This window comes from Sphingopyxis flava, from assembly GCF_900168005.1.
GTDB lineage: Bacteria > Pseudomonadota > Alphaproteobacteria > Sphingomonadales > Sphingomonadaceae > Sphingopyxis > Sphingopyxis flava.
In genome coordinates this window covers 221,977-273,896 of record NZ_FUYP01000001.1, presented here as the reverse complement: position 1 = coordinate 273,896, position 51,920 = coordinate 221,977, and the positions used below count along the sequence as shown (strand labels likewise).

73 protein-coding genes and 2 tRNA genes (2 of these 75 only partly in view) are annotated in these 51,920 nt (G+C 63.1%); 25 read left to right on the top strand and 50 right to left on the bottom strand.

Features of this window, described 5'->3' with window-relative positions; all coding sequences use genetic code 11:
* The 31 genes from B5X69_RS01460 to B5X69_RS01320 all read right to left on the bottom strand — a co-directional run.
* Positions 1-364: the 5' portion of a hypothetical protein gene (locus B5X69_RS01460; protein ID WP_079636899.1), read on the bottom strand. Its footprint begins 20 nt before the window's first position; only the first 364 of its 384 coding nucleotides appear in the window; its start codon is at positions 362-364; its stop codon lies off the left edge, out of view.
* Entirely contained in the window at positions 361-606 is a 246-nt protein-coding gene (locus B5X69_RS01455) for a DUF7940 domain-containing protein (protein WP_079636898.1), read from the bottom strand. Before B5X69_RS01455 ends, B5X69_RS01460 begins: the two co-directional genes overlap by 4 nt.
* A complete protein-coding gene (locus tag B5X69_RS01450) occupies positions 603-1,163 on the bottom strand; it encodes a lysozyme (protein WP_079636897.1) in 561 nt (186 codons plus the stop codon). Before B5X69_RS01450 ends, B5X69_RS01455 begins: the two co-directional genes overlap by 4 nt.
* The gene (locus B5X69_RS01445) at positions 1,160-1,519 is read right to left on the bottom strand and encodes a hypothetical protein (RefSeq protein ID WP_079636896.1); all 360 of its coding nucleotides are present in this window, start codon (positions 1,517-1,519) and stop codon (positions 1,160-1,162) included. Before B5X69_RS01445 ends, B5X69_RS01450 begins: the two co-directional genes overlap by 4 nt.
* A gap of 25 nt (positions 1,520-1,544) precedes the next feature.
* Positions 1,545-2,954, bottom strand: a complete 1,410-nt coding sequence (locus tag B5X69_RS01440) for a hypothetical protein (protein WP_079636895.1) — start codon at positions 2,952-2,954, stop codon at positions 1,545-1,547.
* A complete protein-coding gene (locus B5X69_RS01435; protein ID WP_139375618.1) occupies positions 2,938-3,360 on the bottom strand; it encodes a hypothetical protein in 423 nt (140 codons plus the stop codon). The genes B5X69_RS01440 and B5X69_RS01435 overlap by 17 nt, the downstream gene beginning before the upstream one ends.
* Positions 3,361-3,370: 10 nt before the next feature.
* Entirely contained in the window at positions 3,371-5,584 is a 2,214-nt protein-coding gene (locus tag B5X69_RS01430) for a Hint domain-containing protein (protein WP_079636893.1), read from the bottom strand.
* Positions 5,581-6,045 carry a DUF6950 family protein gene (locus tag B5X69_RS01425; protein ID WP_079636892.1) on the bottom strand — a complete coding sequence of 155 codons (465 nt, stop codon included), beginning with the start codon at positions 6,043-6,045 and terminating at the stop codon, positions 5,581-5,583. The genes B5X69_RS01430 and B5X69_RS01425 overlap by 4 nt, the downstream gene beginning before the upstream one ends.
* The gene (locus B5X69_RS01420; RefSeq protein ID WP_079636891.1) at positions 6,042-6,641 is read right to left on the bottom strand and encodes a hypothetical protein; all 600 of its coding nucleotides are present in this window, start codon (positions 6,639-6,641) and stop codon (positions 6,042-6,044) included. Before B5X69_RS01420 ends, B5X69_RS01425 begins: the two co-directional genes overlap by 4 nt.
* Positions 6,638-7,231, bottom strand: a complete 594-nt coding sequence (locus B5X69_RS01415; protein WP_079636890.1) for a hypothetical protein — start codon at positions 7,229-7,231, stop codon at positions 6,638-6,640. The genes B5X69_RS01420 and B5X69_RS01415 overlap by 4 nt, the downstream gene beginning before the upstream one ends.
* Positions 7,232-7,234: 3 nt before the next feature.
* On the bottom strand, positions 7,235-9,682 hold the full coding sequence (locus B5X69_RS01410; RefSeq protein ID WP_079636889.1) for a phage tail tape measure protein: 2,448 nt from the start codon (positions 9,680-9,682) through the stop codon (positions 7,235-7,237).
* A gap of 206 nt (positions 9,683-9,888) precedes the next feature.
* Entirely contained in the window at positions 9,889-10,302 is a 414-nt protein-coding gene (locus B5X69_RS01405) for a hypothetical protein (RefSeq protein ID WP_079636888.1), read from the bottom strand.
* A complete protein-coding gene (locus B5X69_RS01400; protein ID WP_079636887.1) occupies positions 10,299-10,754 on the bottom strand; it encodes a phage tail tube protein in 456 nt (151 codons plus the stop codon). Before B5X69_RS01400 ends, B5X69_RS01405 begins: the two co-directional genes overlap by 4 nt.
* Before the next feature lie 123 nt (positions 10,755-10,877).
* Positions 10,878-11,279, bottom strand: coding sequence for a tail completion protein gp17 (gene gp17, locus B5X69_RS01395; RefSeq protein WP_079636886.1), 402 nt, complete (start codon positions 11,277-11,279; stop codon positions 10,878-10,880).
* A gap of 1 nt (position 11,280) precedes the next feature.
* The gene (locus B5X69_RS01390; RefSeq protein WP_139375617.1) at positions 11,281-11,679 is read right to left on the bottom strand and encodes a hypothetical protein; all 399 of its coding nucleotides are present in this window, start codon (positions 11,677-11,679) and stop codon (positions 11,281-11,283) included.
* 86 nt (positions 11,680-11,765) lie between these two features.
* Positions 11,766-12,095 (bottom strand): phage head closure protein, encoded by a 330-nt coding sequence (locus B5X69_RS01385; protein WP_079636884.1) that lies wholly within the window; start codon positions 12,093-12,095, stop codon positions 11,766-11,768.
* Complete coding sequence (locus tag B5X69_RS01380) at positions 12,092-12,370, bottom strand: head-tail connector protein (protein ID WP_079636883.1); 279 nt, start codon at positions 12,368-12,370, stop codon at positions 12,092-12,094. The genes B5X69_RS01385 and B5X69_RS01380 overlap by 4 nt, the downstream gene beginning before the upstream one ends.
* On the bottom strand, positions 12,367-13,080 hold the full coding sequence (locus B5X69_RS01375) for a hypothetical protein (RefSeq protein WP_079636882.1): 714 nt from the start codon (positions 13,078-13,080) through the stop codon (positions 12,367-12,369). Before B5X69_RS01375 ends, B5X69_RS01380 begins: the two co-directional genes overlap by 4 nt.
* Positions 13,077-13,814 (bottom strand): glycosyltransferase family 2 protein, encoded by a 738-nt coding sequence (locus tag B5X69_RS01370; RefSeq protein ID WP_079636881.1) that lies wholly within the window; start codon positions 13,812-13,814, stop codon positions 13,077-13,079. Before B5X69_RS01370 ends, B5X69_RS01375 begins: the two co-directional genes overlap by 4 nt.
* Positions 13,811-14,461, bottom strand: a complete 651-nt coding sequence (locus B5X69_RS01365; protein ID WP_079636880.1) for a class I SAM-dependent methyltransferase — start codon at positions 14,459-14,461, stop codon at positions 13,811-13,813. The genes B5X69_RS01370 and B5X69_RS01365 overlap by 4 nt, the downstream gene beginning before the upstream one ends.
* Positions 14,455-15,303, bottom strand: a complete 849-nt coding sequence (locus B5X69_RS01360) for a phosphoribosyltransferase family protein (protein ID WP_079636879.1) — start codon at positions 15,301-15,303, stop codon at positions 14,455-14,457. The genes B5X69_RS01365 and B5X69_RS01360 overlap by 7 nt, the downstream gene beginning before the upstream one ends.
* Complete coding sequence (locus B5X69_RS01355; protein ID WP_079636878.1) at positions 15,297-15,848, bottom strand: class I SAM-dependent methyltransferase; 552 nt, start codon at positions 15,846-15,848, stop codon at positions 15,297-15,299. The genes B5X69_RS01360 and B5X69_RS01355 overlap by 7 nt, the downstream gene beginning before the upstream one ends.
* A complete protein-coding gene (locus B5X69_RS01350; RefSeq protein ID WP_079636877.1) occupies positions 15,845-16,663 on the bottom strand; it encodes a hypothetical protein in 819 nt (272 codons plus the stop codon). The genes B5X69_RS01355 and B5X69_RS01350 overlap by 4 nt, the downstream gene beginning before the upstream one ends.
* On the bottom strand, positions 16,663-18,021 hold the full coding sequence (locus B5X69_RS01345) for a phage portal protein (RefSeq protein WP_245798508.1): 1,359 nt from the start codon (positions 18,019-18,021) through the stop codon (positions 16,663-16,665). The genes B5X69_RS01350 and B5X69_RS01345 overlap by 1 nt, the downstream gene beginning before the upstream one ends.
* Entirely contained in the window at positions 18,014-18,175 is a 162-nt protein-coding gene (locus B5X69_RS21270; RefSeq protein ID WP_176141475.1) for a hypothetical protein, read from the bottom strand. Before B5X69_RS21270 ends, B5X69_RS01345 begins: the two co-directional genes overlap by 8 nt.
* Positions 18,175-18,501: a hypothetical protein gene (locus B5X69_RS01340; protein WP_079636876.1), complete on the bottom strand. Its 327-nt coding sequence runs from the start codon at positions 18,499-18,501 to the stop codon at positions 18,175-18,177. Before B5X69_RS01340 ends, B5X69_RS21270 begins: the two co-directional genes overlap by 1 nt.
* 60 nt (positions 18,502-18,561) lie before the next feature.
* Positions 18,562-19,989, bottom strand: coding sequence for a phage major capsid protein (locus tag B5X69_RS01335; protein ID WP_217699087.1), 1,428 nt, complete (start codon positions 19,987-19,989; stop codon positions 18,562-18,564).
* A gap of 54 nt (positions 19,990-20,043) precedes the next feature.
* Positions 20,044-20,568, bottom strand: coding sequence for an HK97 family phage prohead protease (locus tag B5X69_RS20820; RefSeq protein ID WP_245798507.1), 525 nt, complete (start codon positions 20,566-20,568; stop codon positions 20,044-20,046).
* Between the two features lie 106 nt (positions 20,569-20,674).
* Complete coding sequence (locus B5X69_RS01330; RefSeq protein ID WP_079636875.1) at positions 20,675-22,522, bottom strand: terminase large subunit; 1,848 nt, start codon at positions 22,520-22,522, stop codon at positions 20,675-20,677.
* Positions 22,503-22,898 (bottom strand): hypothetical protein, encoded by a 396-nt coding sequence (locus tag B5X69_RS01325; protein ID WP_079636874.1) that lies wholly within the window; start codon positions 22,896-22,898, stop codon positions 22,503-22,505. The genes B5X69_RS01330 and B5X69_RS01325 overlap by 20 nt, the downstream gene beginning before the upstream one ends.
* A gap of 161 nt (positions 22,899-23,059) precedes the next feature.
* A complete protein-coding gene (locus B5X69_RS01320) occupies positions 23,060-23,326 on the bottom strand; it encodes an HNH endonuclease signature motif containing protein (RefSeq protein WP_079636873.1) in 267 nt (88 codons plus the stop codon).
* Between the two features lie 48 nt (positions 23,327-23,374).
* On the opposite strand from B5X69_RS01320, the gene B5X69_RS01315 reads away from it, so the two are divergent.
* Positions 23,375-23,692 carry a hypothetical protein gene (locus tag B5X69_RS01315; RefSeq protein WP_245798505.1) on the top strand — a complete coding sequence of 106 codons (318 nt, stop codon included), beginning with the start codon at positions 23,375-23,377 and terminating at the stop codon, positions 23,690-23,692.
* A 117-nt stretch (positions 23,693-23,809) separates the two neighbouring features.
* On the opposite strand, the gene B5X69_RS01310 is transcribed toward B5X69_RS01315, so the two are convergent.
* From B5X69_RS01310 to B5X69_RS22395, 11 genes are all read right to left on the bottom strand, one after another.
* Positions 23,810-24,478 carry a hypothetical protein gene (locus B5X69_RS01310; protein ID WP_139375613.1) on the bottom strand — a complete coding sequence of 223 codons (669 nt, stop codon included), beginning with the start codon at positions 24,476-24,478 and terminating at the stop codon, positions 23,810-23,812.
* Complete coding sequence (locus B5X69_RS20815) at positions 24,459-25,574, bottom strand: helix-turn-helix domain-containing protein (RefSeq protein ID WP_139375612.1); 1,116 nt, start codon at positions 25,572-25,574, stop codon at positions 24,459-24,461. Before B5X69_RS20815 ends, B5X69_RS01310 begins: the two co-directional genes overlap by 20 nt.
* Positions 25,571-25,738 carry a hypothetical protein gene (locus tag B5X69_RS21265; protein WP_176141474.1) on the bottom strand — a complete coding sequence of 56 codons (168 nt, stop codon included), beginning with the start codon at positions 25,736-25,738 and terminating at the stop codon, positions 25,571-25,573. The genes B5X69_RS20815 and B5X69_RS21265 overlap by 4 nt, the downstream gene beginning before the upstream one ends.
* Entirely contained in the window at positions 25,735-26,580 is an 846-nt protein-coding gene (locus tag B5X69_RS01295) for an HNH endonuclease signature motif containing protein (RefSeq protein WP_245798504.1), read from the bottom strand. The genes B5X69_RS21265 and B5X69_RS01295 overlap by 4 nt, the downstream gene beginning before the upstream one ends.
* Entirely contained in the window at positions 26,577-26,819 is a 243-nt protein-coding gene (locus B5X69_RS01290) for a hypothetical protein (protein WP_079636869.1), read from the bottom strand. The genes B5X69_RS01295 and B5X69_RS01290 overlap by 4 nt, the downstream gene beginning before the upstream one ends.
* Before the next feature lie 148 nt (positions 26,820-26,967).
* Positions 26,968-27,498 (bottom strand): hypothetical protein, encoded by a 531-nt coding sequence (locus B5X69_RS01285; protein ID WP_079636868.1) that lies wholly within the window; start codon positions 27,496-27,498, stop codon positions 26,968-26,970.
* Complete coding sequence (locus B5X69_RS01280; protein WP_079636867.1) at positions 27,495-27,866, bottom strand: hypothetical protein; 372 nt, start codon at positions 27,864-27,866, stop codon at positions 27,495-27,497. Before B5X69_RS01280 ends, B5X69_RS01285 begins: the two co-directional genes overlap by 4 nt.
* Positions 27,863-30,478 carry a DNA methyltransferase gene (locus B5X69_RS01275; RefSeq protein WP_079636866.1) on the bottom strand — a complete coding sequence of 872 codons (2,616 nt, stop codon included), beginning with the start codon at positions 30,476-30,478 and terminating at the stop codon, positions 27,863-27,865. Before B5X69_RS01275 ends, B5X69_RS01280 begins: the two co-directional genes overlap by 4 nt.
* A gap of 2 nt (positions 30,479-30,480) precedes the next feature.
* A complete protein-coding gene (locus B5X69_RS01270; protein ID WP_079636865.1) occupies positions 30,481-30,750 on the bottom strand; it encodes a DUF2312 domain-containing protein in 270 nt (89 codons plus the stop codon).
* Between the two features lie 53 nt (positions 30,751-30,803).
* Positions 30,804-31,274, bottom strand: coding sequence for a hypothetical protein (locus B5X69_RS01265; RefSeq protein ID WP_139375611.1), 471 nt, complete (start codon positions 31,272-31,274; stop codon positions 30,804-30,806).
* Positions 31,275-31,419: 145 nt separating this feature from the next.
* Positions 31,420-31,677, bottom strand: coding sequence for a helix-turn-helix domain-containing protein (locus B5X69_RS22395; RefSeq protein ID WP_079636943.1), 258 nt, complete (start codon positions 31,675-31,677; stop codon positions 31,420-31,422).
* 94 nt (positions 31,678-31,771) lie between these two features.
* On the opposite strand from B5X69_RS22395, the gene B5X69_RS01255 reads away from it, so the two are divergent.
* The 18 genes from B5X69_RS01255 to B5X69_RS01175 all read left to right on the top strand — a co-directional run bounded on the left by B5X69_RS01255 (position 31,772) and on the right by B5X69_RS01175 (position 39,885).
* Positions 31,772-32,497, top strand: coding sequence for an XRE family transcriptional regulator (locus tag B5X69_RS01255; protein ID WP_176141473.1), 726 nt, complete (start codon positions 31,772-31,774; stop codon positions 32,495-32,497).
* Between the two features lie 10 nt (positions 32,498-32,507).
* Complete coding sequence (locus B5X69_RS01250) at positions 32,508-32,897, top strand: HIRAN domain-containing protein (protein WP_079636942.1); 390 nt, start codon at positions 32,508-32,510, stop codon at positions 32,895-32,897.
* Between the two features lie 21 nt (positions 32,898-32,918).
* The gene (locus tag B5X69_RS01245) at positions 32,919-33,338 is read left to right on the top strand and encodes a hypothetical protein (protein ID WP_079636862.1); all 420 of its coding nucleotides are present in this window, start codon (positions 32,919-32,921) and stop codon (positions 33,336-33,338) included.
* Positions 33,339-33,439: 101 nt separating this feature from the next.
* Positions 33,440-33,568: a hypothetical protein gene (locus B5X69_RS22200; RefSeq protein WP_281250912.1), complete on the top strand. Its 129-nt coding sequence runs from the start codon at positions 33,440-33,442 to the stop codon at positions 33,566-33,568.
* Positions 33,565-33,840 carry a LexA family protein gene (locus tag B5X69_RS01240; RefSeq protein WP_176141472.1) on the top strand — a complete coding sequence of 92 codons (276 nt, stop codon included), beginning with the start codon at positions 33,565-33,567 and terminating at the stop codon, positions 33,838-33,840. Before B5X69_RS22200 ends, B5X69_RS01240 begins: the two co-directional genes overlap by 4 nt.
* Positions 33,837-34,055 carry a hypothetical protein gene (locus B5X69_RS01235; protein WP_079636860.1) on the top strand — a complete coding sequence of 73 codons (219 nt, stop codon included), beginning with the start codon at positions 33,837-33,839 and terminating at the stop codon, positions 34,053-34,055. The genes B5X69_RS01240 and B5X69_RS01235 overlap by 4 nt, the downstream gene beginning before the upstream one ends.
* Before the next feature lie 163 nt (positions 34,056-34,218).
* The gene (locus tag B5X69_RS01230; RefSeq protein WP_079636859.1) at positions 34,219-34,458 is read left to right on the top strand and encodes a hypothetical protein; all 240 of its coding nucleotides are present in this window, start codon (positions 34,219-34,221) and stop codon (positions 34,456-34,458) included.
* The gene (locus tag B5X69_RS01225) at positions 34,458-34,928 is read left to right on the top strand and encodes a peptide deformylase (protein WP_079636858.1); all 471 of its coding nucleotides are present in this window, start codon (positions 34,458-34,460) and stop codon (positions 34,926-34,928) included. The genes B5X69_RS01230 and B5X69_RS01225 overlap by 1 nt, the downstream gene beginning before the upstream one ends.
* Positions 34,925-35,149 (top strand): hypothetical protein, encoded by a 225-nt coding sequence (locus tag B5X69_RS01220; protein ID WP_079636857.1) that lies wholly within the window; start codon positions 34,925-34,927, stop codon positions 35,147-35,149. The genes B5X69_RS01225 and B5X69_RS01220 overlap by 4 nt, the downstream gene beginning before the upstream one ends.
* Entirely contained in the window at positions 35,142-36,251 is a 1,110-nt protein-coding gene (locus B5X69_RS01215; protein ID WP_079636856.1) for a phage Gp37/Gp68 family protein, read from the top strand. The genes B5X69_RS01220 and B5X69_RS01215 overlap by 8 nt, the downstream gene beginning before the upstream one ends.
* Positions 36,248-36,841 (top strand): hypothetical protein, encoded by a 594-nt coding sequence (locus tag B5X69_RS01210; protein ID WP_079636855.1) that lies wholly within the window; start codon positions 36,248-36,250, stop codon positions 36,839-36,841. The genes B5X69_RS01215 and B5X69_RS01210 overlap by 4 nt, the downstream gene beginning before the upstream one ends.
* Positions 36,838-37,041 (top strand): helix-turn-helix transcriptional regulator, encoded by a 204-nt coding sequence (locus tag B5X69_RS01205; protein ID WP_079636854.1) that lies wholly within the window; start codon positions 36,838-36,840, stop codon positions 37,039-37,041. The genes B5X69_RS01210 and B5X69_RS01205 overlap by 4 nt, the downstream gene beginning before the upstream one ends.
* A gap of 52 nt (positions 37,042-37,093) precedes the next feature.
* Positions 37,094-37,342: a hypothetical protein gene (locus tag B5X69_RS01200; protein WP_079636853.1), complete on the top strand. Its 249-nt coding sequence runs from the start codon at positions 37,094-37,096 to the stop codon at positions 37,340-37,342.
* Positions 37,342-37,881 carry a hypothetical protein gene (locus B5X69_RS01195; RefSeq protein WP_079636852.1) on the top strand — a complete coding sequence of 180 codons (540 nt, stop codon included), beginning with the start codon at positions 37,342-37,344 and terminating at the stop codon, positions 37,879-37,881. Before B5X69_RS01200 ends, B5X69_RS01195 begins: the two co-directional genes overlap by 1 nt.
* The gene (locus B5X69_RS01190) at positions 37,878-38,270 is read left to right on the top strand and encodes a hypothetical protein (protein ID WP_079636851.1); all 393 of its coding nucleotides are present in this window, start codon (positions 37,878-37,880) and stop codon (positions 38,268-38,270) included. Before B5X69_RS01195 ends, B5X69_RS01190 begins: the two co-directional genes overlap by 4 nt.
* A complete protein-coding gene (locus B5X69_RS01185) occupies positions 38,270-38,608 on the top strand; it encodes a helix-turn-helix domain-containing protein (protein WP_079636850.1) in 339 nt (112 codons plus the stop codon). The genes B5X69_RS01190 and B5X69_RS01185 overlap by 1 nt, the downstream gene beginning before the upstream one ends.
* The gene (locus tag B5X69_RS01180) at positions 38,601-38,936 is read left to right on the top strand and encodes a hypothetical protein (protein ID WP_079636849.1); all 336 of its coding nucleotides are present in this window, start codon (positions 38,601-38,603) and stop codon (positions 38,934-38,936) included. The genes B5X69_RS01185 and B5X69_RS01180 overlap by 8 nt, the downstream gene beginning before the upstream one ends.
* Before the next feature lie 115 nt (positions 38,937-39,051).
* Positions 39,052-39,885: a hypothetical protein gene (locus B5X69_RS01175; RefSeq protein WP_139375609.1), complete on the top strand. Its 834-nt coding sequence runs from the start codon at positions 39,052-39,054 to the stop codon at positions 39,883-39,885.
* A gap of 608 nt (positions 39,886-40,493) precedes the next feature.
* Here the strand turns inward: B5X69_RS01175 and B5X69_RS01170 are convergent.
* Both B5X69_RS01170 and B5X69_RS01165 read right to left on the bottom strand, forming a co-directional pair.
* Positions 40,494-41,930: a tyrosine-type recombinase/integrase gene (locus B5X69_RS01170; RefSeq protein ID WP_079636847.1), complete on the bottom strand. Its 1,437-nt coding sequence runs from the start codon at positions 41,928-41,930 to the stop codon at positions 40,494-40,496.
* A 164-nt stretch (positions 41,931-42,094) separates the two neighbouring features.
* A tRNA-Ser gene (locus tag B5X69_RS01165) sits at positions 42,095-42,185 on the bottom strand.
* Between the two features lie 77 nt (positions 42,186-42,262).
* On the opposite strand from B5X69_RS01165, the gene B5X69_RS01160 reads away from it, so the two are divergent.
* Positions 42,263-43,321, top strand: coding sequence for a peptidylprolyl isomerase (locus tag B5X69_RS01160; RefSeq protein ID WP_079636941.1), 1,059 nt, complete (start codon positions 42,263-42,265; stop codon positions 43,319-43,321).
* 3 nt (positions 43,322-43,324) lie between these two features.
* Complete coding sequence (locus B5X69_RS01155; RefSeq protein ID WP_079636846.1) at positions 43,325-43,639, top strand: DUF1905 domain-containing protein; 315 nt, start codon at positions 43,325-43,327, stop codon at positions 43,637-43,639.
* On the opposite strand, the gene B5X69_RS22195 is transcribed toward B5X69_RS01155, so the two are convergent.
* Positions 43,629-43,757 carry a hypothetical protein gene (locus B5X69_RS22195; RefSeq protein ID WP_281250911.1) on the bottom strand — a complete coding sequence of 43 codons (129 nt, stop codon included), beginning with the start codon at positions 43,755-43,757 and terminating at the stop codon, positions 43,629-43,631. The genes B5X69_RS01155 and B5X69_RS22195 overlap by 11 nt on opposite strands.
* Positions 43,758-43,874: 117 nt before the next feature.
* Between B5X69_RS22195 and B5X69_RS01150 the strand changes: the two genes are divergently transcribed.
* Positions 43,875-43,949 (top strand) — tRNA-Thr (locus B5X69_RS01150).
* 30 nt (positions 43,950-43,979) lie between these two features.
* Here the strand turns inward: B5X69_RS01150 and B5X69_RS01145 are convergent.
* Positions 43,980-44,357 (bottom strand): hypothetical protein, encoded by a 378-nt coding sequence (locus B5X69_RS01145; RefSeq protein ID WP_079636845.1) that lies wholly within the window; start codon positions 44,355-44,357, stop codon positions 43,980-43,982.
* 65 nt (positions 44,358-44,422) lie between these two features.
* Complete coding sequence (locus tag B5X69_RS01140; protein ID WP_079636844.1) at positions 44,423-45,301, bottom strand: LysR substrate-binding domain-containing protein; 879 nt, start codon at positions 45,299-45,301, stop codon at positions 44,423-44,425.
* 166 nt (positions 45,302-45,467) lie between these two features.
* Here B5X69_RS01140 and B5X69_RS01135 point away from each other — a divergent pair, with 166 nt between their 5' ends.
* Positions 45,468-47,822, top strand: a complete 2,355-nt coding sequence (locus B5X69_RS01135) for a CDC48 family AAA ATPase (protein WP_079636843.1) — start codon at positions 45,468-45,470, stop codon at positions 47,820-47,822.
* Between the two features lie 66 nt (positions 47,823-47,888).
* On the opposite strand, the gene B5X69_RS01130 is transcribed toward B5X69_RS01135, so the two are convergent.
* Positions 47,889-49,193 carry an MFS transporter gene (locus B5X69_RS01130; RefSeq protein ID WP_079636842.1) on the bottom strand — a complete coding sequence of 435 codons (1,305 nt, stop codon included), beginning with the start codon at positions 49,191-49,193 and terminating at the stop codon, positions 47,889-47,891.
* A 140-nt stretch (positions 49,194-49,333) separates the two neighbouring features.
* On the opposite strand from B5X69_RS01130, the gene B5X69_RS01125 reads away from it, so the two are divergent.
* Complete coding sequence (locus B5X69_RS01125; RefSeq protein WP_139375608.1) at positions 49,334-49,972, top strand: class I SAM-dependent methyltransferase; 639 nt, start codon at positions 49,334-49,336, stop codon at positions 49,970-49,972.
* A 7-nt stretch (positions 49,973-49,979) separates the two neighbouring features.
* Here the strand turns inward: B5X69_RS01125 and B5X69_RS01120 are convergent, their stop codons facing one another.
* Entirely contained in the window at positions 49,980-51,173 is a 1,194-nt protein-coding gene (locus B5X69_RS01120; RefSeq protein WP_079636939.1) for a phospholipase D-like domain-containing protein, read from the bottom strand.
* 136 nt (positions 51,174-51,309) lie between these two features.
* On the opposite strand from B5X69_RS01120, the gene rpoZ reads away from it, so the two are divergent.
* The gene (rpoZ, locus tag B5X69_RS01115) at positions 51,310-51,654 is read left to right on the top strand and encodes a DNA-directed RNA polymerase subunit omega (RefSeq protein WP_079636841.1); all 345 of its coding nucleotides are present in this window, start codon (positions 51,310-51,312) and stop codon (positions 51,652-51,654) included.
* A gap of 49 nt (positions 51,655-51,703) precedes the next feature.
* Here rpoZ and B5X69_RS01110 read toward each other — a convergent pair whose 3' ends face one another.
* Positions 51,704-51,920: the 3' portion of a glutathione S-transferase family protein gene (locus tag B5X69_RS01110; protein ID WP_079636840.1), read on the bottom strand. Its footprint extends 419 nt past the window's final position; only the last 217 of its 636 coding nucleotides appear in the window; the start codon falls outside the window, past its right edge — the gene reads right to left on this strand; it ends in the stop codon at positions 51,704-51,706.

Genomic DNA, 51,920 nt, shown 5'->3' with positions numbered 1-51,920 from the left:
CGTGAATTGTCGGCATGACGCTCAGGTCGAGGTCAGCCGTATTTTGCCCGCACCAGACGAGCAGGGTGGTCGCGAAGCGGCCATGCGGCTTCACGGTCCATTCCCGGTTGGCGTGATAGTGGCAGCGCCCGACGACGCCCCGCACCGCGCCGCAGATGGCGTCGCGAAGGGCCTCCTTCGTCCAGACGTTGTGCTCGATCCACGGGATCGCCACCAGATCGATATCGCGATTGAGCGAGCCGTGAACGGTGATCGCATAGCCAGCGTCGAGCGCGGCGCGCCGGATCGCGGGCAGGATCAGGTCGAGCAGCGCGCGGTTATAGGCACCCTGCACGATATCGTCGGCGTCGGTGCGGTCCCTCATCCTTCTCCGCCTTCCGCCTTACCCTGTCGGGCGAGCCGCGTTCCGGTCGCGAGCCCGAAAACAAAGACACCGATCCCGATGCTCGCCAGAACCCGCAGGGGGCCGTCAGGAAGCACGTCAAGAAGCGCCTGCGTCTGGTCGGGGTTCGCAGCGAGATAGGCCGCCACGACGCCAGCAAGTGCCGCCAGACGAACCGACCACATGCGCCACCACGATCCGGCGTTGTCGATCAGGTATTTCATGAGCCGCTCCTATAAAGTTGAGCCTCGGCAGCACGGCGACGAGTGAGGCCTGTCATGATTTTCCTAGCCGCCCGGTTCCAGCGCTCGAATTGTCCGGCAGCCCCCGCATAGTCGCCCGCGTTGTGCAGCTTGCGCAGCGTCGAGCTTTCGAGATTGCCTTCGCCCACATTGAACGCGAACGAGACCAGCGCGTCGAACTGGGGCTGTGTCGTGACGGGGCAGAGCCGTGCCACCGCCCGCTCGAACCGGCCCACGTCCTGCCGCAGCAGCTGCTCGGCGCGCGCCTCGGTGATCACGTCGCCCGGACGGACACCGCCAGTATGGCCGATGCCGATGGTCCACGGCTCGCCACCCGTCGCGGGGTCGGGGTAGGCTTTCAATCGCAGCCCCTCGAAACGCTTGATCAGGTCGATCCCGGCTTGGCTGATCACCTTGCCTTGAAAGCGTGCATCCCACTGCGCCGCGAGCTTGTCGATCAGCGGCACGTCATCGGCCGCCAGCTTCGCCCCCGGTGCCAGCGGACGAAGGGTGTCAGCGATCGTCTTGGCTGTGGTCATTTGATCAGCCCTCCCTTGATAGCGGCAAACAGCGTAAGCAGAGCGCCCACGATCCAGCCGACCAGCGGAGACTTCGCGATTGCCGCTATCGTGCCCCGCTCGCCCCGCTGCTCGCTGCGCCACGATTCGAGATCGTCCACCCGATCCTCCACCTTCGTCAGGCGGGCTTCGTTGCGGTCCCGGCGCTCGATTGTGTGGCGGTTCTCGGCCTCCATGCGGGCGAGCTGCTGCTGGACTAAGCTCATCGTCGAATTGAACCGGTCCACGCTGTCCGACAGCCGGCGCACCTGCTCGATGAGCATCTGCTGGGCTGCTGCGTCCGGCTGCATCGGCATCATGATGGGTGCGTCAACCATCAGCGGCCTCCTTCGGTGTGGAGGGTCATGTCGCGATAATCCCGTGCGCGCGCAGGGCCGCGAGTATCGCGTTGATCTTCGCCTGCTCGTCGCCCCCAGCACTGTCCGTAATGGCCGATTGCTGCGCCCCCAGTACCTTCGTGCTGCCGACATAGTAAGCATCTGCATAGACGCGCAGCCAGTTTGCTGTGGACGTCCCAAGATAGTAGCTGTTGTTGGCGTCAGGCGCGGTGCGCCCTCGCAGAGTGATCACCTGGTTCGTGGCCGGTGCAAGGTCGATGCCCCCGGCGGTCGCCTGAAAGCGCATTCCGCTTGTCTGGTTGGACGGCGTAACGAAGTCGGTGCGCGTCCCACTTACCGCGTCCTGGATTGTTAGCACCTGCCCCGATGCCGACGTCAGCGATAGGAGGAACTGCTGCTCATTGCTGGCGGTCAACTGGAAAGCATAACTCGCGCCGTTAGCCTTCGCTGTCGTCATCTTGACCGGATCGGTAGACCAGCCGAAGCCGCCGGTCTGATCGACGTAGAAGGCCAGAACTTCCGATTTCGTTTTTCCGGTCAGCGTGGTGCTGGCGACCGTCTGGGTCGCGGCGGAATTTCCCCGAACCGCGACAGTGTAGGTTCCAGTCCCTCCGGTGCCGGTGCCAAGCGCGGCAATCGTCGTTCCTTCTTCAACCCCGGAGCCCTCGACGAAACTACCGACCGCGAGTGCGCCCGAGGCCACGTCCGTGACGGTGAGGACATTGCCACTGATCGAGCCGGTGACTTCGGCGGTCTGGGTGAACCGGTCGTAGGAGCAGCGCAGGAAGCCCGCCTCGCTGATATAGGTCCCTGGCTTGTCGGGGCGGCGGATATGATTATTCGCGCGCCGAAGCCCCAGCACATAGCCACCCGTACCGATGCTGCCGCCGACTTTATCGAGCTGCCACGTCCGACTAGCGTCGGTGTAGTCGTGGATTGTACCGGCTACGGGCGATGTTCCTCCTTGGCCTGCGCGGAAATCCATATCAAAACCGGAGACGTTCGAACTCGTCGGCGCCTGATAGTGCAGACTATTAGGGAGACCGGATAACGCATCCTGAACCGTTCCGCCGCCCTCAACGCCGATCAGCGCCGCAGCCCCATTTTCTGTCAGGTCCTTGATGAATTTCCCGATCTCGGTCGCGGTCGGCCCAGCGTCGTGGCGATAGATCGTGCCCGTTCCATCGCCATTGTCGACCCAGAAGGTGTCGCCTTCCGAGGTGCCTGCAAGCCCGGCCGAGGTGTCTGCATATTCGCCGACGCCAGCTGCAGCGAGCGCAGCGGCAGCGGCGGATTGGGCGGCAAGGGCGGACTCTGCGGCCTCCGTTTTGGCCGCAAGCGCAAGCGCCGTATTCTCCCCGAGATAGACCGGAACCGGCGTCCCGTTGAGGATGAGATTAAGATCCGCTGCCATCGGTCACCTTTCCAGAAACCTGAATGACCCCGGCGAGGAAGCGCTGTTGCGTCCCGCCGCTAGGCGTCCAGAGAATGTCGAAAACCATTTCCTCGAGCCCATCCGCATCGCCGTCCGATGGAAGGGCGGCGGTTTGGATATCGGTCAGTTCGAGCGTGATCGTGGTGACCCCATCGGCATAGGCGCCGACCGTCACGTCGAAGTCAGCAAGGGTTGCGCCGGCAGCATCAGGAGCCGCCCGAATGGAAGCCTCGAAGCTGTCGGCGCTCACGTCCATCCCGACCGCGAGCACGTAGACATAGGGCAGCCCGCGGTCGATTGCGCGCATCTGCGGCTTGCCCTGAAGGCCGAGTCCACCCTTTCCGTCTGCGGAGAGTTTCCGTAGCCAGTCGTCCCAAGCTGTCATTTCATGCTCCTCAGATCGGCCCGTCGCCGGGGCCTTCCGCTTTCGCGTTGTGGCTGATCACGCCGCTCGAAATATATGTGTGGGCTTCGGCCACGGTGATCTTCGCGACGCGCGCAGTCCCGTCCGGTTCGCCAAGGCTCGATGCTCGCACCCAGCGATTGTTGATCAAGAACCGGTGATCCGCCGTGGCCCGGATGATGACCGGCCCGTCCTCGCCTTCGAACTCGCACGCATAGACCGGCTCGTCGGCAAAGCTGACCGCCAGCACAGGCCATTCACCCCACGCCATCGTGGTTTCGTGGCGGGTCCGCAGGACGGTTCCGGGCACAAGGTCGGCCGCCGGGATCGAAGTCCCATCGGCGAGCAGGATCGGCGTGTCATCGGCCACACAGTTGCCCGGAGGCGGCGGGTCGGGTTCGGGATAGACCCCGCCTTCTCCGGCCGTATTCTGGTAGCCAAGGAAGACATAATCGGACGATCCCATCTCGTCTTCCGAGGGCCATTCGGTCGCAAGATATTCCTCGGCTTCGAGATCCCAGAAAACGCCGTAAGTCGTCGAAGAATCCAGATAAGGGATCGTGTCGGCGGGCAGCGAGATCGGGACCGCATTGGACAGCACGCCCGAAAATGCCGCAATCGATATGCTGTCCTCATCGCTCGACAGCGGGTAGTTTATCGTCTTCGATGCAAACCGGTAGGCAGCCCCGCGGCGCGCGCCGGCCGAGGTTTCGTCGCGCTCTTGCGGCGTCTGCCCCAGCGCCGGCGTCGGAGGCGCAACGCCCGTCTCACCGAGGGCATAGGCGTGCTTCGCCGGCGTCTCGCCGATCAGCGTCAACTTGACCGTCATCGTCGCCGGATCGATTTCCCGGTTGAGAATAATCGCGTCAGTATCGAGCCCGAGTTGCGGAAGATCGAGATGCAGGCATTCGCCCGGGCGATATGCGCGAAGACGCGGCATGCACGGCAGTTCGATCGGATGCAGTTCCCGGCCATTGACCAGCCGGTATGCCGCGAGTTGCGCGGCCTGATCCACGTCCTTCACGAAGTTGAACGGCCATTCCGCCGAGCGTTCTTCGCCGTCCTCGGTCACATATTCCGACACCGTCACCGCGTCGGCCTGCGTCAACTCCCAGTTATGGTCGGCGCTCCGATATTTCGGAATGATCGTGTTGAGGCGATCGCGATAGGACTGCATCGCGACGACGCTCATATTGCCGTCCGCAATGTCCTCTTCGGTGATGGTGTCCAGAGCAACGGCGGGCGCGTCAAATTTAAAGGAAAGGACGCCGCCCGGAACCGGCTCGCCCGATCCGGCCGCGCAAATGTCGATCAGGTTCTGCGAGCGGTCGCCCGGTTCGAAACAGACGCCTGAGATAGTCCAGCCGTTCGCTTCACAGACGTTGGCCCACGCCGCGACGACGGCCCAATCTATGCCATCGGCAGGAAGGCCGATGCCGAACGTCCGCTTGCCGTTCTGGTAGCGGCCATAGGCATAGGTTCCTGCGTGCAGGGCGGGATTGGTCGAATATACATAGGTGCCTTCATCGCCGAGCCGACACGAGCCCGAGCCTCCCGGAAATGTGCTGTCCTGCCGAGGGTCATAGACCTTGACCCCCTCGATATAGGCGCCAGTTACCGGCAGCCCGTTCGCGAACTTCTTACCCTTCTTGTCGAACCGATAGGACCATCCGATCGCCGCCTGTCCAGATAGCTTGTGGCTCGAGCTCCATCCCGGCGTTCCCGCCCATTGCGGCGATAGCGCGCTGCTCTCCGGGCAGGCTCCCAGTTGCGTGTCGGTGTAGAGAAATCCCGTGTACCAGCTTGATACCGCGGCGAAGTCGACCCGTGGCGAGATGCTCTGGACTGGCCCGCCGCCAGAATAAACGACCGCGTCGAACAGATAGGGGTTCGGAACCTTGTCGACCGTGCCGCCATAGCCCGCGCGATGGCGCAGGACGCCCGCGAAATGGGTGCCGCCCATGGCATAGGGCTGCGGTGCGTTGGCATCGACGATCAGCTGCGTGACCGAGCCTCGGGCCGGGGGTGGTTTGGCGAGGGCCTGAGACCCTAGCATCGCAATTCCGGAAGCAATACTAGCCGCGCTTGCGACCGTTCCAGCGGCCGCTGCAAAAGCAGCCGTGCCGATCCCGGCAGTTGCGATGGTTCCCGCAACCAGCGCCACCACGCCCGCCACAGTCCCGATGATCTTGAGCGGCTTGCTCATACTCGCCAAGCCCCCGTCAGATCTTCGACCCCAGCATCATAGATCACGACTGCGCTCCCATCGGGGAGCCACCCGAGCAGCTTTCTCGGGCCGACAAATATCAGCACCGAATCCAGCCCTTGGTCGCCGGGCGTAATGCAAATGTCCCCCGTCAGCATCATTGCAGGCGGAATGCGGACAAGGATGCTGTCGAGCATCTCGCCGACCGATTCCCAGCCGCGTTCCTTCAAGGCCTTTTTTGCCGCCAGTGCAGAGCGAATGCGGGGCAGGGTCGGCGGTTTGCGCCCCATCTGCCGCAGGTGATAGTGAGCAAGCCGGACGCAGTGCCGGCCCTCGCTCCAATCGAACGGCAGCCCTTTGAACTTGTCGAGCGTCGCCTGCGTCGCTTCCTTGCGGCGGACGGGTTCCGGCAATTGCCCGCGCCGTTTCAGCGCTTCCCGGCGTTCGTCGAGCGCGCTCATATAAGATGCTCCCGGAAGTCGCGCGGCGAGTGGTAGGGACTGGTCGTTGGGTTCGACCGCGGGCTTTCCACGCCCCATGCGATCGGGATCGAGAGGCCGGTAGCATTGTCGTGACCCAGTTCGCCGGGCCAGACCGACTTGTGCCAGGCCGAGGTCAGCGAATTTCCGATGTTGAGCTCGAACAGCCGCTCAGCGAGGGAGACGACCGCCACGGCAAGCTCCCGCGACTGGCCGACCGTCAGCATCGTGCGATCCAGCTGCCCGTCGAAGATGACGTCGGGTTCGCCATCGAGTTCGCCGGTGTCGAGGTCATACTCCCCGATCCAGAAGCGCACCCGCGACGTCTGAAACCCCGGCTGCGTCATCTCACCCGGTTCGGTCGTTCCGGGCGGCAGAAGCGTCATTTCCAGCGCCGGGACTTCGTTGCCGACACCCTCTTGCATCGCCTGAACGCTGCCGATCGTGCCGAAAACAGCGTCCTTCGACTTGTAGGTCTCCCCGTTGAATTCGATGAATCCGCCGTCGCACAGCAGGACGTTGCCATAGCTGCCGGGGAGCTCGATCTTGCAGAGACCGATCAGACCGACCCGCCTCATCCCGCTTCCTCCAATGTGAATTCAATTGCGATCAATCGGTTGACCGGGATCGCCCACGACCACTCGTTGCCGTCGACAAATCCCTCAACCATCGGCTTGGCGAGATGGACCGCGGCGCCGTCCTCAAAAGGCCAGCGCAGTTCAGGCGTGATGCTGAGCGCGACTTCCCCGCTGGCGTCCACCCGTCCGGTCTCGCTGACGTTGTGGAGATAGTGCTGGCCGTTCTCGTCCTCGATCGACAGCCAGTAACCCTCCTTCGCCGCGTATCCGGGCGTCAGGCCGCGCAGGTTGATCGTGGTGCCGGACTGGCCCGCACCGTCCACGACAGGGCTCCCCGGCGAGCCCTGAGGCACGTCGATGAGCGGGTAGGGGATGCGCAGACCCTCACGCTTGGCCTTCAGGAGCCGCGCTATAAAGATGCGCGACACGCTCGGCAGCATCGGCGGGTAGCTGACGTTCACCCGGTATCGCGAGCCCTTGCGGTCGACGCGAAGGATGGCAGCACCGGATCCCGGCCGCAGCGTCATTCCATAGTCCAGCAGCGAGGGTGCCGCCCCGTTCGGCGCGGGATCGTTCGGAAGTTCGATCATGGATTACCGCCACCGCCGAGATTGAGCATATTGCATGCGGGCGACACCGCCTTGGGCGCCTGCTTGGGCGATCCCGGGGGCCGCGCGCATGACGCGACCGTCAACGACGACATCGAAATAGGGCGAGGGAACGATCTGAGCGATTCCTCCGCCGAAGCCCTTGAGGTCATTGTTCGGCGTCACTCGCGCGCCACGGGGAAGGTCTACCAGCTCCGGGCCGCGCTCGCCGACCCACGTGAGACCGCCACCCCAGAAGCTCGTTCCGTTCGCATTGCCGGGAACCCGGTTGATATTGCCCTGGATTTTCTTCCCGAACGCGCCGATGCTCCCCAGCTGCAGTCCGAGGCTGACGATTCCTTGGAGGATATTTAGGAACCCACCCCCCTGAATTGCGCTCGATAGCCTGTCGAGAGCGGACAGGGTTTCGTCGGCCATGTCCTTGAATGATTTGACGACCTGAACCTTGGTCCCCTGCGCACTCTCTGCCAATCTCGCGAAAGTCTCGGGCAGGCGGTTCAGGGCCTCTTCGTTCAAGTCCTCGATCGACTTTTCGCCCGACAGGACCGAGACAGTCGGATCTTCCAGCGGCCGAATGTTGAGGTAGTTTCGCCAGACGCGCATGACGGCTTCCGCATATCGGTCGGCACTTATCTTTCCATTGTCCAGAGCGGCCTTGAGAAGGGCGAGGTTTACCTGCGCCTCACGCATCCCAGCCTCTTCTGGGAAAAGCGTATCGAGCAAATCCTGAAGCGGTTGCTTCGCATCCTTTGCGGATTTGCTCAGCTTATCAACGCCATCAGCCGCGCCTTTCGCACCGTCCCCGACCCCTTTTGCTGCGGGAGGTATGGCGACCATGGGCGCCTCGGCGGCGCGGATCGCTGCGTCCAAGCCGCTAACGGCGCCCTCGGCCTCCGCAATGGCCTTGTTCGTCTTCGCCAGCGCTGCCGCAGCTTGATCGGCTTCACGATTGAGGCGGGTCGCCTGCGCAGTTCCGGGAGTGATAGAGGGGCCCGCGCCGCCGGCGCCACCCAGTGCCCGCCCAAAGGTGGCAAGGAAACTTGTGTCGCTAGCGCTCTGCTCGAAGGTTTTGCGAGCCTGAGCGCGGGCTGCATCGAGTGCCGCCTTTGCTTCGACCTGCAGCTTTTTCGCCGTCTGTAGGGCCTGCTGCCCGCGTGCATAGCTCGCCTTCATCGAGGCGATCATCGCTTGGCGCTCTTGGTCTTTGGCCTTTGCGAGAGCTTGCGTCGCCTTGGTTTCGACGTCGAGAGCCGTCGCGGTTCGGAGCGCCTGGTTCTCCGCTTCCTCGGCCGCCTCGCGAGCATCGTCTGATTCGGCGGTGAAGAAGCGGAAGGCTTCGACAAGCGCCAGAACGGCCGCACCGACGACAGAGGCAACGAGCAGGCCTTTCAAAGCCACCGTCAACACGCGCGCCGCCGCCGCCGCGGGACCGGAAGCCGTTGCGAGCGCCACAATCTCGAGGCGCAGCGCGAGAAATGCCGGCGCAAGTTGGCTCACTAGAACCGAGACGAGTGGGCCGAACGCGCCAACCAGCTTGCCGATCCCGATCAGAACTGGACCGACCGCAGCGCCGATTCCCGCGATCGCGATGATGGCCGTTTGCGCTCCCGAAGGCAGTCGCGCGAAGTAGTCGAGAATATTCGCCAGCTTTTCGATGAGCGGTGTGACGACGGGAAGTAGTTTCGTGCCGATTGCGACGCGCAGTTCCTCAAAAGCAGCCGCCGCCCGCCGCATCTGGTTCGACGTGCTGTCAGAGGTCCGCGCAACGTCGCCTTGTGCATTGGTCGTAGCTTCGAGGATGAGCTGATAGCGAGCAAGGATTTTCTCTTGCTCGGTCAGTTCGTCTCCCACTCCGGTGAGGCCCATTTCCAGAGCCTTGGCCTTGACGTTTGCTTCAGTCAGAAAAACGCCGAAATCGCGAAGTGGCTCACTTTCGCCCGACAGACCGGAACGCAGTTTCTGGATCGCCGTTTCAGTGTCGACATTATAGAAACTGCCCAAATCCTGCGCGAGCTGCGCGAAGATCTGGGACATTTCCGCCGCCTTCTGGGGATTGACCGCGGTGTTGAAGAAGATGCCGAAGGTGTTCGCGGCCTTCTGCATCTCCTGCGTCGATCGCCCAAGCGCGTTACCGGTGTCCTCGGCCCACTTGTTCATCGTGTCCGACATGGCGCCGAACGTCTGGTCGAAGGCGCTTTGCAGTTCGGCGGCGTCGGAAGCCGCGTTGATCGAGGCGACACCGAAGGCCGTCAGCGGGAGCGTGATGCCAAGAGAGAGCGACTTTCCGAGCCCGGAAATCTTGTCGCCGAGCTTCGTGAACTTGCGCTCCATCTGGGCGAGGCGCTTTTCCGATAGGCTCGCCCCCTTCTCAAAGGCGGCGGTGTCAATGCCCAGCCAGACGGAAAGCCGTGCAATGACGTCGTTCATCGCCATGCGTTATCCCTTCCGTTTCGCTTTGCGCTGAGCGCTCTTTGCGAGCGCAAGCAGTTTGCGCGCGCCGTCATTCCGGCGCTCGGCATCGGTCATTGGCTTCAGATACTCGAGCAGTGGCTTCAATCGCTGGGCACGGCCAAAATTCGCGAAGTGCCATCCGGTCGCAAGAGCGAGCGAATGCGCGGCCTTGAACCTCGCTCCGACGATCAGTTCGAAGGTGCTCGGCGTTTGCCGCCAGAAGGCGTCCGGGTCGAGCCCGCCTTCGCACCATCGCGACCAGAGGTCGGCCCAGTCGGGACCGCGTTTCCCGACTCCTTACCCTCCGCTTTCGGAAAGGCCGCATCGACAGCCGCCATCATCCCGTTTGCAACGGCCTCGAAGTCCGTCAGGATGATCGCGGTCGCGTCGTCAGCGGTGAAGTCGGGATGGTGCCGGCGAAGGCCGCCGAGCAGGAGCGCCCGGACGGCCCCGACATAGCCCTGTGCCGCATCGGCCATGAGCCGCGGCAAGGGCTTGCCATAGGCCTGCTCAGCCTCAACCAGCGCCTCGAAGTCGAGCTGGAAAATAAACTCCCGCCCGTCGCCCAGCTTGAGCGGCGCTTCACCCTTCAGAGGATTCACGAGACGTAGGCCTCAATGTCCTCAACCGTGACGATGCGGAAGGTAGCGGTTGCTTCCATAACACCGTCCGGGGTCACGCGGCCACGCGAATAGCCGGTGCACTTGCAAGTGCCCTCGATCTGCGCGACGGGCTCGCCGTTTTCGGGCAGCACCGCCTTGAACGCGCGAACGTCGCCGGCCTTCAGTGCCGCTTCGAGCATCGTGTCGGTGTCGCTCAGCGGACGGAAGTTCAGCAGGACTTCGAAGTCGCTGTCTTCGTAGAAGCCGCTCAGGTAGCTGCGGCGCCAATCGGGCGACTTGAGATGCGTCGCTTCGACCTGCTCGCGCGTTCCTCCGGTCGGAACGTCGAATTCCTTGACCTGCACAAGCTCGTAAAGGTTTGCCGCCTGGTCGTCAGACGACAGGTGGAACTCGCCGAAGTAGCCCACCGAGGCTTCAGCCGTTTCTGCCATGATAAAAATTCCATCTTGCCGCACGAGGCGGACTGGGACTCGGCGTCATCACGACGCGGAATCTCGGGTTGAACGAACGGACCTAAGTGATGCACGGCCAGCCGGTCCAAGCTGGCGCGAATCTCAATCTTGAAAGGTGTGCTCCATCATCGCTTCCACGATCTGGTGATGGATGAAGCCATTCGGCGTGTCGGTGCCTTGGCCTTCGCGCGGGCCTTCGCACTTGACCCGACCGACCCGGCCTCCGGTTGCCGACCAAGGTGCATCGAGCGCCTTCACGATCTTTGTCCCCAGCTGCTTTGCAGCCCCGAAAGACGAAGCGAAGCAACTGGCCTGTATCCGCGTCCTCCGCGATCCCTGATAGCCCTTCAGATGCTCCGGCCTCGGGTCGCTGATAATGTGCAGCCGGACATAGGGCAGGGCAGCGTTTTGCGGGACGACGCCCCAATAGATGCGGGTCGAGACAGCGGCGACGGCGGAATCGGCGATGAGGCGATTGCGAAAGGCAGTTGCGAGGTCCGCCATGTCAACGCCCCCTTGCCAGCTTCCGCGCGATGCGCGCCTTTGCCTTGTCGATTTCCTGCGTCAGCACGCTCTTTACCTCACGGATGACCGCTTCGCCTTCGCTGTCGGCAGCTGGGCGAGCGTATGGATTGGGCGTCATCTCGACCGTGCCGTCCTCTTGCCAGCCCGCGTTTGCTCGCGCCCTGCGACCCTCCGGCGCCGGGCCTGTCATCACCGCGACCCCCGTCGAGCGATCGAACCGAGCCTGTCCCCGCGACCTCTTTGCCGTGACGCGCTGAGTTCGCATTGTCTGGTTCAAGTGCTTGCCGTCGCCGTCCCGGTCCACAGGGTCATAGGGAGCGAGTTCGCCCATCCGGATCCTTATCCGCTCCATCGACTTTTCAGCCGTTCGGTTCAGCACGTTCCGCGCCGTCGCCTTCGGGAGGTCGTTCGCTAGCGCCCTGTCCAATTCGCGGAATCCCTCGATTTTGAATGTCTGCCGAGCCATCACTCAACTACCCGCGTTGCGGTTGCCTCAAGGAACCCGCGTTGCGGCGAACCATCCGAAACGTCGGTTATGTCCCAATTTGCCCCGTCGTGAACGATGCGATCCCGAACCAGCAGGCCGCGCGTTCTGGCGTTCGAGTGCATCATGAAGGTCGCGGTCTTTGTCCCTTGTTCGCGTGCCGCTTGGCGTCGTTCATCGCCGCGCCCCTGAAACTTCTTCGCCCGCTCGTCGCCAAGGTCGGTCCACGTCCGGACTTCCTCGCCATATTCATCCTGCGTGGCGGTATAGCGCTGCAGGGTGATTTTCTGGTCCAGAACGAACGGTTTCATGCGACGGTCGGGGTTCGATAAGGGCCGGCGAGGGCGACGAAGGCGCGCGGCAGGTTGTGGATCGGGTCCAGTTCAACATCCTCGTCCGAATAGTAACGCCACCTGATCCAGATGATCTGCGCGGCGCTCAACTCGTCGGCATAGACATCGTATCCCTCGCCGACGAAGCGCAGCAGGGCGGAAAGTGACTGGACGATCAGGTCGTTAAGCTGATCGTCATCGTCGTTGTGGAGGACGTGCAAATGCTTTTTGACGTCTGACAGACTGACGCTCATGCCGCCTCCATCAAATCCAGATGATAATGCTCGCGCGCGAACGGGTCGATTTTCCGCACGTCCCACGGTTTCAGATTGCCGGGGAAGAAGAGAACCCGCGGCGGCACCTTGTCCCGGCGCGTTCGATAGGCCCCGCCAAACCAGTAAACCCCGTCTGCATCGTCCCAGACAGGTTCATTCGGCCCGAGCTTGTGCATCAGCCACGCTTGATCGGACCCGCAGAAGAGGCGCCCCGATTCCAGCGCGGCCTCCTGGTTGAAATCCTCGTAAACATCGGGTCGGCAGCCCGCCCGGATCATCATCATCGATCCGTTATACGGACGCCCCCGCAGCGTCCCCTTGAACAGTACAAGATCCTCGGGCCGACCAAACAGCGGGTCGAGCGGGCCGCCGACCACAACGTCAAGGTCCATCGAAACGAACCGCTCGCCGAAAATCTCCCCGGCATCGCGGCGGAACATCGACAGTCGCCGGTAACATTGGGGCCGGCCGTTGGTCCAACGCGGGTTGGAGATATCGAGAAAATCCCCTGGCGGGGTGATGATCTCCACGCTCCGGTCGATCCCTTCCGGCATATCGGTCACGCAGGCGATGCGGTGCGGCATCGACAGGTTGCGGCGCACCATTGCGGCCCACACGTTCACATGCTCAGCCGTGTATACTGTGCGGCTCTTCTCCTGCCGCCAGAGCCACGTCAAAATCGTGATCATAGGGCGCGCTCATATTCCTGCGACAAGGTGACGATCTGATCTGCGCGGCCCTCAGCGGCCTTCCTGATCGCGACGGCCTCACGCTCACCGGGCTTGCGTCCCTCCTTCCTCGGCAGGGTCGCGGTGTTGGCGTCCGGCACGATGTCGCGCCAGTAGCGGACCAGCGGAACCTTCTTGAGAAACCCCTCCTTCGCGGTCGCGAACAGCCGGGTCTTGAAAAGGCCATCCGTGCCATACTGGCCGCAATAATCCTCGTCGTATCCCCCGACCCTCCAATAGAGGCCTCGGGTCATGACAAAGCTGTTGGGGTGCGGCTTCATCTTTCCCTTGGCGTTCAATGTCGGCAATCCGGTGTCGGCCTCGATCCGGTGCAGGAAATAAGCGGTGCCAGCGTCCAGTCGGCCGAGGCGCTTCAGCAATGCGTCGGCGGCCTCTGCCGTTAGCACATGGTCGATATCGGTCAGCAGCAGCCACGGGCCCACGGCTTCATGGGCGCCGATATTGCGGCATCCGTGCTGCCACCAAGGCCGATCCTCCAGCACTCGATAAATCCGCAGGTCCGGCAGGCCCTCGGGTCGTTCAACGTCAACCGCGGGCTCCGGCGATCCGTCATCGACAATCACGACCTCGATCTGCGCTTTCGCCTTTTCCGACCAGCGCGTCATCTCGGCGTATTGCAGGGAAAGTTGCCCTGGGTTGCGATAATAGGGCATCACCAGCGAGATGATCGTCACCGCGCATTCTCCCGCCTGAAAAACATATGTCGGCCCTCGATGCGCGAGGCCCGTTTGCGAAGGTGCAGCCGCGCCGGCTTGTTCGGATCGCCGGGGAAGCTGATCACGAATTCGCCACCGGGTTCGAGATGATCAGCAAGGATGCGGCCGATAAATTCATCCCACGCGCCGATCGACCAGTCGCGGCCATAGTTGGTCAGGATGGACGTGATCGAATGATAGCGCCCGACCGGCAGGGGTTGCCCCGCCTCGATCCGGTGATGGATCGCCGGTTGACGCCAGAATGCGCGCAGGCCGTCATAGAGCGCATAACAGTCCAGCCCTTCGGCGCTGTGCCCGTAATAATTGGCGATGAGGCCCATATGCCCGGCGCCCGAGCCCAGATCGAGCGTGCGCAGGCTCTTCGCATTGTGCCAGCCGAGCCAGCGGGCAACGGGGAGCAGTTTGCCCACGCGCTCGCAGACGGCCACGAACTTGGGATCGATCTGGCCCCGATAGTCGGTCTGCACCTTCGCATAGGCGGCCGTGTCATAATTCTGGCCGATCCATTCATAGAGCGCGGCCAGATCACGATCGCGCGTGGTCCCGATCGAGCGTTTCAGCGCCTCGTCAAGCGGCAGCGCGTTCTCCTGCGCGACGGTCAGCATGGGAAAATAGCGTCCTGCGACAGCGTGCAAAAGACCGGGATACCCGCCTCGCGCGCGATGATGCCCGCCTGTTTCGGGCAACTTTCGATAAACATCTCGACCCCCAGCCTTTCCGCGTGCCCAGCCTTCCACGCGCCGCGGCCACCTGTCGCCCGCATCGCCTCCATCCGCTCGCCCTTGGTCGCCCAAGGGGTCATGGTCAGGCTCTCAAACTGCATCCCGTGCCGCGCGAGCCACGCCTCGGTTTCGGGGCGATATTTCTCCGCCCGCCCGGTGATAATGTGCCCGATCGGGCGCTGCGGGATGAATAGCGGTTCGGCAGTCGACAGAAACTCGGCGTAGCGCGGGCCATCGTCATTCTCGGCCTTCGTGTTGTCGCGGCAGAGAACCCCGTCGAAATCGAAGCCCCATCTCGGTAGGCGAATGTGCTTCGTCCAGTTCCATGCAAAGACGCGCGGGCCGTGCACCGTCTCGAACCACATATCGCAGACCGATTCCGGCGCGACCTGATAGGGGCCGAAGATCGCGAGGCGCGTTGCCTTCGTTCCCTTCGGCAGCAGGGCCACAGCGCGCTTGAACGCCCCGCCCTTGTTGCAGCTATCATCGACCAGCAGAATGCGGTTCCCAGCCGCCACAGGGCGACCGGAGCGGCCATGCACGATGCCTCGGCCATATCCCTCGACATCGGCGAGCGGCATTTGCAGCTGCGTGGCGATGATGCTCGCCGGGATCATCCCCGAGCGAGGGACGCCAACGATGCAGTCATAGGCGCCCCGGTCGATCCGGTGAAGGTTCGCCGTGATGATGCGCGCCATGTCGGACAGGGTGCGGATGCTCAGCATTTCCGCCCCCGTAGCCCCATGTTGATGCCCCGATGCTTTTTCGTGCCCCGCGGCTCGTCCACCGTCTCCAGATCGACCAGTCCCGCCCGCTCGAAGCACTCGCGCAGATAGCGCGGGGTCAGGATAGCCCGATGCATGTTCGCGCCCCGGTCGCCCCGCTTGGCGTAGCAGAGGATCCGGCCCGCAGCGGCGACGAAGGGATGATCCTTGTGCAGCTCGCGCTTCCACGCCCCCGCCGAGCGGCTGGTTTCGCCCGTTTCCTCCCATTCGAGCATAGCCCGCATGAGCGCGGTTGAATCGACCGTGTGAACCTCAAGCCAGCCACCCGGCGCCAGAACCCGCGCCCATTCGGCTATCGTGGCCTCTACGTCGAACCATTCGATATGCTCGATGCAGTGCGACGAATAAACCTCGCCGAAAGTGCCATCCTTGAAAGGCAGTTTCCGCGCATCACCGACATGATCGGTGAAGGGTCCGGGAAAGAGGTTGAAGGTCTCGAAGCCCGGCAGTCTCTCAGCGCCGGGGCCGATTTCGAGGCGCCTCATTCCTTCGCGCTCTTGCCGTCGCGCCCCTTGCGAGCGGCGATCATCCAGCCGCTATCGGGGCTGTCCGGCTTGGCGTCAGTGTCCTTCGTCGCGGCCCACAGGCTGCCGCCCCAGACAACCATGTCGCCTTTCCGATAATCCCGGCCTTCTTTGTAGGCTTCGCGGAAGATCGGGACAGGGAACTCCAGCTCAAAGGTGTGCATGACGTCGCCGCGCAGGAACTTGAACTCCAGCGTCCGCTCGTCGGTCTGCTCGATGTCGAAGTCGTCGAGCGTGAACGTCTCTCCGGGCTTTCCGTCTTTACCCACGACCAGGCCGAGATTGTGCGTCCGTCCGTCGCTGGTCGTGACGACGAGATTGCCGTCGCGGTCGATCATCGCGCCGGCGAGGCCAATGCCCGGTTCGCCTTTTTCCGCTGGCGGAAGAGCTTTCACAGCCTTGGCGATCCCGTCCTCGATCATCTTGCCAATTTCCGCCATGTCCGGCGGCGCCTCAGGGGCGGGCAGGGCAGATACAGCCTTGTCGACCATCGCCTGCACTTCCTCCGGGTCCACACTCTTGCCGTCCTGCGGGACAGGGATTTCGGCGATGGCGGCTGAAACCGCGTCGGTGATCAGCGATTTTGCGACTTCGACGGTCGCGTAGCCTTCGAGACTCGGCATTTCGCGGGCTTCCAATGCGGCGAGGCGCTTGGCGAGTTCCGCGTTTTCATCGCGAAGGGACTTGTTTTCGGCGGCCAGTGCGCCGGTCGCGCGGTCCACATAGGCCCGCACAGCTTCCAGCATCGCCTCGCCAAAGGCCTTGCCATCGAACATCAGATGAGCCCCTTCTGAAATACGAGCAGCGCCTTGGCGGCTTCCAATTCCATCGCGTTATCGTTCGCTGCATCTGCGGGCGGCGCCTGTGTGCCGGTATCGCCCTTCGCGAACGGGTCGTCTTTCGCGTCGCGCTTCGCCAGCGCCTCGAGCGAATAGTCTTGCTGCTGGCGATAAACGCTATCCCCGCCGGGCGTCGGCTTGAGGTCGAGCTTCCGCCGCCCTTCGTTCGGCGTCATAAGGTTCTTGCCCTTGTCGAGCACTTCCATCTGCGTCACGCCGTCCATGCGGAGCAGATTGTCGATATCGAACTCGGTCCCGAGCTTTTCGCCGGTGCCCAGAGCCTCGTCGAGCAGGATCTCGATCGCCTCAATCAGGATCTGGAGGCATTGCGAATAATATTCGACGTTGAGCGCCTGCACATTGTTATAGCTCGGCAGCGCACCGACACCGATCTTGTAGGGAGGAACGTGGAAGGTCGAACAGACAACCTCGGCCGTCCACTTCATCTGCTCGACCATCTGGGCGTCAATCGGGTCGACCGTCAGCCCTTCGAACTTCATGCCGTCGCCCAGCACGGCGACCTTTGCGCGGTTCTGACCAGTAAAGCCGGTGTCCCAAGCCTCCTTGACTGCCGCCGCGGCTGCCGGATCGATGCGCCCCGGCGCGATCAGAATGCCGCTCGGCCTTGAGGCATTGGCGAACAGGTGCGTCGCGTTCTCTTGTATCTTGAGGCCCTGCGTTGCGGCGAGCCCGCAGGCGAAGATCGGCGACAGCCCTACAAGCGGATGGAAAAGGCAATTGAAGCGGTCGTGAATAATCTCGCTCGCAGGAACAATCACGGTCGGCTGCTCGATCCCCGCCACATTGTCCGTCGAAAGCTCGTAATAGACATCGCCGTTCGGGGCGATAAGCGGCTTCACCCGGTTCGGGTCGAGCACATAGAGCCCGGTCACGACATTGCGGTTGTCGCGCTTTTTCAGGACGTAGGTGTTGCCGCGTGAGAGTTTCGACAGCACCCACGATTCGAAAAACTGGATGCGGGTCTGAAAACCGTTCGGTTTGCGCAGCACCGGCGAATAGGCGGCGTTCGCGGTCTCTTCCCAGATGCCATCGGTGAAGCGAACCAACTTCACGCGCAGCTTGGCAATATCTGAGGCAATGAGCGTCATGCACGAAAAGACGGCATGGAAAGCCAGCACCGCGGTCTGGTCGATCGTGACGTTCTGCTGCCACGCGCCGGGATAACTTTCCCGGATAAGCGGCCACCATCCGCCCCGGCTGTCCGGGGATGCGAGATTGGCTTTGGTGCGCGGCGCGAGACCGGCCGAGATGACGGACAGGGCGCGTTCAAGCACGATAGGCACCCCTACGAATGATGGCGGCGAAGGCGATGCAGGCCATGCCGGCCGCGATCAGCGTCCACGCCGTGCCGACGAGCAAGTAAATGCCCGAGAGGATGAGGCCAGCGCCGATCAGCGCGATCAGCAGCATGGCGAGGATTTCGGTCATTAACCGGCCGCGATCTTTTCGCGCAGCACTTCGGCCGACCAGCCGGGGAATGCGCGCTTGCCGAACTTGGCTTCGTACTCGGCGCGAAGGGCGGGGCGTTCGTCGGTCTCGGCGGGGCGATGCGTGTCGTCAAGCGAGTTCCGGCGCGGGTCGACCGGCACGTATTTAGGCGCATCATCCGCGACCATATCGCGCGTCGCATAGCGCGCTTTGCCGATGCCGATCAGCAACCGCGCATCGCGGTCGTGACGCGCCTCGAACGGCTCGCCAGCTGACAGGCGGCGGGTGCCGTATTTAAGGCGTTTCGTGGCGATCATGTCGACCATTTCGCGTTCTCCAAAAATGACGGGCGGCCCGAAGACCGCCCGCCGTTCATGCGACCCGGATTAGCTCGGGTTGACCGGTCCACCCCATGCGACGCCAGTCAGGTAAGCAACGCCGCTCGGGCGACGACGCTTCCAGTTCAGGTGCCGCTCGGCGCGCAGCGCAACCAGGTTGTTCTGGAAGAGCGAGACCAGCGAAGCGCCGGTCCCCGCCGAACCGTCCTGCGTGAACCCGCTGTCGAGCATTTCGAGCGAAGCCTCGCGGCTCATGTCGACCTGCACACCGCCTTCGTCGCCAAAGTAGATGTCCGAGGCGTTCACGAGTGCGACGGTATCGCCGGCATATTCCGACACGATCGCCGGCAGTCCCTCGAACACGCCGCCCGACATGCTGATGCCGGGGAACTCGCGCTGCCCGAGCGGATTCAGGATCAGCGACAGCGCAAGAGCGTTGGTCGCCGACATGATCCAGACACCGGACGAGGGCGGGTTGTTCGCGTCGATGAACTTCTGGAAAACCGAGCGGACGTCGAGACGAATGTCGTCAGCGTCCGAGTAGCTTTCCGATACGATCGCCGCCGCACCATTGGTGATCGAGGCGGGCTTGACGTTAGGCGTGCCGCCATTCGACGGATCGATGAACGCGGTATCGATGCCGGCCGCAATGGCGTCGCGGAGGCTGTCGCGAACGATCGCTTCCGAGCTGGGGCTGGAATCGCGGATATTCTCTTCCGTCAGGACCGCGATATTCGCGATCTTGTTCGGCTCCAGCGTGGTTGCGTCGAAATCGAACGCGGTCAGCGGCTTCGGCTTGCCTTCACCGACCCAATAGGCAGCGCCGCCGCCGGTTTGGGAAATGAGACGCTGGCGGAACGGCACCATGCGAAGGCCAGGGACGTCGTTAGTCCCGAACTTGCCGAGGATCGTTGCCGGGCGGAGATAGGCCACGAAATCAGCGACAGCGCCGCCCTCATCCGAAACCAGATCCGAAGCCCAGTTGCCGCTCGCGGTCGAGCCGGGAACGACAGCGCCCTTGGTCATCAGGCCCTTGACCATGCCGTAGACGTTGCTGTTCTCGCCATACATGCGCTCCGCGACCTGAAGGACGGGTTCGCTGTCCAGACGCGAGATGGCCTTGACCTTGGCGAAGCGGGCGAACTCAAGGCCCGGCTCAAGCTTGGGCTGAGCTTTGACCTCGATGCGGTGACCCGAGCGCGACAGAGACGCCTCTTCGGCGTTCTGGCCGGCGGGGGCAACGGACTTCTTCTTGTCGTCCTCGATCTTGGCCTTCGCCATCGCCTCCATCGCCTTCAGGCGCTTCAGATGCTTGTCGACGGCCTCGATGTCAGCCTGGTTGTTGTCGAACTCTTCTTCCTGCTCGGCGTCGAGCGTCGAGCCTTCATCGGCCGCCTTGGCGATGATCGCCTCATTGGCCGCAACGAGGGCCGCGCGCTTCTCTTCGAAGGCGCGAATCTGTTCCGCAATGTTCATGATGAAAAATCCATCTGAGGGACTGGACGCCTCACGGCGTGCAAATCCGGTTGGTCAGGTGCGCTTGATCTCGCGCACAACGAAGGGTGCCACCGATCCTTCGGCAGGCTCATCCAGCTTCACGACGCGAGCCTTTTTGCTCTGGGGAGCGGGCTCGTCGGGTTGCGGAATTTCGGGGTCGGGGACGCCGGCAGCTTTGCGCGCGGCGGCGTCGAGGGATTTGATGGTGTCAAAAATCACGGCGTCTGGCTGTGCCGGAATCGTTACGGTCGAAAGTTCATAGACCTCAACTTCCGAAAACCGAATCCCGCCATTGTCCATGAAGCTATACTCAATCGGCCTGAAGCCGACCGACGTTGCACGGACCAAGCCGTATTTCAGTTCGCCCCATGCCGTGTCGCAGCGGTCCTTCAGTGGACCGTCCTCTTCGATCTTGGCGATTTCCGCTTCAAATTCGATGCCATCTTTCGTCGGCTTCTTGAACTTGACGGTCCCAACCGGACGGTCATGGAAATGCTGGTGAAGAAGGGGCAGCGGGTTTTTGAACTTCACGCCGAGCGGGTCGATGATGTCGCCCATGCGATCGACGGTCGGCGTGGTCGCGATTCCAGAGAATTTCCGCGTGTCATCGTCGAACGCCTTGACCTGCAAGACGCTGTAAGCCCGGTTCTGCATCGTCGGTCTCCTAGATGACCAGGATTTGATATGAAGGCGTGGCCATATTCCGGCATGCCATTGCCGCGCCGATTGCCATGCAAATAGCGACTGCGGCGTCGATCTTGTTCGTGGCTCGTTCCTTGGCGAGCCAGTAATTGCCCCACCGATCATGATCCGTGACCGCGCTCATCATGGCGCTGATCAGGACAGGATTACGCTTGAACCGGATTCGGCGCTCGAGGATCGCGTCTTCGAGAGCGCGCAGGGATCCGGGCATCCACATACCCTCAGCCTCTTTCCCCTCGGCTTGCGCCGCTCGCTTCATGGCTTCGGTAGGCTTGCCCTTTTTCGTCCCGCCCTGCGGATGTTCGCCGAACTCAATTGACAGACCCAGCTTGTCGCACTCTTCCTCGAACCGCTTGAATGCGTATCGGTCATAGGCGGCCAAGGCGATGTCAAAGTCCCAGCTGTCGTCCGCGATTGCCTGCGCGACATGGTCGAAGCGAATGCTTTGCCCCGGCGGCGCGCTTAGGTGCCCATCGCGGACCCAGATGTCGTACGGCGCCTTGTCGCGCAGCGCGCGGGCCGCCACCGTATCACCCGGTGTCCAGGCCTCGATCCAGCAATCATAGGTCGGCTTCGAGACAATTTCGGGTTTGCCCTCGACGATGACCTCGACGTCCATACTCCCGGTTTCAACGATGCTGGCTTTAACGGTCAGGTCGCGATTCTGCGAAAGATCGATCCCTTCCACGATCGTCTTGCCGTGATGAATCGCCGGATCGAAATCGGCGAGGCATGGCTCCAGGGCCTCTCGCGTCATCCAGGCCGTCTCGGCATCGGTCCACTTGCAGAAGTGCAGGCGAAGGATGCCGTTCAATTTTCCCGGCATCGCTTTGGCCTGGGCCACGACGCCGGCAAGATATTCCTCGGTTATGGTCACGCCGAGCAGCGGATTCGCCTTCGCCCAGCAGCTGGGATCTTCGAGAGGATCGTCGCCCGGATCTAGCGCGCAGACATATGAGAACGTGGTATCATCGAGAACTTCCCCGACATAAGTCGGATCGTCATCCTTCGCATGCGGGTTTCCGGCGGCGACCCGAACCGCATGCTCATGTTCTTCCCAGCAGATCGAATTTCGGTCTGTCCCGCTGTTCGTGATCATGAACAAGAGCGGCTGGCGTCGGAATTTGAAGCCGCGCTCGAGCATTTCCATCACGCCGCGGTCTGGATGCTCGTGCACCTCATCGCACAGCGCCATATGGGGGCGGGGGCCAGACCCGGTACGCTTCGCCTCCCGGCTGATCGGCTTGAAGAACGACCTCTTGGCTAGGTAGGCGAGATTGTACTCTTTCCCTTCACCGCCGCTGGTCTTCGTGCGAGATCGTATATCCGGCGACTGGGCCCGCATCTTGATCGCGTCGCGGAACAGGATTCCCGCCTGGTCCTTGGTCGCGCCAGCTGCGTAGATCTCGGCGCCGGCTTCGCGATCAGCCATCAGGCCATACAGGCCGATGCCGCCCGCTAGCGGCGACTTGCCGTTACCTTTTCCTTCCTCGATGTACGCCCTGCGAAATCGCCGGGCCCCGTCCGCGCGCTTCCATCCGAAGATCGATCCAACCTTGAATGCCTGGCTTTCGTGGAGCAGCAGCGGCTTGCCCTCGAACTGCCCTTCGCTCAGCTTCAGCTTCTCTTCGAAGAACCGGATCGCGCGATCGGCGGCCTCTTCATCGAAGTAGAGACCCCGCTCGGGACCCTTGGCCAGGTCGTCGAAATGACGGCGGCAAGCGTTCCTTACATGGGGCCCAGCAACCACCAATCCTGCCGTTACCCTCTCGGCATAGAGGGTCGCCCGGTCAGTCGTCGAAGAACTCATCGCGCTCTTCGTCGCCTGTGTCGCCGCGGTTTCGCTCGTCGGTCAATCCGAGCTCCGCCATGTAGTGGCGCAGCTGGGCGTGCTTGGTGGCTGGGAAAATGCGGGGACCTTCCCGGAACTCCTTCCACAGCTCGCAGAACGCGATAGCGATCGGCTCACGCGAGCCGTCGAGCCACCCCGCGGGGGCGATGTATTTCTTCCAGGCCTTGAGCGCTTCGCCCTTGAGGAAGGACGGGCGTTCCAGCGGGCCAAAGCGGGTCGCGGCCTGCTCGACTTTCGCACGAGCGGCGCCGTCGTCGCCGTGACGGGTTGTCCGATGAGTGCCGTCGATCAGCCGCAGGTGAGCGGGCTTCGGCTTCGCTCCTCTCACGGCCATATTGAAAACTCCAAGATGTTAATGTGGTTTTGCGAAAATTTCAGGCGGCGGTCGGTGTCCGGGCAAACAGTCCGTAATTTTCCGATGCCCCCCCCGCAATATTGTTGCGTCGGCGTCGCCGCGCGTCTGAAAAATGGCGGAAATCAGCCGTTTCTTGAGGGTTATGCGACGGGCCAACCGTCTGCTCCGACCTCCGTGCGCCGGCGGTGCCCGAACTGCTCTCTGGTCACTTGGTCGTGGCAGTCATCGCAGAGGCATCGGATGTTCTCGTCGACGTCTTCGCCACCGAGAGCGAGCGGCTTGATGTGGTCCGGGACGGTGGCGGCCGTGATGCGCCCTCGCTCTTTGCAACGTCGACATAGCGGCTCGTTCGCGAGCCTGCGGCGGCGTAGCTGCTGACCTTTGCGACCTCGGATCCGTTCGCCCATTGCCCTTGCGCTCCGGTCGTGGCAGTCATCGCGCGAAGGGGGACGACTATGCGATACCTGATTGCCTTTGGCTGCCTTGCGCTTGCGGGCTGTGCTTCGACCGAGAAGGTGCTGTCGAAGGACGTGACCGAAACGTTCTACTCCAAGGACAGTGTGACCAACGTCGCCTTCTGCCTTGCCAACAAGAACAACACGCCTGCGCTCGATCGCGAGGATGGATCGAAGGTCGTCCTTATCAAGAACGGCTATGGCGGCGTGTCGATGGCGTTCTCAATCTATCCGCACGAGGACGGGAGCCGGATTGAATTGCGAAAGCAGTTCGGCACGATCGGCGGCATCTGGAAGCAGTGCGTCGGACTTAAATAAGCCGCGAGGAATTGCGCTGCACTTCGCCGGAGGCGGGGCCTCCTGCGCTGGTCGGGATGCGCAATGGCACGGTAGCCAAGATCATCTGTCCCGAAGCTGCTACGGCAGCGGTGCCCATCAGGCTGCCTTTCCAGATAGCGCAGATGGAATCACACGCCAAGCCTCAACTTGCATCGGGAAGGCGCCGCCGAAATCTATCGTCGCGGTCGTGGAATTCGACGCAATGATCCTGCCGGTCATCCCTGCCATTGACGGCATCTCCGCAATCTCAACCGCCTCGCCGATTGCGAACTGCCTACGCTCGCGGCGCAGCGCAGCCCGGCGTGCTCGCTTCGTCCGCATAAGCTCGGCTCGCGCACGGCGCGCGGCCTCCCGACTTTCGGCTTCGCGCAAGGCGGCAAGAGTGGCCTGGGCGGCTGCCTCTTCGTCTCGCAATCCCGTCAGGCTGCTATCCGCTACCAGCGGAGCGCGGCCTCCGAGTTGAAATACCGAAAAGGAAGGATGGGGGGATGCAGGATCGTGCGCGATCGCTGCCAGATCGCTGATACGATCAGCGCGCGCGAAGACAAAGCCTGGGAGAATTGCAACATCGACCTCGATCATCTTGCGCCGCAGACCCATCAGCAAGTTCCGGCGCTGTCCGGGGGCAGGACGGCGAATTGTGCGCGTGGGCGCCCATACTTCCATACCCGCGTCGCACAACGACCGGGCGAGGGGCAAGGTGCGGCCGCCACTGGTCGACAGGATGCACCACATATCATCCAAGTTACGCGGCGCGCTGATCACGAAGAGCCTCCTGATTGGCCGGGCTCGCCGGCGTTTCGACGATGAACTTGATGCCGCTAGGCTCGCCAGGCGTCGCCGATCGAGCGAGGGCAACCGCGATCGCGGGGCCCAGATTGGTCTCCGCATAGGACTTCTGGAAGTCCGAGCTGAACGTGAGAACGGCGCCGCCGTCATCGAACGTGATGGCAGCGGGCTTGATCCATCGCGCATATGTGCGGCTGCCAAGAGCACGCTCGAGCAGGTTGTGCACGATCGCCGACCGGTCATCCTCGGCAGCCTTTGCCGCGACCGGGGCCTGCTCCGGCGGTGGCCCTAGCGGCGTTGCTGGGGCGGATGATGAGAAGCTCGTCCCGGCGCGCGCTGCTCGCATCACGCGGTCATGTTCGGTGATCAGCCACTTGGCCCAAGCTGCTGCCCAGTTCGTCTTCCGAGACGTCCGACCAGAGGCCGCGGCCCAATGCATGCGGAACTGCTCGGCCACGGTCTCATAGGCTCCGGAAGGCCATTGCATGACGAGGCCGCGCGAAACGTCTCCCAGCTCGCGCAGCGGCGGCGCTGTCCAGTCCTCGGGCAGGGGATGGGCCTTGGGGCGCGGTGCGGCGCCGTCCAATTCTCCGGAATCGTCATTTTTGGCCGTGGGGGCCTCAGAGCCGTTAGGCTCTGAAGGGGGAAGTATCTTGTCTCTTTTAAGGGGTGACACCGGCGTCACCGGGTCCCCTGACATTTTGTCAGGGGGAGGGGGTGACATGGTGTCAGGGGGGGGTGACAAATTGTCACGGGGGACAACGCCCATCGGTGGCTGGTATCCGAGCAGCACGAAGCCACACGCGCTCTGGCCGCCATCCTCTCGAAACCGCTCGACGCGGCGCAACAGGCCGAGCCGGCCGGGATGCTCCAGTGTCGGCTCTTCCAGCTGCGCTATGCAGCGTTGCACCGTCCGCGGGCTGACCTCGATCACGGCGGCAATGCGCTTCACGGAAAGAAACTCGACAAGGCCGTCCGGCCGGGCCCAGTTCGCAATCTCGCGCAGCACGGCCTTGACGGTGCGATCACCGCAGACCTGTTCTTTCGCCCAGGCTGAAGTTTCAGAGCTCATCGCAGAACCTCCGGCACATCGCGGTGGATCTCGCCGCATATCTCGCGGCACTTGGCGCGCACCTTCCGGCGATGCTCGGACACGAACCGGCCGCTCGCGTCGCGGTCCAGACTGAGTGCAGGCGTGAAGCGTTGGCGCGCCTTGAAGATGCGGGACCAGATCATGCGGAGAGCTTTCTGCGCACCTTGCCCAGGCGATGCCTTAGCTTGGCCTGCGTCATGACGACCGGCCGCAGTTCGGGTGCGGCTTCGTCATAGGCTAGGTGCTTGCGATGTCGCCCGCCGTTCAGGTGTGGCAGAAGGCCGCGCTCGACGAGCTCCCAATTGCTCGGGTCGCAGTTCAGCTTGTTGCCGTCGAGGCACTTGAGCGCATATCCATCTGGGACCGGTCCGTTCGCCTTCTCCCAGACCCAGCGATGTTTGAGGACATAGCGCCTCTCGAATCCCGTGTGAGGGTTCGTCTCGTCGACGCTGATCTCGACATAGCCATCTTTCGAAACTCGCTCATGGCCCAGGTATTGCGCGTTGTGGGGAACGTTGCCCTTCTTGAACTGGGTGCGGCGAGCGTTTGGGTGGCGTCCGCCGACACCCTCAGGGCACTTCTTTCCCTTGTTATGCGGCTCATTGCCCTTCTCAAATTTTCCGGTCCGACCAGTTTTCCAGTCCTGAGCCTTGCGCAAGGCGTGGAGCTTGCGCTCTGTCACGTCAGGCCGATCAAACACCGCCTGAAATCCCGCGAGATATTCCTTGATCGGCAGCGTGCGATTGTCGCTAAGCCACTTCGTTTCTTCGGAGTTGAAGGTTCTCAGGCGCCCTTTATATCGCGCGCCGTCGCGGCCGACCTTCCACCCCTTGCGCTTGCGAAGCTGATTCAGGTGCGACAGCGCCACGTCATCGCGCCCGAACCGCTCGACGAACGCCCGGTGATAGTCCGAGATGACCATAAGCCGGCTTTCTTCCAGCCACGCCATTTCCTCGGCGCTGTATCGGATGGCCCGTCCCTTCATTCAGCCGGCCCCTCGATCATGGGCAGCGACTTTTTGAAGCGGTCGCCGTGCTGGGCGATCAGGGTTGCCGCCTTAAGATGGAAATTGGCATTGGCGAGGATCTGGTCCGACACGGCGACGATCGCGTCGGTGCGCTTCACCTCGGCCTCGATGTCCTCCGCCGAGATACCCTCTTCCGAAAGGCGCTCCATCTGAGCGAAAAGATGATCGTTGAGATCCTTGAGACGGTTCTTGGTCATGATGCCTCCCGATTACATTCACGGCAGAAGCCGGGTCCCGCGCACGGGATCTCCCGGCCGTCCGCCATGCGAAAGATGTGGTGAAGCCGCACACCGAGATGGCGGCGGACAAAGTCGCGCTGCATGCGCGTCGTGATCGCCGGGGCCGTCATGCCGGAGCGCCTTCGTTGCGGCGCGACTGCGGCAAGACGCCGGTCGCGGCAAAGCGTGCTGCATCGGCCGCGATCTGGTCCTCGATCACCTTGCGGGCCTCAGCAGCCTTGAGGCCCTGGCTCTTTACCAGGCGGCGATAATCATCCCGGTACTCGACAGGGCACCATGCGAGCTTTGTCGCGCCCGAGCGGCGCCCCGCGAGAATTCGGGAAGGGCAACCGGCCGGCCGGTTCATCACGCCGAGGCGCGTCTTGCCGATCATGCGGCCGAGCTCGCGGCGCTTCTCGGCGAATTCCGGGTTTTCGGCTATAGCGCGGCGCAGGCCGTCGCCGGTGCGCTTAGCGTGAGCAGCGAGCGCGTTCGGGTCGGCGAGATACGCTTTCATCGCCGCACTGCACTTCGCGCGGCGCGCTGGCGAGCGGCCGGTGTGGCGCCCGATGCATCGCCGGCAATAAGGCGACTTCTTCGGCTTGGTGGAGAAGCGGGCGACACCGCAGTCGGCACAGGTGGGAACGGGAAGGTTCATGCGTCCACTCCCGCGCCCTTGCGGGCGGCGCGCTTAATCTTGGCGATGATACCGTCTTCCACCTCGTCTGCAGTGGTCTCCGGTTTGATCTTGATGAACGCTGTGCAGATCCATCCGTGGGGCGATGACTTTCCGTGAAAGCGCAGCCCGTAGGCGAGCGCATGTCGCCCCAAGATTGACCCTTGATACACTTCCGAGACACGCAGGATGTCCCCGAAGTGCGGATCCTCAGGCGTTCCAGGAACGAAGTAATGCGCCACGCACCTGGCGAGATCTCCCGCCTTCCAATCCTCGTTCATATTGCGCATGTCGCGCGGCGGCGGTGGCGCGGTTCGGCGCTGTCCGAATAGGCGGCTCAGCCACGTCATGCCGCGGCCTCCAGTTCGAGCATGTCGAACAGCGAGGGAACGGCGATCTCGCGCTCGGCCTCGGAGAGGTACAGGCAGCTGTGCCGGAAATAGTCGGGGTTGAGCTCGCTGCCCCGGCCTCGGCGCCCCTTCATGATCGCTCGCATGGGAACTGTCCCGAGGCCACAGAAGGGATCGTAGACGAGTTCGCCCTTCATGCTGAAGCGGTCGATCAGCCGGTCGACGATATCGAATTGAAGCGGGCAGACGTGCTTTTCGCGGCCCTTCTGCACCTGCTCGGCGTTCAGCGTCTTCATCCGGACGACGTCGTCCCAGACATCTGGGTGATGGCTGCCAGGAGCGAGCGACATGAAGGTGCGGGGCAGGTGGCCCCGGCCGTCATTCGGATCGCGTGCTTCGATAGCCTCGCCGATCGCGACATGCGCCTCAGCGTCATAGATCAGATCGCGGCTTTCGGTGGTGAATGTCTTGACCAGCGGGCCGACGCCCATCTCCGCGAAGCGCGGCGCCACGGCCTCGAGCTCGGCGGGGTAGAGTGGACGATCGCCCGATGAGCGCCAGAAAGCGTGCGCGTCGATCTGCCAGCGCGCAAGGCTGTATTCCTCGGGCGACTTGGCGACAGGTTTGTCGGCATAGCCGCGGCTTCGGTCGCTCTGGGGCTTGCGCATCAGCAGGATATATTCGGGGCTTCCGGCTCCCATCTTGGTGCCGTCCTTCAGCATCTCCGAATAGCTGAGCCGGTAGGTCTGGTTGTTCTCGCGCACGACATCGGTGATGACCGTGATCATGCCCATGAACTGGAAGCCGTGGCGCTGGTAATGGAACAGCGTCTTGGCATGGAAGGGATTGACGGTCGGCACGCCTTCGCCGGTGACCGCGCCGAACAGGATCCTGTCCTTCACATGGATGCAGGCGAGCCGGCCGGGGCGGAGCGCGCGATATAGCTCCGGCGTCAGGTAATCCATCTGCTCGAAGAAGTGCGCGTCGTTGTCGGTGTGCCCGAAATCGTTGTAGCTCGGCGTGTACTCATAGTGGTTGGAGAAGGGGATCGACGTCACGATGAGGTCGAGACTGTTTTCCTCGAGCAGCCGCGCTTCTTCGACGCAGTCGTTATGGGCGAGGATCCAGCCTTCGCCGCGGGCTTCGGCGCGCTCGACACCGATGCTCCGGCTCGCGACATCGGCGGCCGCGACGTGCGTGAGGCCGTATTTGCGGATGATCGTGCTCATCTTTGCCGTGAGCTCTTCGTGGAGCGCCCACTTTTCGAGAAGCACGCGCCGGACTTCTTCCTCGGTTTCGGCATAGATGACGTCGACGATGACGGGCCGGGTCTGCCCGAAGCGCTGGACGCGATAGATCGCCTGGATGAAGTCGTTGAACTTGTGACCGATGCCCGCGAAAATCTCGCGGTGGCAGTGCATCTGCAGGTTGGTACCGGAGCCGAGCATCACCGGCTTGGCGGCGAGGTCCTTGATCCGGCCGTCGCTGAAATCACCGACGATCGCCTCGCGCTCGTCCAGGTCCTGAGACCCATAGACTGCGGCGATCCGGTCCCGGCCGGGAATATCTAGCGCGGTGATGGCGCGCCGTTCATCCTCGAGGTCGTGCCAGATGATGTAATGATCGTCGGGATCCGCGGCGATGATCTCGGCGACCTTCGCGATGCGGGCATCCATGGTGCGGCGCTTCTCGCGGCTAGCCTGGACAACGCCGACCGCGTTGTCGCGGATGAGGCGCCCCTGTCCGTTGCTGTCGGCGCCGGCGTCGCTGATATCGGCTTCGACGCAATGCCACCGCACCTCGATTTCAGGAAGGATATAACCTTCGTCGCTGAAGCCGAGATCTGACGGGCGCTGAAGGAAGACCGCCCAGCTGTTCAGCCAGAGCCAGAATTCATCTTCCTTGTGCGGATAGAGCGTGAGGTCGTTCGCCTTCTCGCTGTTGCGCTGGAAGAAGCGCGTAAGCGCCTGGCCTGTGTCCATGATGCCGAGAAAGCCGCCATAGTGGATCAGTTCCTTGTAGCGGTTGGGGGAGGGTGTGGCGGTCGCGACGAAGCGATAGGGCACGGCCTCGAAGAGCGGCAGGAACTCCTGAAAGGTCTTGCTGCCATAGCTGCGCAGCACCGACGCTTCGTCCAGGCAGGCGACGTTGAACCGGCTGACGTCGATCTTCCCCTCGCGGACGCTCTCATAATTCGTGATGTGGATGGCGCAGTAATCGCCCTTGGCGTCGATCTCCGCATCGCTCTGGACGAAATGAACCGTGATCCCGAGCAGAGCCGCATCCTTCATGAATTCGCGGCGCACGCCGAGCGGGCAGACGATCAGGCCCATGTTCGGCGCCGAAGGGTCGCGATCAGGGTCGGCCTCGAGCTTATCGAGGATGATGTTGGCAATCAGCAGTTGCTGGATCGACTTGCCGAGCCCGAAGGCCTCGAACAGCGCGCGGCGGCCGCCCTCGACCGCCCATCGCACGATATGGCGCTGGTGATCCTTGATAGGGCGGCCGTCGACCAAGTGGGTCGGTACGTCCTCGAGTGAGCAGGGAAGGCCGGCGAGCGGTGCCACCGGCATCTTGGCTTCGAGGAAGCTTTGATAATTCTCCGCCGTCATGGTCACGCCGCCGCGGCGAGAGGCAGGTTCAGCTGGATGCCGACCGCGTTGCAGTAGATCTCGAGCAGAGCGTCCATCTCGGCGCGATCATGCGGGCTCATCTTGCGCAGGCGGATGACCTTGCGAAGGATCTTGGTATCGTACCCTTGCGCCTTCGCCTCGCTGTAGACGTCGCGGATATCCTCGCCGAGCGCCTTCTTCTCTTCTTCGAGGCGCTCGATCCTCTCGACAAAAAGGCGCAGTTGTTCGTCCGAAACCGCAGCTTCGCTCATAGCTTTCGCTCCTTAGTTGCCCGCGAGGGGCTGTTTGGGTGGGGAAACCGCCGTCAGTGCGGGGCGGACCCGCCCGCGATGGAATTGAAGACCGGGGTTGCTTCGTTGACCTCGCTGATGATGCCGGCGAGTTCGCCGTGATCGATCCTTCCGTCTTCGAGCGCTTCGGCCACCTTCTGCGAGATCCGCGCGGCCACGACGCCGGCGCGGCGCACAGTGGCGGCGCCGTCGACCTCCATCGGGGCGGTGCTGAAACCCATGCGGGTCGCGACGCGCTGGAAGGCCTGCGGGGGCAGGGCAGCGAATACGCGCATGAAGACATCGAGCGGCATCAGGGGCCCGCCGTCCTCGACATAGCTGCGCAGGCGGCGCTCCCATGTCTTCAGGTCGCCGTTGGCGTCGAAAGTCGCGTCGGCGAGCTCCGGCCAGGTGAAGCGTTTGCCGTAGCCGCCGACGTACATCCGGAGGGTGTCGGAGATCAGCATTTTTACAGCAGGAGCGGAAAAAGCACCTATGTTTTCCATTGGATAGCACTCGTTGTTGCGGCAGTTTCGCCGCATGGAACAGACAGATTTCAATCAGCGCGGCGGGAGCGAGGAATCGTGGGGGAAAACTCCCGCCGCGCTGTCCGGCACCTCCGATAGGGGGCGTCAGTGCCGGAAAACTTGGTCACGCGGCCTCCCTCTGGCGGAGGCCGCAGTCGGGGGCCGTGCAGGCCAAACACGCGGGGTCGGACGCACGGCGATCGCAGACGCCGCAGGTCGCGACCGCTGCAAGCAGGGCTTGGACCGCGAGCTTTGTCCGCTTGTCCATCGCCAGCGCACCGCTCTCAAACCGCGAGATCGTGGACTGATCCAGTCCAAGCTGCTCGCCCATTTCGATTTGCGTCAGCCCGAGCTGGCGCCTGATGTCTCGGAGATTGTCCATGAACACGGGTGATATTCCCACGGGAATAAATATGCAAGCAGGAATATTCCTTGGGGAATTAGAATTGTGCAGGGGGTTGGATTATGCGTCGCGCATGAGCAAACCCATTCTCGCACAGAATATTGCGGCCCTTCGCCACAGCCTGGGCATGAACCAGACGCAGTTCGCGGCAGCGATCGGCACCCAACAGGCCAACATATCCAAGTGGGAGAAGGGGGCGACCGCGCCGGAGGGTGACAACCTCTCAGCCCTGGCTGAGCTCGCTGGTGTCAGCGAGCGGGAATTCCGGGACCTGGACTGGGTGCCAAAAGCAGGCGGCGCCCGCGGCCCGAACGGCCGACCTCTGGATCTCAAGCGCGCGCCCGAGCAGTTCCCTACTCGCGGAGCCTATGACGACGTTGGCGCGGTCAAGCTCAAATGCCTCAATCTCGAGCTGGCAATGGGCGAGGGCACGGACCTGGCCGAGTGGTTCGAGGAAACCGAAGTGTCCTTTGACGCGAATTGGTTGAGCGCGATTTCGCCAGCGCCTTTTGAGCGCCTCATCATCGGCCGCGGGGTCGGCGACAGCATGAGGCCAACGATCGGAGACCAGGACGACGTTCTGATCGACCTAGACCAGAATGAGCTCAAGCGCGCGGATCGAGTGTATGCGATCACGATCGACGGGGCCGGGGCGGTCAAGCGTCTCATGCCGTCGCCCGAGAAAGGCATGATCGAGGTCGTTTCCGACAACCCGGATCATCCTGCTCGCGTGCGGACCTATCCGAAAGCGATGATACGTATTATTGGTCGCGTGGTCTGGTCAGGAAGGCGACACTGAGGGGCGACAATTGCCGGCGCAAATTACTCTGCCGATCGTCGGGAGCCAGTTTCCCAACAAGGGGCGCAAGGCTCCGTCCCGACGTTTCGCAATCGAGCTATGCGCGCCGGGCGACCCAATCGAGCTCAAGCCCGAGCCGGAGAATGAACATGATGAGAACGCCATCGCCGTAATGTCCGGCGACGGCATCCAGATGGGGTATCTACCGGCAGAGCGTGCCCCGTACGTGGGCATGATGATGCGCCGGGGTGAGGTGAGGGCGATTTTTCAGGGGCAACCGGGGGGCAGACCCTTCGCTCGTATTGCCTTTGGCGGGGAGGTGCCCACGCTGCCGCCGAGACGAGCCGAAGAGGTGCAACAACAAGAATGGTGGCCTGATGAGATCTGGCCGGACGATTGACGATTATCAGGGGAGGGCAATGTGAGCGACGATCTCTGGATAGCGAGCGTAATTGCGATTGTAGTCATTCTGATCGCGTGGATCGTGCTTGCGAATCCCGATGGGAAGCCTCCGAGCGTGACCTCGGATGCGCCTGCCGCACAGCAGCTCCCCCAGGTGCCGGTTGCTCTAAAGACCGATCCGGGCGGCGGATGGTCGTTGGCGGGTTGGATGCTTACGATTTGCAGCGTCGCAGCTTTGGCGGTCTCGATCAGCATGAAAACCACCGTGTCGACCTACGGGGCCGCGATCTTGGGATCGACGGGACCTTCGGAGATCGCAAACCTCGACATGATGTTTCAGAAAGGGATGGCGATCGCGGGCAGCTTGGCTGGGCTCGGGCTCGGCGTCTTTTGCATCGCGGTCGGCGCCATCCTCCGCGCGATCACCCCGAAAGAGTAGGGGAAGGCGCCCGGGAATAAAACTATTCCTATGGGCATTTTTATGCTTGCGGAATATTCCTAGAGGAATATAAGGGCACCGTCACAACGACGGAGCCCCCGATGTACCCCGCTGATCCCAGCACCGATCTGACCGCCGAATTCACGGGCGACCGCACGTTCGCTTTCGCGGCGGTGATCTTCGCGGCGCTGGCCTTTGGCGTTCCTACGTTACTGGCGGTGCTCCGGTGACCCGCAAGGAACTCCGCGTCCTCGATTTCATCCGCGAGAACATCGTGACCGCGGGCTGCGCCCCGACGCTCGACGAAATCGCGGCCCATCTTGGCATGACGGCCAAGAGCAGCGCCCACCGCATAGTGGAATCGCTGGTCCGCCAGGGAGCGCTGGTGCGCGAACCTCACAAGGCCCGCAACGTCTTGCTCGCCGATGTGCCGCTGCTGACCGCGGTGCCCAGTCAGGTGCTGCGCGACGAGCTCGCGCGGCGAGGGGAGGCGGTGCTGTGACAGGCGGCACCCGTACTCTCGCGGCTTGCCTCGCCTCCGTCGAGGACGAACTGCGCGAGCAGCCCACACACCTTGCTGAGCTCGTTGGCGAAGAAATCGCCGCGATCGAGGCGTGCGCTCACGGTTGGCGCCTGCGCGTCGGCAGCGGCCGAGCGATCGTCATTCAGCGGGGCTGCACCTTCGATGCCGCCGGCAAGCCGGTCGTCGAACCATGACCCTTCTAACCGAACCCCCGGCCACCTTGCGAGCCATCCACGCCGGGTCAGCCTGCCGCCGTCCCTGTTTCCATCCACGCGGGGGCGGCGGACTTTCTGAATATCTCAGCCGGGAGGCGCTCGCGCGCGGGCCCCGGTCTTACATTGCAAAAGGAGCACGCTGATGTGCGTCAACCAGGTCACGGCCTTCGAACATGGGGGGCAGCTCTTCCACACCGAGCGGCAGGCGCTCGACGCTGCTCTCAAGGACATCGGCAAGAAGCTCGTCGCCGACTTCCACGCGAACCCCGCGGAGGGGATGCTGCAGCAGCGCGACGCGATCCTTCGCGTGCTTGGGCGCATTTCGGAGATCGAGGCGGAAGTCGCGCTCGACCGGCCGTCGGCGGTGAAGGAAGCGACGTGATGGAAATATCGCTCTCCTCTTTGAAGGCCGCACACGCCATTCTAATGGATGGCGCCCCTTTCCTGCGGCAGCGCTCAGTCGAGATCGAGAAATTCGACGATGATCTCGCGGCACTGGTTCGCCACATGATCGAGATCGTCCAGGCGCGGCGTGCCCGCGGCCTGGCGGCCATCCAGATCGGCGTTCCGGTTCGCGTCATTGTCGCAACTGCCGACGGGAAGGGGCTGGCGATGGTCAATCCCGTTATCACTCGCACGCTCAATCGGTTCGCTGTTGAGATGGAAGGGTGCCTGTCCGTTCCGCCATCTCAGTGGCGAAAAGTCTCGCGCCCGGCGAAATGCGAGATCGAATGGCAGGATATTATCGGCAACCGACACGCCGAGGGGTTTTCTGGCGCATGGGCCCGGGTTCTGCAGCATGAGATCGACCATCTCGACGGCACGCTAATCACGGATCGGGAACCTGCATGAAGTACCGCGCATCCGGAAAGGAAGTCCTGCGGGATGGCGAGCACGTCGCGGACTGCACGAGCCCCGCGCTCGCCAGCACGATTGCCTCGCTGCTGAACCTGCCCGCGTGGCTCGACCACCGCGCAGATCGCTCGAAATCTCGTTGGGCTGCACGGCTCTATCGCATCATTGCCGACGACCTCAGGGCGCGGCTGCACGAAGAGGACAAGGCCGATGGCTGACAACACGCCGATTGAATGGGCAGACGCGACCGTGAACGCGATCAACGGCTGCTCTATCCTCTCGCCCGGCTGCATCCGCTGCTACGCGATGAAGCTCGCCGGCACGCGGCTGCGCAATCATCCCTCCCGCGAGGGGCTGACCGATCAGACCAAGACCGGCCCGGTCTGGAACGGCACGGTAAGGCTGCACGAGCCCGCGCTGCTGCAGCCGCTTCGCTGGAAGCGCCCGCGCGTTATCTTCTGGAATGCGCACGGCGACACTTTCCACGACGCGGTGCCCGACGATTGGCTCTGGGAAATGTTCGAGGTCATCCAGCGGACCCGGCACCATAAGCATCTTGTGCTGACGAAGCGGTCGGCGCGGATGCGCGAGTTCATGGAGAAGCTGACCCGCCTGCCGGCGGATATCAACAGCTTCTATGGCCTTGGCCCGGACGCGAAACTCTATCAGCCGATCCGCAACCTGTGGTTGGGCGTTTCGGTCGAGGATCAGGTGCGCGCCGACGAGCGCATTCCTGATCTGCTGGCGACACCGGCGGCTGGGCGCTTCCTTTCGTGCGAGCCGTTGCTTGGCCCGATAGATTTGCGATGGATTGCCGAGCCCGACGAAGAAAAAGACGGTGTGATCGACGCCCTACTGGGCTGCAATTGGATCGACGGCATGGGCTGGGGCGCGGAGTTTCGGCCTGTTCGCCCAGGTCATGAAGGTCGCGTGATGACGCGGCGCGTTTGCAGTTCCGAAACGGATATTCTGGCTGCTCGAAAAATCGACGGCGTGATCGTCGGCGGCGAAAGCGGCCCCGGCGCCCGGCCGATGCACCCCGATTGGGCGCGCAGCCTGCGCGACCAGTGCGCGGCGGCAGGCGTCAATTTCCATTTCAAGCAGTGGGGCAATTGGGTTCCGCTGCGAGGCCACGGCGACGGCAAATGGCCTACAAACCAAGGTGGGTTCATCCGCCTCACCGTCGACGGCCGCCGCGCCGACGATGGGCATCCGATGCAACTGGTCAGCAAGAAAGCCGCCGGCCGCGCCCTCGACGGCGCAACCCACGACGCGCTGCCGTGGTGCGCACCCGTTGAGCAAGGGAGCGCTGTGGCATGACAGACCGACCCATCCTCTTCTCCGCCCCGATGGTCCGCGCGCTGCTCGAAGGCCGCAAGACGCAGACGCGGCGCATTCTGAACCCGCAGCCCGGCGATGACATCGATAACGCCGGCGACTGCGAGACGATCATTGACATGGCAACCGGCCAAGAAATTCACGCTCGGTTTGCGGTAGGCGATCGCCTCTATGTCCGCGAGGAATGGTTTACGACGCCGGCCTATGACGACCTCGCCCCGTCCGAGATGGGCGGTGACGAGCCGCTGAGATACAAGGCTGACGACGCGACCTTCAATTGGACCGAAGCCGACGGATCTCGCGTAGGTCGCCGCCGCGCCGGCATGCACATGCCGCGATGGGCGTCGCGCCTCACCCTCACTGTGACCGAGGTCCGCGTCGAGCGGCTGCAGGAATGCAGCGAAGTCGATGCCGTCCAGGAGGGCGTCACGCTGATCGAGGAAAGCTGTGAAGATCCGGTCGAGGCATACGCAGCCCTTTGGAACAGCATCAACGGCGCCGGCGCATGGGAGGCTAACCCTTGGGTCGCCGCCGTCACGTTCACCGTCGAACAAAGGAACATCGACGCATGACTGACCCTGCCAACGACCGCCTCATCCCGCTCGCGGAGGTGATGAACATCGTCGGCTACGGCAAGACGATCATCTATCGCTGGATCCGTCAGGGCACCTTCCCGAAGCCCTGCCACCCCGGCGGATCCTCGTCGCGCTGGAGCGAGATCGAGGTCCGCGCCTGGAAGGACGCGCAGCTCGCTCAGCGCGAGGCCGCTTAGCAATTCTCAACCAGGAGACGGCGGTCAGCCTAATAAGCGCGCCGGGAAAACAGTGACCCTACTCGACAAGACACTCTCCGCGCTCGGTCTTATGCGCGTGAAAGCGGCGAAGGATTGGGAAGCCAAGTTCAAGCTGGCCGTCCAAGACCTCGCACAGCAGGCGGTTGAGATCGACGAATGGAAGCAGATCGCCAACGACCTTGGCGCCATCGTTGAAGCCACCAAGGACGACGCCGAACGCTGGCGCAACAAACTCGCACGCGATGCAGAGCGGAGACGGCGTAAGCGGGGGGATGCGTGATGGGCGCTTCGGCTATCGCCGACCGGGCTGCCAGCCTGACGGCCTCAGCCGTTCCGGCTTCGCAGAGTGGCATCCCTAGCGCGGGGTGGTGGCACACTCAAAATGAAGAATATCTCCATTCCCGGAGCGACACGCGCGAACAGGCAATTGACGCGGGGATCGCAGAATATTGCGGTGAGCCGTTTCTGATCTGTCAAGGCGAGAGGTTCAAATATCAAGCCCTGCATTTCGACATTGACCGCATTGCGGAGGATTTCGATGACGCCAATTACGAATACGGGCCGGAAGACGAAGGACCGTCCGCCGCGTGGGGCGATGAAGCGTGCCGCGAGCTGGAGCGAGAGCTTACTGCCACAATGGAGGCATGGCTTGACCGTCACGGATACAGGGATGCGTGGGCAATCGACGTGCGCGGATATGAGACCATAGACGCGCAAGCGATCGAAGCCCGTAGGGCGGCAACCGGAACGGGTGCCGTTCACGAGAGCGCGGTCGCTGAAAGCGATGCGCCCGAAACATCGGGGGAGGCGGGGCAATGACCGACACTGCTGGGCCTGTGCACGTGACGCAGGCGGAAGCCGACCGTGCGTTGAAATGGATCAACCACAACTTGATGCTGGCGAAAGGACTGATGAAGTCCAGTTCGGAGGCGGGCAACGGCGCAGAGAATTTCCGCGCCCACGATGCTCACCAAGCCTTGTCCGTCGCCAAAGCCGCCCTCTCCGCCACCCCCGCACAGGAGGTTGATGAAACCGAGCCGCTGCGCCCCCTACGCGACATTCGCGCGATCTCAGCAGACCCTGGCAACAAGCGCATCCTGTGCCTGCACTTCAATCGCGAAACTGACGGGGGCGATAGGGAGGCGATCCTCGCAGCTATTAACGCCGCTCCACGCGGCGCCCTCGCCCCCGAAGGAGATGCGCGGTGATGGATATACCGACGGTAGACGATTTTGACGCGCAGATTGCCGGTTACGGGCAGCGTGTCAGGGATCGGCGCAAGGCCTTGGGCCTGTCGCTTGACAAGGTTGCCGAACGCGCGGGGCTGACGAAATCCTACGTTTGGGAAATCGAGAACGGCAAGAACAAGAACCCGACGCTTCGCACGACCTTCGGCTTGTGTCGTGCGCTCGGATGGACGTTCGCCGATTTGGTCGGGATCGAGGCAGGAGCAACGAGCCTGCACCCCGAGGCAATGAAGATTGCGATCCAAGTAGATGCCGCCCTCAAGGCCCACCAAACGAAAGGGGACGCACCCAATGCGTGACCGCTATTCGATGCGCTTGGGCGGCCAGTTCGCACCACCCAAACGCTACGACGCGCAAGTCGTTCTCGATCGGATTGCCGAGGTCGCCACCAATCTGGCGGCACAAGCTGGCGTCGGCGCAATGGAGACCGCCGGCGGTCTCCTGGGCTATCTCGTCGAGAACCCGCGCGACCTTGAGACCTTCATGGTCGGCGGCATCTGGGAACTGCCCCCGGGCTGGTTTCAGCGCCACAACCTGACCTGGCACGCGCAGGACGGGAGCATCGTGCATCCGGCCGACGTGCGCAGCTTGGGCGAGATCTCGCAAAAGAAGCGGGGGAGACGCTGAGCATGACAAAAACTGTCACCCTTGCCTGGGCGCATAGCACTACCCCGATAGGAGTTGCGCTTTGACAAGAGTATTATACAACGAGGCTATGGGGGAAGATGGCGCGCACATTCGCTTGAAGCTGGACAATAGCCAGCCAATTGCACTTTCTGACTTTGTATCGCAATTTGTCGGTGTCGGCTCGCAGTTTGAGAAATTTGTTGCGCGCGAGTATCCGGAATTAAAAAGCGACAGCGAGTTTTTTGTCAAAGAGGTGCGTGCTGGCTGCATTGAAGCCGACCTGGTCACTTTTGTTGGAGGCGGGACTCTACTTGCCGCCGTAAGCGCCGTGATCGACGTAATGGAAAAGGTCCAAATTTTTACGGACTTCGTAGAGGATTTTGGCGGCCGATTTTCCAAATATTTCAAAAGGGGCGGACGAGCAGAAGGCGTTTCTAAGGGCGATCTCGCCGACTTTCTGCGAGTCACTGAAGCGATCGCCAGTGACCCAAACGGGACTGCTCGGCTCGAGGCGGCGGCGTTCGAAGACGGAGAGAGAAACGTCCGGGCTGTTTTTCAGTTTTCCACGGATGAGGCCAGGCGGGCGGCGGAGGAAATAGCGGATCACCGCCGCGAACTGGAAGCCAGTTCGGGGGAGAACCAGGAGCGGGCGCTCCTGAGGTTTGTCAGGCCCAGCGTTGAAGCAGGCAAGCCCGGAAAGAAGGGAGGGGAGCGCGGCGTCATAGACAGCATTGCGCCGAGGGCAATGCCGATCCTGTATGCATCTGACTTGGCAGAGCAGCGGATGCGGCACGAGAAAATTCAACTGGAAGGGAACATCTTTCGCGCCTTGTTCGACGTCAGTGTAAATGTCGAAACTAGCGCGACGGGGAAACCTTTGGCCTATCGAGTGACCGAGGTTCACGCCGTGATTGACGGCGATCCCGGGGACGATCTCCTAGATAATTGACGCTTCAGGTCCTTACTAGCGGACCATAGAGGATCGCGTCGTTTCCCCAGTTGGTCGCATTCAGAGCGCGGCCCTTCGCAATTGCTTTTGACGATGCGGTCAGAATTTGCTTAAACCTGAATGCACAACGGCGCGCCGCCGGTTGGAATGGAAGCGCGCCGTTGCTCACATGCCCTTGTGGAAGGGGCCAGGGTAGTCCGCACGATCCTTTGGCGAGGTTGGCGTGCGGGGCCGATCGTAAGGCGGCTGATCTTGGATTGGCCGCCTTTCGCTTTGGTGAAACCCAAGAACGGTGTCCTTTGGGCTGTACCACCATCTATAGTGACGTGCTGGCCCGGCGATGCAAGACGGTAAATGGCGAATGAATGACTCCATTCGTCGATAAATTGATTCGGTACATCGCCGATTTTAAGTCCTGACCAGCGGAATTCCTATGTTTTCAGCCATCTTGCCGCTCGCCGTCTGGCGGTGTAAACTTTTTGCATCGGTAAATCGTCGATTTACCAAGTGGGGAAGCTCAAGCGTTGCTCGCGAAGAATTAAACATAAGAAACCCAGCGGTGGTTACTGTGCCGGCCGCCGATTCGATGCGGAATCTCTAAGTCGAGCTCAGGCAGCAGCCTTCGCTCTCGGCCCCTTGGGCGACTTGTCAGCGTTCCGAATAGGCTGGCCGAGGTGGACATGCGGATCCCACATGCCTTCCAGAAGCATGTCGGCCCATTCCTGGGCGAGCTCGCGCCGCCGTCCCATGTAGGCCGCGCGATTATAGGCGCCCTCGACCTTGTCTTTCGGGACGTGCGCCAGCATCAGGTCGATGATAGCGCGGTCGTTCTTCTGCCGGCCGGGCGCCTCGTTCATGATCGTGCTCATTGTCGCGCGGAAACCGTGCGGGACGTGGCGCTGCTCATATCCGGCGCGGATCAGGAGCGCGCGCAGCGTGTTCTCGGAGATCGGCCGGTGCGCGTGCCGCTCGCTGGGGAAGAGCAGGGGGAGATGGCCGCTTAGCTGCCGAAGCGCTTGCAGCACCTCGACAGATTGTCGCGCCAGCGGCACCAGGTGATCGCCGGCTTCCTCGAGCTTTCGCTCCGCGTCGCCCTTCATGCGCGCCGCGGGGATGCGCCACAGCGGCTCCGGGCCGTCCAGGCCTTCGAATTCTTCCCAGCGCGCGCCGCGCAGCTCGCCCGGGCGAACCGCGGTGAGGGCGAGCAGGCGCAGGGCGAACTTGGTACCGGCGCGCGTGCGGAGCGCCTCGCAGTCGATCAGCAGCTGCCGCACGGCGCGCAGCCGATCCTCGTTCTTCTCGATGCGATCGATGATGGCGGCCTGCTTCTTCGCGGGCGGCACCCTCGGCAGGGCCTTTGCCATGCTCGCGGCAGGGTTTCGCTTCGCGATGCCGGCCGGGATCGCGTAAATATAGACGTCGCTGATGCGCTGGCAGACGCGGTGCGCCGTCTCAATGGCACCCCGCTGCACGATGATGTTGAGAACCTCGAGCACCCTGGGGCTTTCGATCTCGGTGATCGGAAGGTCTCCGATCTCCGGGAAGACGTCGCGCTCGAGCGAGCGAAAGACGTCTCCCGCGTGCACAACGGACCAGCCGGCGCGTGGGCGCTCGACCCAATGCCGCGAATCGCGCGGCGACCAGCCGCCATCGTGCGCATCGCGCCAGGCCTTGAACTTCTCCACCGACCAGCCGCTCTTGAGCTCGAACCATTGCAGAGCGACGGCCTCGAAGGTGTTTGCATTGCTGAGCGCCTTCGCCTTCGCGGCGACGCGGCGCTCGACGGCCGGGTCGCGCCCCTCCCGCAGCATCGCCTTGGCGGCATCGCGCTTGGCGCGGGCATCGAGCAGGGTCACGGCAGGGTAGGAGCCGAGCGCAAGCGTCTTCTGTGCGGGCTTGCCCTTGAGGTTCCGGCCGTAAGTGTAGTTCATCCGCCAGTGCTTTCCGCCGGCGGGCGAAACGAACAAATAGAGCTGCTCGGAATCGGCGAGCTTGTACGCGGCGGCCTTCGGCTTGGCGGCCTTGATCTTCGCATCGTTCAGCATCGAGGGCGCTATACCATAGATCCGCGCCGCGATACCATGCGAAATACCATATCGGCTTGTGAACGCCTGTGAACGACCTCGAACGGGTTCAATGACCGGATCGGCCGAAAAGTGGCAGAAAACCGGGATGAGTGAACGGATAAGAACGGCTGGGGAAGGCCAGTTGGCGGAGCGGGAGGGATTCGAACCCTCGATACGGTTTTGCCGTATACTCACTTTCCAGGCGAGCGCCTTCGACCACTCGGCCACCGCTCCGCATGCACTGGATGAAGGCGGGCCCTAGTCGCTTGGCAGGGCTTTCGCAAGCCGATTGGACATGGCAGACAGGCATGATGAAGCAATTGCTCGCTGCCGCCGCCACGGCCTTCGCCCTTTATTCTGCTGCGCACGCGCAAGACGCCGAAACTCCGCTTTCGCCGGGGCAGATCGTCGATGCGGCCAAGGCTGAGGAATGGACCGCGATCGCACCTTCCGACCTGCTGGTCATGGACCTTGCGAGAGACGCGGCGGGCAGCGAGCGGCGCGTTGTCATACAACTGATGCCGGCGCCGTTCAGCCAGGGCTGGATCGGCAATATCCGAAAGCTTGCCGCTGCTCACTGGTGGGATGGCGCCAGTATCTACCGGGTACAGGACAATTATGTTGCCCAATGGGGCGATGCCGATGGCGACGACCCGGCGAATGCCAAGCCGCTGCCAGATGCGCTGGTGGCGGCGCCGGAGAGCGAATATGCGACCACGGCCATGTCGATTGCCCAGGCCGCATCGGCCGATGATTCCGCCGATATCGCCGCAATGGGAGCTGACCTTGCAGACGAGCGGGACCGGTTGGGGGAGATTGCGATTGGGGTGACACGCACAGCGGCCGCGCCGCAGGGCTGGCATGAGCGCGACCCCTACGCATCGTGGGTCGAGTTCCACGAGGGATGGCCGCTCGCCGGGGGACCGGAAGAAGAGGCTGGCTCTCCCATGTGGCCGGTCCACTGCTATGGCATGGTAGGAGTTGCGCGCGATATGTCGCCCAATACGGGCAGCGGCGCCGAGCTCTACGCCGTCATCGGCCACGCCCCGCGGCACCTTGACCGGAACATCGCGCTCGTGGGCCGCGTGATCAGTGGGATCGAGCATCTGTCGAGCTTGCCGCGCGGGCCAGCGCCGCTCGGGGTCTACAATGACCCCGCGCAGCGCGTCCCGATCATCTCGGTCCGCCTCGCAAGCGATCTGGCAGAGGCCGGCCGGCCGCATTTCGAATATCTTTCGAGCAAGAGCGAGAGTTTTGCCCGCTATGTAGCGGCGCGCGCCGATCGGCGTGACCCCTTTTTCATAAAACCCGCGGGCGGGGTGGATATCTGCAATATCCCGGTGCCGATCCGACCCGTCGCGGCGAAATAGGTCTTGGAAAGCATCACCGTCACGGCTCCGCTTTGGCGCTGGCAGTCGGCAACTGCGCCGGGCGCATGGTATTTCGTCACTATCGAGGGTGAGCCGGCCGACAGGGTGCGCCTCGCGGCCATATCAGGGCAATGGCTCGACCGACGGCGCGGGTTCGGGTCGGCCCGCGTCGAAGCGCGGATCGGTGGCAGCAGCTGGACAACCTCGGTTTTTCCGCATCGCGAAAGCGGCGGCTGGCTCCTGCCGGTCAAGGCCGCGATCCGCAAAGCCGAAGGACTGAGCGAAGGCGGCGCAGTGACGGTGACCGTCAATCTTTAGTCTTGTCCGTGGCTTTCTCTTCGCGGGCGCGCGCCTTGCGTTTCCTGAGGTTGGCGCGCAGTGCCTCGGCGAGGCGTCGCTCGCGTTCTAGGTCGGCGGGAGAAGGCGGCTTGCTCATTGCCCGCGCCATGCCTGTGAAATCGCGACCTCGTCAAGTCTCGCACCTTGACAGCGGCGGGGCGCCCCGCCATAGGCCGCGCCTGCCCGGCGGCGATGCGTCGCAAGGGCCCCGGCTGCTGCTGTAGCTCAGTGGTAGAGCGCACCCTTGGTAAGGGTGAGGTCGAGAGTTCAATCCTCTCCAGCAGCACCATTATTCAGCATTTTTTTCACGAGATATCATTCACGGCCGACTGGTCCCGCCGTGCAAGCGCTGCGCGGCGGTCAGCGTGCGCAGAACCTCGGTCCGCATGTCGAGCTCGCGCCGCTCGGAATTGGACAGCCCGTCGGCGCCATAACGGTCGGCGAGCCTTTCGATCATGGCAGCATCGCGTCCCAATGCACGCGCTTCCCGCTTCGTAAGTTCGCCCCGCGCGCGGCCCGCCTTGATGCGCTCGCGCGCTTCGCCAAGCTGGTGGCCGGGCGAGGGGAGGGTGGGCAGCGTCCCGCGGTCGGTGATTCCCGGCATCGGCTGAGGAACAGGAACGGGGCCTGCGACAAACTGTGCCGCCGCTGTCGCCGGCAAAGCCAGAAAATGGGCAGAAGCAAGGATCAGGGGCATCAGGGGCCTCCGCAGCCGACGGGTCGAAAGGATGTTCCACCTTGCGGGCTGAACGCGCCGTGAATCTATATTTTTGCGCCGAGCAGCCAGTCATGGAAGAGCTTGACCGCCGGCTGGCGCAGCGCGCGGGGGCGGCAGACGAACCAGTAGCTGTAGGGACTGTCGACATCGAAATCGAAGAGCCGGGTCAGGCGGGGATCCTGCGCATAGTCGAAATGATGGCCGTGCATGAAGGCAACGCCGATCCCTTGCGCTGCGGCTTCAAGCATCAGCGGTCCCGAATCGAAGAAATCGATCCCTGCTGCCTCTAGATAGGGCATGCCGATCGCCTGCTTCCATTCGGCGAATGTCTCCGGCATTTCGCGGTGGAGGAGGATGGTCAGCCGCTGGAGCTGTTCCGGTACGGTGATCGGGCGGTCGCCGTCAGTGAGAGTCCGCGCAGCGATCGGGAAAATCTTGTCCTGGTCGAGACGCGCAGCATAAAGTGCGGGATCGATCGCGCGCGCGAGCGCGATCGCGGCATCGAGCCCCTCGCCGAGCCGAGCCTCGCCGTGCGAGAGCGTGTCGATGTCGATATGGAGTTCAGGATATTTCTGGCGCAGTTCGGGCAGGCGAGGGAAAAGTCGCTGCTGCGCGAAAAGCGGCAAAACATTGAGGTGGAGGCGCAGCGTGGCGTCGGGGCTGCCGACCCGTGCGATGACGCCGCGCAGATCATCGAGGATCGGCGCCAATTGCCCCTGCAGCGTCCGGCCCGCCTCGGTCAGCCGCAGACCTTGGTGATGACGGTCAAAGAGCGGGCGCCCGACCGCATGCTCGAGAGTCTGGATCCGGCGGGAGAGTGCCGGCATCGAAAGACCGAGCTGGCTCGCGGCCGCCTTCACCGTGCCGTGACGGGCGACCTCCAGAAAGGCTTCCATGCTGCTCAAGGGGGGAAGGCGTGCCATGATGTCTCTCGCGCGAGGTGATGGCATGAGAGCAGCGCGCGCGCCAGAGGCATTTGCTGCGGTGCGGTATAAAGGCCCATGGGAAGCACATCGTGCAGCGGGGGCTCGAAATAAGGGAACGCCCGTCCTATCTTCGGCATTCTGACTATTTTGCGGGAGACACATCTTGGCCGACGCACCGGTTAAAGAAAAGCAAGTCAAGCTCCAGGTAGCAAATGCCCGCGCCGAGGAAAGCGGGGGCGGCATCGCGCGCATCCCGCGCGCGGCGATGGCCGAACTCGGCGTGACCGAGGGTGATGTGATCCAGCTCAGCGGGAAGCGGGTGACGGCATCGCGGGTCATGGCGCCCTATCCTGAAGATGAAGGGCTTGAAGTCGTCCGCCTCGATGGCCTCCAGCGCGCCAATGCGGGCGCGGGCGCGGGTGACATGGTTGTCCTCAGCCGTGCCGAGACGCGCCCGGCGACCCGCGTGGTGTTTGCGCCCGCCCAAGAGAATCTGCGCCTCCAGGGCTCGGCGATCGCGCTCAAACGCAGCTTTTTCGGCCGACCGCTTGTCGCGGGCGATACGGTCGCGACCGCGGGTCAGCAGCGGGTATCGGCGGGCGATATGCCCCCGCAGCTTCGCCAGATGTTGAACGCTCCTGCCTACGCGCTCGCCGAGGTCCGACTCAGCGTCGTGTCTGCAAGCCCCAAGGGCGTCGTTTACATCGACGAGAATACCGAGGTTGAACTGCTTCCCGAATATCAGGAGCCGCAGGAAACCCGCCGCACCGATGTCACCTATGACGATCTAGGCGGACTCGGCGAGACGATCGACCAGCTTCGCGAGATGGTCGAGTTGCCGCTGCGCTATCCCGAGCTCTTCCGCCGCCTTGGCGTCGACCCGCCCCGCGGAGTGCTGCTCCACGGCCCGCCGGGAACGGGCAAGACCCGCCTTGCGCGCGCGGTCGCGAACGAGAGCGAGGCGCAGTTCTTCCTGATCAACGGGCCCGAGATCATGGGATCGGCTTACGGTGAGTCCGAAAAACGCCTGCGCGACGTGTTCGAACAGGCTGCAAAGGCGGCGCCCTCGATCCTGTTTATCGACGAGATCGATTCGATCGCGCCAAAACGCGGACAGGTTCAGGGCGAGGCTGAAAAGCGGCTTGTCGCGCAGCTCCTGACCCTGATGGACGGGCTCGAGCCGCGAACCAATCTTGTCGTCATCGCGGCCACCAACCGTCCCGATGCCATCGACGAGGCTTTGCGCCGGCCGGGCCGCTTTGACCGCGAAATCGTGATCGGAGTGCCCGACGAAAGCGGGCGCCGCGAGATTCTCGGAATCCACACGCGCGGCATGCCGCTTGCCGAGGATGTCGACCTTGCCGAGCTCTCGCGCACGACGTTCGGTTTTGTCGGCGCCGACATGGCCGCGCTGACTCGCGAGGCCGCCATCGAGGCGGTGCGGCGGATCATGCCCAAGCTCAATCTGTCGGAGGGAACAATCCCGCCCGAGGTGCTCGACGAGCTACGGGTGACGCGCGAGGACTTCAACAATGCGCTGAAGCGCGTTCAGCCCTCCGCGATGCGCGAGGTGATGGTGCAGGCACCAAAGACGCGGTGGAGCGACATCGGCGGACTTGACGCTGCACGCGGCAAGATGATCGAGGGCATCGAGCTGCCTTTGAAGCATCCCGATGCCTTCCGCCGGCTTGGCATTCGTCCCGCCAAGGGCTTCCTCCTCTATGGTCCCCCCGGCACGGGCAAGACGCTGCTTGCCAAGGCGGCGGCGCGCGAGTCCGATGCCAATTTCATCGCGATCAAATCGTCGGATCTTCTCTCCAAATGGTATGGCGAAAGCGAGCAGCAGATCGCCCGGCTCTTCGCGCGCGCGCGCGCCGTTGCGCCGACGATCATCTTCATCGACGAACTCGACAGCCTGGTGCCCGCGCGCGGCAGCGGCACGGCGGGCGAGCCCCAGGTCACCGAGCGCGTCGTCAACACGATCCTTGCCGAGATGGACGGGATCGAGGAGATGCAGTCGGTTGTCGTGATCGGCGCGACCAACCGGCCGAACCTCATCGACCCCGCGCTGCTTCGCCCCGGGCGGCTCGACGAGCTCATCTATGTGACCGTCCCCGATGCGAAAGGGCGCAAACGCATCCTTGAAATCCACACGATGAAGATGCCCCTCGGAAGCGATGTCGATCTCGACGCGCTCGCCGCGCGCACCGAGCGCTTCACGGGGGCGGATCTTGAAGATCTCGTTCGCCGGGCGGGTCTTGCAGCGCTCAAGCGCTCGATGACCAGCGAGAGCGTGACGATGGAGGATTTCGAGACCGCGCTCAAGGATACGCGCGCCTCGGTGACCGAGGCGATGGAGCGCGACTATGAAAAGATCCAGGGTGAGATCAAGCAGCAGGCGATGAGCGTGAACCCCATCGGCTTTTTCGCGCCGGGTATGCTCAAGCCCGTGCGCGAGCAAAAGCACGCCGACGAGGCGCGCGGCGAGAGTGTTTTCAAGTCAGGTGGAATCACCTGACGATCTGAAAAGCACGGTAAAACAAGTCTCTGGAGTGCCGGTTTTGATTTAATCAAAACCGGCACTCTAGGTGGAAAGGGGCGGGTCCTGCCGGAGCGCGGACCAGCCCCACACCACCAGCCAGGCGCAAAACCCCGCCATCACGCCGTAAGCGACCATCGCGTGCCAGTTGTAAAGAAGGACGCCGATCGCCGGCGAGACGATATAGGCCGACCCGTTGATCGAAGCGGTCATGCCCGCGACTGCGCCCTGATGGTGTCCGGTGACCGCGAGCGAGGCGCCGGCCGTAAAGCCGGGGCGGAACAGGCCAAAGCCGAGCGATGCGGCGGCAAAGCCGATGACGATCGCATGGAGGTCCTGGGCAAGGCCGGTCATCACGGTGCCCGCGGCGCCTAGCGCTGCGCCGGCGAGGACCGTCGCGCGCGGTGTCATTTTGAGGAGGGGTATGAGACCCCACTGTGCGAGCAGCGTCGCAAAGGCGCCTGCCATGAGCACGATCCCGGTGATCGCGGCCGCCTCGTCGGGGTTGGTCCTTAGGTTGAGGCGGTCGAGAATGAGAAAGCCGATAACGCCGAGCATCATCGCCTGCGATTGCCCCCCCAGCAGCCCGGCGAGCATCCAGGGACGCACCCGGCGATCGCTCCATTGGAGCGGTGGTCGCAGTGCGGCGTCAGATTCGTCCTCATCTTCGTCGCGGCGCGCGTCAGTCCCCAGCCCCGAGGCAGGGTAGGGCGCGATCGATCCGCGCGCGGCGAAGCGCGGCATGTCGTTGGGGAGGCGCCAGCGCAGCGTGATGAGGACGATAAGACCGATCAGCGCGAAGACGAGAAGCGGGCCTGAGAGCCCCACGATGGGCAGAATGAAGAAGGGCGCGATCGCGGGGCCGATCACCGTTCCGAGCCCGAAGGAAGACGATACGAGCGACAAGGCCTGCGTCCGCTCCTCAGGCTCGGTCCGCGCGGCAACATAGGCCTGGACGGCGGGCGGGGACGCGGATCCGAACCCGCCATAAAGGCTGCGAAAGAGCGCGAAGATGATGAAGGTTGCCCCGCTTGCGATCAGGCCCGACAGGCCTGCCCACAGCGTCAAACCGCACAGCGCCATCGACGAGATGAAGCCGGCCATTCCGAGCGCCATCAGCGCCTTTCGCCCGCGCTTGTCCGACTGGCGCGCCCAATGCGGGGCGGTGAGGACCCAGAGCAGTGCGGACCAGCTGAAAGCGAGGCTGACCCAGACATCGGGGATGTGAAGCTTGGCGCCGATCGCCGGGAGGATCGACTGCATCGCGGTGTTGCCCGCGGCTGCAACGAGCATGATCGCAAAGAGGACGGCCATCCGGTCATTGGGGATCGAACGCGATATCGCCGTCATGCCGTCCCTTCCGCTTGTCGCAAGTCCGCCTCTCCCTACACGCGATGCACTCGCTGTCCAACGCAAAGCCCATATCTTTCCTTGCGCTGTCTCCTCCTTTTTGCCACCGACAGGAAAACCGAAACAACGCGAAAGCCACCATGACCCATCCGCGGGCGCACGCCCAAGAATCGAAGATCGGGCTCCCCCGCCGGGTGCGCGAGCGGCTCAAACGCTTTTTCGGACCGTGGGGCATGTTCATCCGCGGGTTCATCAAGCATCCCGTTATGGTGGGTTCGATTGTTCCCTCCTCGCCGACCTTGATCAGGCACATGCTGCGCCCGGTCGATTGGAAGAACACCAAGCTCTTCGTGGAATATGGTCCGGGCGTCGGGACCTTCTGCCGTCCTGTTCTTGAGCGCATGGCGGGCGATGCAACGCTGATCGCGATCGATACCAATGAGGATTTCATCGACTATCTGCGCAAGGATATTCGCGACAGTCGCTTCATTGCGGTTCACGGGTCCGCCGCGGACGTCGAGGAGATCGTCGCAGCCCACGGATTTCAGAAGGCCGATTATGTCCTCTCGGGGCTTCCATTTTCGACCCTTCCCGCCGGCGTCGGCCCCGCAATCGCGGCGGCAACGCACCGCGTTCTGCGCCCGGGCGGCGCCTTCCTCGTCTATCAGTTTCGCGCGCGCGCGCGCGACTTTCTTGCGGTGCATTTCGAGCGCGTCGACAATGCGTTCGAATGGGTGAACGTCCCGCCCTGCTTCCTGTTCTGGGCCTGGAAAGACTGAGGTTGCCTCAGACCGTTTCAAGGTCAGGCTCGGCAAGCCCGAAGTTCAAACGGCGCGACACCGTATAGTCTGCGAGGCATACAACGAACCAGGCGAGCGTCCAGCGCAGCCGTTTCGGCCAGCTCGCTCGCGCCTTGTGCGATTGACGGGTAATTACCTCGCAATCCGGCTCGAGGGCGGCGATGAAATCCCGCATGGTGGCGGCGAACTCGGCATCTTCGATGCGCAGCATGATCTCGACATTGACGAACAGACTGCGCGCATCGAAATTCGCCGACCCGATATAGGTGACATTGTTGATCACGATCAGCTTCATATGAAGTTTGCACGGCTGATATTCCCAGACCTCGGCGTGCTTGCGCAGCAGATAGCCGTAGAGGAGCCGCGATGCCCCGATCGTCGCGGCATTGTCCGACTTGCCCGCCATGATGAGACGGGCACGGCCCTGGCGCGCAACGCGGCCCAATCGCCTGAGCATTCCCTGGCCCGGCGAGAAATAGGCCATCGCCATATCGAGCCGCAGCGCCTGGTCGAGATCCTGTCGCACCGCACGCGCCCAGGGGGAAAGGCGCTCGGTGGGGCCGCCCACGAGCCATTCCACAGGGCCGCCTCTCACCGGCCATTCGCGGATGATACGGCGCAGCATCAAAAGCTTGCCGTCGTTCGCTAGAGTATAGGCATGGATCGCCTCGAACCAGGCGGCCGCCTTCGCGAGAGAGGGGCCCTCGACCAAAAGTCCAAGGTCGAACCAGCAATCGCGCCCCGGCGGGCTCAGATAATGCTCGGCAATGTTGAAGCCGCCGGTGACGGCAGTCTTCCCGTCGAAGAGAAGCAGCTTCTGGTGATTGCGAATGAGATAGCTCGAGCGCCAGCGGCGCGAGAAGAAGGTCACCGATCCGCCCTCGGCGCGCAGCGGCGCGAAGAGGCTGTCGGGAGTGTCGGACGAGCCGAAGCGGTCGATTACCGCGCGCACCCGAACGCCGCGGCGCGCGGCAGCAACGAGCCTTGCGACAATGTCGCGCCCGATCGGATCGTCGTCGAAAATATACATGATGATGTCGATGCTGCGCGCCGCGCCGTCGATCAGCGCGCGCAGCTGCTCGAGCCGGTCGGCGCCGTCAAAGAGAAGCTCGAGCCGATGCCCCGCCACATTGGCCGTCAGTCTTTGCGGCGGCGGTGCAGAAGCGGTAGCCTCGGTCATGTCCTGCACATAGGCCGCGCGGCGGCACGCGGGCAAGCGAGCCGTTTGATTGACATTTGCGGGGCCTGCTGCTAGCGCGCAGCGCTTGCTGCCAGACCCCCCGGGGTGCTGGCCTCTCCTCGATCAAGGAATTATCATGGCCCGCGTTACCGTCGAAGATTGTGTCGACAAAGTGCCCAACCGTTTCGATCTGGTCTTGCTCTCGGCGCACCGCGCCCGCGAGATATCGGGCGGCTCGGAGTTGACTGTCGATCGCGATCGCGACAAGAACCCCGTCGTCGCGCTGCGCGAGATCGCCGAGCAGACCGTGCGCCCCAAGGAGCTTCAGGAATCGCTCGTCGGCACGCTGCAGAAGGTTGTCATCGACGACGATGACACGCCCGATGAAATCAGCTCGATCAGCCGCTCGGCCGAAGCGCTGCGCCTCACTGCTGCTGCTCCGCCGCGCAGCCCCGCCGGCGGCGGCGGCGACTTCGAATAAGGCTGTCGCAAGAAGACGAGACCCAAGAGCCGCGGGTAACCGCGGCTCTTTAGTTTTCAGGCTCGCTCGCCTGCTGCCTCCTGCGCGCCCGCGTGAAGCCGTCCCGCGCCATGCAGCGCGCCAGCCACGCCTGCGTTGCTTCGCCGAGCAGGGCGCCCGCATCGAGTGTGGTCGCAAGAAATGCAGCATAGCCGACCGTGATATCCGCGATCGTGAAGCGATCGGCTGTGAGCCACTCGCGCCCGTCGGATAGGGCCGACTCGATG

Bases quoted from the DNA above. Each gene is read 5' to 3' on its own strand.
- B5X69_RS01455 (WP_079636898.1), bottom strand. From the start codon at position 606: ATGAAATACCTGATCGACAACGCCGGATCGTGGTGGCGCATGTGGTCG.
- B5X69_RS01450 (WP_079636897.1), bottom strand. From the start codon at position 1,163: ATGACCACAGCCAAGACGATCGCTGACACCCTTCGTCCGCTGGCACCG.
- B5X69_RS01445 (WP_079636896.1), bottom strand. From the start codon at position 1,519: ATGGTTGACGCACCCATCATGATGCCGATGCAGCCGGACGCAGCAGCC.
- B5X69_RS01440 (WP_079636895.1), bottom strand. From the start codon at position 2,954: ATGGCAGCGGATCTTAATCTCATCCTCAACGGGACGCCGGTTCCGGTC.
- B5X69_RS01435 (WP_139375618.1), bottom strand. From the start codon at position 3,360: ATGACAGCTTGGGACGACTGGCTACGGAAACTCTCCGCAGACGGAAAG.
- B5X69_RS01430 (WP_079636893.1), bottom strand. From the start codon at position 5,584: ATGAGCAAGCCGCTCAAGATCATCGGGACTGTGGCGGGCGTGGTGGCG.
- B5X69_RS01425 (WP_079636892.1), bottom strand. From the start codon at position 6,045: ATGAGCGCGCTCGACGAACGCCGGGAAGCGCTGAAACGGCGCGGGCAA.
- B5X69_RS01420 (WP_079636891.1), bottom strand. From the start codon at position 6,641: ATGAGGCGGGTCGGTCTGATCGGTCTCTGCAAGATCGAGCTCCCCGGC.
- B5X69_RS01415 (WP_079636890.1), bottom strand. From the start codon at position 7,231: ATGATCGAACTTCCGAACGATCCCGCGCCGAACGGGGCGGCACCCTCG.
- B5X69_RS01410 (WP_079636889.1), bottom strand. From the start codon at position 9,682: ATGGCGATGAACGACGTCATTGCACGGCTTTCCGTCTGGCTGGGCATT.
- B5X69_RS01400 (WP_079636887.1), bottom strand. From the start codon at position 10,754: ATGGCAGAAACGGCTGAAGCCTCGGTGGGCTACTTCGGCGAGTTCCAC.
- gp17 (WP_079636886.1), bottom strand. From the start codon at position 11,279: ATGGCGGACCTCGCAACTGCCTTTCGCAATCGCCTCATCGCCGATTCC.
- B5X69_RS01385 (WP_079636884.1), bottom strand. From the start codon at position 12,095: ATGAAACCGTTCGTTCTGGACCAGAAAATCACCCTGCAGCGCTATACC.
- B5X69_RS01380 (WP_079636883.1), bottom strand. From the start codon at position 12,370: ATGAGCGTCAGTCTGTCAGACGTCAAAAAGCATTTGCACGTCCTCCAC.
- B5X69_RS01375 (WP_079636882.1), bottom strand. From the start codon at position 13,080: ATGATCACGATTTTGACGTGGCTCTGGCGGCAGGAGAAGAGCCGCACA.
- B5X69_RS01365 (WP_079636880.1), bottom strand. From the start codon at position 14,461: ATGCTGACCGTCGCGCAGGAGAACGCGCTGCCGCTTGACGAGGCGCTG.
- B5X69_RS01360 (WP_079636879.1), bottom strand. From the start codon at position 15,303: ATGCTGAGCATCCGCACCCTGTCCGACATGGCGCGCATCATCACGGCG.
- B5X69_RS01355 (WP_079636878.1), bottom strand. From the start codon at position 15,848: ATGAGGCGCCTCGAAATCGGCCCCGGCGCTGAGAGACTGCCGGGCTTC.
- B5X69_RS01350 (WP_079636877.1), bottom strand. From the start codon at position 16,663: ATGTTCGATGGCAAGGCCTTTGGCGAGGCGATGCTGGAAGCTGTGCGG.
- B5X69_RS21270 (WP_176141475.1), bottom strand. From the start codon at position 18,175: ATGACCGAAATCCTCGCCATGCTGCTGATCGCGCTGATCGGCGCTGGC.
- B5X69_RS01340 (WP_079636876.1), bottom strand. From the start codon at position 18,501: ATGGTCGACATGATCGCCACGAAACGCCTTAAATACGGCACCCGCCGC.
- B5X69_RS01335 (WP_217699087.1), bottom strand. From the start codon at position 19,989: ATGAACATTGCGGAACAGATTCGCGCCTTCGAAGAGAAGCGCGCGGCC.
- B5X69_RS20820 (WP_245798507.1), bottom strand. From the start codon at position 20,568: ATGGGCGACATCATCGACCCGCTCGGCGTGAAGTTCAAAAACCCGCTG.
- B5X69_RS01330 (WP_079636875.1), bottom strand. From the start codon at position 22,522: ATGAGTTCTTCGACGACTGACCGGGCGACCCTCTATGCCGAGAGGGTA.
- B5X69_RS01325 (WP_079636874.1), bottom strand. From the start codon at position 22,898: ATGGCCGTGAGAGGAGCGAAGCCGAAGCCCGCTCACCTGCGGCTGATC.
- B5X69_RS01320 (WP_079636873.1), bottom strand. From the start codon at position 23,326: ATGGGCGAACGGATCCGAGGTCGCAAAGGTCAGCAGCTACGCCGCCGC.
- B5X69_RS01315 (WP_245798505.1), top strand. From the start codon at position 23,375: ATGCGATACCTGATTGCCTTTGGCTGCCTTGCGCTTGCGGGCTGTGCT.
- B5X69_RS20815 (WP_139375612.1), bottom strand. From the start codon at position 25,574: ATGAGCTCTGAAACTTCAGCCTGGGCGAAAGAACAGGTCTGCGGTGAT.
- B5X69_RS21265 (WP_176141474.1), bottom strand. From the start codon at position 25,738: ATGATCTGGTCCCGCATCTTCAAGGCGCGCCAACGCTTCACGCCTGCA.
- B5X69_RS01295 (WP_245798504.1), bottom strand. From the start codon at position 26,580: ATGAAGGGACGGGCCATCCGATACAGCGCCGAGGAAATGGCGTGGCTG.
- B5X69_RS01290 (WP_079636869.1), bottom strand. From the start codon at position 26,819: ATGACCAAGAACCGTCTCAAGGATCTCAACGATCATCTTTTCGCTCAG.
- B5X69_RS01285 (WP_079636868.1), bottom strand. From the start codon at position 27,498: ATGAACCTTCCCGTTCCCACCTGTGCCGACTGCGGTGTCGCCCGCTTC.
- B5X69_RS01280 (WP_079636867.1), bottom strand. From the start codon at position 27,866: ATGACGTGGCTGAGCCGCCTATTCGGACAGCGCCGAACCGCGCCACCG.
- B5X69_RS01275 (WP_079636866.1), bottom strand. From the start codon at position 30,478: ATGACGGCGGAGAATTATCAAAGCTTCCTCGAAGCCAAGATGCCGGTG.
- B5X69_RS01270 (WP_079636865.1), bottom strand. From the start codon at position 30,750: ATGAGCGAAGCTGCGGTTTCGGACGAACAACTGCGCCTTTTTGTCGAG.
- B5X69_RS01265 (WP_139375611.1), bottom strand. From the start codon at position 31,274: ATGGAAAACATAGGTGCTTTTTCCGCTCCTGCTGTAAAAATGCTGATC.
- B5X69_RS22395 (WP_079636943.1), bottom strand. From the start codon at position 31,677: ATGGACAATCTCCGAGACATCAGGCGCCAGCTCGGGCTGACGCAAATC.
- B5X69_RS01255 (WP_176141473.1), top strand. From the start codon at position 31,772: ATGAGCAAACCCATTCTCGCACAGAATATTGCGGCCCTTCGCCACAGC.
- B5X69_RS22200 (WP_281250912.1), top strand. From the start codon at position 33,440: ATGTACCCCGCTGATCCCAGCACCGATCTGACCGCCGAATTCACGGGC.
- B5X69_RS01230 (WP_079636859.1), top strand. From the start codon at position 34,219: ATGTGCGTCAACCAGGTCACGGCCTTCGAACATGGGGGGCAGCTCTTC.
- B5X69_RS01225 (WP_079636858.1), top strand. From the start codon at position 34,458: ATGGAAATATCGCTCTCCTCTTTGAAGGCCGCACACGCCATTCTAATG.
- B5X69_RS01220 (WP_079636857.1), top strand. From the start codon at position 34,925: ATGAAGTACCGCGCATCCGGAAAGGAAGTCCTGCGGGATGGCGAGCAC.
- B5X69_RS01215 (WP_079636856.1), top strand. From the start codon at position 35,142: ATGGCTGACAACACGCCGATTGAATGGGCAGACGCGACCGTGAACGCG.
- B5X69_RS01210 (WP_079636855.1), top strand. From the start codon at position 36,248: ATGACAGACCGACCCATCCTCTTCTCCGCCCCGATGGTCCGCGCGCTG.
- B5X69_RS01205 (WP_079636854.1), top strand. From the start codon at position 36,838: ATGACTGACCCTGCCAACGACCGCCTCATCCCGCTCGCGGAGGTGATG.
- B5X69_RS01195 (WP_079636852.1), top strand. From the start codon at position 37,342: ATGGGCGCTTCGGCTATCGCCGACCGGGCTGCCAGCCTGACGGCCTCA.
- B5X69_RS01190 (WP_079636851.1), top strand. From the start codon at position 37,878: ATGACCGACACTGCTGGGCCTGTGCACGTGACGCAGGCGGAAGCCGAC.
- B5X69_RS01185 (WP_079636850.1), top strand. From the start codon at position 38,270: ATGGATATACCGACGGTAGACGATTTTGACGCGCAGATTGCCGGTTAC.
- B5X69_RS01180 (WP_079636849.1), top strand. From the start codon at position 38,601: ATGCGTGACCGCTATTCGATGCGCTTGGGCGGCCAGTTCGCACCACCC.
- B5X69_RS01170 (WP_079636847.1), bottom strand. From the start codon at position 41,930: ATGCTGAACGATGCGAAGATCAAGGCCGCCAAGCCGAAGGCCGCCGCG.
- B5X69_RS01160 (WP_079636941.1), top strand. From the start codon at position 42,263: ATGAAGCAATTGCTCGCTGCCGCCGCCACGGCCTTCGCCCTTTATTCT.
- B5X69_RS22195 (WP_281250911.1), bottom strand. From the start codon at position 43,757: ATGAGCAAGCCGCCTTCTCCCGCCGACCTAGAACGCGAGCGACGCCTC.
- B5X69_RS01145 (WP_079636845.1), bottom strand. From the start codon at position 44,357: ATGCCCCTGATCCTTGCTTCTGCCCATTTTCTGGCTTTGCCGGCGACA.
- B5X69_RS01140 (WP_079636844.1), bottom strand. From the start codon at position 45,301: ATGGCACGCCTTCCCCCCTTGAGCAGCATGGAAGCCTTTCTGGAGGTC.
- B5X69_RS01130 (WP_079636842.1), bottom strand. From the start codon at position 49,193: ATGACGGCGATATCGCGTTCGATCCCCAATGACCGGATGGCCGTCCTC.
- B5X69_RS01125 (WP_139375608.1), top strand. From the start codon at position 49,334: ATGACCCATCCGCGGGCGCACGCCCAAGAATCGAAGATCGGGCTCCCC.
- B5X69_RS01120 (WP_079636939.1), bottom strand. From the start codon at position 51,173: ATGACCGAGGCTACCGCTTCTGCACCGCCGCCGCAAAGACTGACGGCC.
- rpoZ (WP_079636841.1), top strand. From the start codon at position 51,310: ATGGCCCGCGTTACCGTCGAAGATTGTGTCGACAAAGTGCCCAACCGT.